The organism is Mycoplasma simbae ATCC 49888, assembly GCF_000702705.1.
Lineage (GTDB): Bacteria > Bacillota_I > Bacilli_A > Mycoplasmatales > Metamycoplasmataceae > Mycoplasmopsis > Mycoplasmopsis simbae.
On sequence record NZ_JNJG01000010.1, the window covers coordinates 1 to 47,699 of the forward strand.

Annotated in this window: 29 protein-coding genes; 27 read left to right on the forward strand and 2 right to left on the reverse strand. The window is 32.8% G+C overall.

Translation table 4 applies throughout. The annotated features are described in order from the left end of the window. Positions 1 to 225, reverse strand: a 225-nt coding sequence (locus T329_RS0103140) for a helix-turn-helix domain-containing protein (RefSeq protein WP_029608976.1), incomplete at its 3' end; no start/stop codon positions are given. A 221-nt stretch (positions 226 to 446) separates the two neighbouring features. Continuing rightward, positions 447 to 1,298 carry a DnaB-like helicase C-terminal domain-containing protein gene (locus T329_RS0103145; RefSeq protein ID WP_029608977.1) on the reverse strand — a complete coding sequence of 284 codons (852 nt, stop codon included), beginning with the start codon at positions 1,296 to 1,298 and terminating at the stop codon, positions 447 to 449. A gap of 406 nt (positions 1,299 to 1,704) precedes the next feature. Between T329_RS0103145 and T329_RS0103150 the strand changes: the two genes are divergently transcribed. From T329_RS0103150 to rplO, 27 genes are all read left to right on the forward strand, one after another. Then, positions 1,705 to 1,938: a hypothetical protein gene (locus T329_RS0103150; RefSeq protein WP_029608978.1), complete on the forward strand. Its 234-nt coding sequence runs from the start codon at positions 1,705 to 1,707 to the stop codon at positions 1,936 to 1,938. Between the two features lie 10 nt (positions 1,939 to 1,948). After that, complete coding sequence (locus T329_RS0103155; RefSeq protein ID WP_029608979.1) at positions 1,949 to 10,717, forward strand: hypothetical protein; 8,769 nt, start codon at positions 1,949 to 1,951, stop codon at positions 10,715 to 10,717. Further along, on the forward strand, positions 10,710 to 17,222 hold the full coding sequence (locus T329_RS0103160; protein WP_029608980.1) for a coiled-coil domain-containing protein: 6,513 nt from the start codon (positions 10,710 to 10,712) through the stop codon (positions 17,220 to 17,222). Before T329_RS0103155 ends, T329_RS0103160 begins: the two co-directional genes overlap by 8 nt. Beyond that, positions 17,183 to 19,411 carry a hypothetical protein gene (locus tag T329_RS0103165; protein ID WP_029608981.1) on the forward strand — a complete coding sequence of 743 codons (2,229 nt, stop codon included), beginning with the start codon at positions 17,183 to 17,185 and terminating at the stop codon, positions 19,409 to 19,411. The genes T329_RS0103160 and T329_RS0103165 overlap by 40 nt, the downstream gene beginning before the upstream one ends. 267 nt (positions 19,412 to 19,678) lie before the next feature. After that, entirely contained in the window at positions 19,679 to 19,918 is a 240-nt protein-coding gene (locus T329_RS03690) for a hypothetical protein (protein ID WP_036461495.1), read from the forward strand. A 17-nt stretch (positions 19,919 to 19,935) separates the two neighbouring features. Then, positions 19,936 to 28,686 carry a hypothetical protein gene (locus T329_RS0103175; RefSeq protein ID WP_029608983.1) on the forward strand — a complete coding sequence of 2,917 codons (8,751 nt, stop codon included), beginning with the start codon at positions 19,936 to 19,938 and terminating at the stop codon, positions 28,684 to 28,686. Next, positions 28,679 to 37,405, forward strand: coding sequence for a coiled-coil domain-containing protein (locus tag T329_RS0103180; RefSeq protein ID WP_029608984.1), 8,727 nt, complete (start codon positions 28,679 to 28,681; stop codon positions 37,403 to 37,405). The genes T329_RS0103175 and T329_RS0103180 overlap by 8 nt, the downstream gene beginning before the upstream one ends. Positions 37,406 to 37,823: 418 nt before the next feature. Next, the gene (gene rpsJ, locus T329_RS0103185; RefSeq protein ID WP_029608985.1) at positions 37,824 to 38,132 is read left to right on the forward strand and encodes a 30S ribosomal protein S10; all 309 of its coding nucleotides are present in this window, start codon (positions 37,824 to 37,826) and stop codon (positions 38,130 to 38,132) included. Between the two features lie 53 nt (positions 38,133 to 38,185). Further along, a complete protein-coding gene (gene rplC / locus T329_RS0103190) occupies positions 38,186 to 38,989 on the forward strand; it encodes a 50S ribosomal protein L3 (protein ID WP_029608986.1) in 804 nt (267 codons plus the stop codon). Further along, positions 38,989 to 39,951 carry a 50S ribosomal protein L4 gene (rplD, locus tag T329_RS0103195; RefSeq protein ID WP_029608987.1) on the forward strand — a complete coding sequence of 321 codons (963 nt, stop codon included), beginning with the start codon at positions 38,989 to 38,991 and terminating at the stop codon, positions 39,949 to 39,951. The genes rplC and rplD overlap by 1 nt, the downstream gene beginning before the upstream one ends. After that, the gene (rplW, locus tag T329_RS0103200) at positions 39,951 to 40,379 is read left to right on the forward strand and encodes a 50S ribosomal protein L23 (RefSeq protein ID WP_029608988.1); all 429 of its coding nucleotides are present in this window, start codon (positions 39,951 to 39,953) and stop codon (positions 40,377 to 40,379) included. The genes rplD and rplW overlap by 1 nt, the downstream gene beginning before the upstream one ends. A 69-nt stretch (positions 40,380 to 40,448) precedes the next feature. Continuing rightward, on the forward strand, positions 40,449 to 41,294 hold the full coding sequence (gene rplB / locus T329_RS0103205) for a 50S ribosomal protein L2 (RefSeq protein WP_029608989.1): 846 nt from the start codon (positions 40,449 to 40,451) through the stop codon (positions 41,292 to 41,294). Then, positions 41,294 to 41,569, forward strand: coding sequence for a 30S ribosomal protein S19 (gene rpsS / locus T329_RS0103210; RefSeq protein ID WP_029608990.1), 276 nt, complete (start codon positions 41,294 to 41,296; stop codon positions 41,567 to 41,569). The genes rplB and rpsS overlap by 1 nt, the downstream gene beginning before the upstream one ends. Beyond that, positions 41,569 to 41,904: a 50S ribosomal protein L22 gene (gene rplV / locus T329_RS0103215; protein WP_029608991.1), complete on the forward strand. Its 336-nt coding sequence runs from the start codon at positions 41,569 to 41,571 to the stop codon at positions 41,902 to 41,904. Before rpsS ends, rplV begins: the two co-directional genes overlap by 1 nt. A gap of 12 nt (positions 41,905 to 41,916) precedes the next feature. Next, positions 41,917 to 42,570 (forward strand): 30S ribosomal protein S3, encoded by a 654-nt coding sequence (gene rpsC, locus T329_RS0103220; protein WP_029608992.1) that lies wholly within the window; start codon positions 41,917 to 41,919, stop codon positions 42,568 to 42,570. Further along, a complete protein-coding gene (gene rplP / locus T329_RS0103225) occupies positions 42,570 to 42,998 on the forward strand; it encodes a 50S ribosomal protein L16 (protein WP_029608993.1) in 429 nt (142 codons plus the stop codon). The genes rpsC and rplP overlap by 1 nt, the downstream gene beginning before the upstream one ends. Beyond that, positions 42,998 to 43,192 (forward strand): 50S ribosomal protein L29, encoded by a 195-nt coding sequence (gene rpmC / locus T329_RS0103230; RefSeq protein WP_029608994.1) that lies wholly within the window; start codon positions 42,998 to 43,000, stop codon positions 43,190 to 43,192. The genes rplP and rpmC overlap by 1 nt, the downstream gene beginning before the upstream one ends. After that, entirely contained in the window at positions 43,192 to 43,461 is a 270-nt protein-coding gene (rpsQ, locus tag T329_RS0103235) for a 30S ribosomal protein S17 (protein ID WP_029608995.1), read from the forward strand. Before rpmC ends, rpsQ begins: the two co-directional genes overlap by 1 nt. Then, positions 43,461 to 43,829, forward strand: coding sequence for a 50S ribosomal protein L14 (gene rplN / locus T329_RS0103240; protein ID WP_004421686.1), 369 nt, complete (start codon positions 43,461 to 43,463; stop codon positions 43,827 to 43,829). The genes rpsQ and rplN overlap by 1 nt, the downstream gene beginning before the upstream one ends. A 10-nt stretch (positions 43,830 to 43,839) precedes the next feature. Next, positions 43,840 to 44,166, forward strand: coding sequence for a 50S ribosomal protein L24 (gene rplX, locus T329_RS0103245; RefSeq protein WP_029608996.1), 327 nt, complete (start codon positions 43,840 to 43,842; stop codon positions 44,164 to 44,166). Positions 44,167 to 44,168: 2 nt separating this feature from the next. Beyond that, positions 44,169 to 44,714 (forward strand): 50S ribosomal protein L5, encoded by a 546-nt coding sequence (rplE, locus tag T329_RS0103250; protein WP_029608997.1) that lies wholly within the window; start codon positions 44,169 to 44,171, stop codon positions 44,712 to 44,714. A gap of 2 nt (positions 44,715 to 44,716) precedes the next feature. After that, positions 44,717 to 44,902, forward strand: coding sequence for a type Z 30S ribosomal protein S14 (locus T329_RS0103255; protein ID WP_029608998.1), 186 nt, complete (start codon positions 44,717 to 44,719; stop codon positions 44,900 to 44,902). A gap of 2 nt (positions 44,903 to 44,904) precedes the next feature. Continuing rightward, a complete protein-coding gene (gene rpsH, locus T329_RS0103260) occupies positions 44,905 to 45,300 on the forward strand; it encodes a 30S ribosomal protein S8 (protein ID WP_029608999.1) in 396 nt (131 codons plus the stop codon). A 9-nt stretch (positions 45,301 to 45,309) separates the two neighbouring features. Next, on the forward strand, positions 45,310 to 45,849 hold the full coding sequence (gene rplF, locus T329_RS0103265; RefSeq protein ID WP_029609000.1) for a 50S ribosomal protein L6: 540 nt from the start codon (positions 45,310 to 45,312) through the stop codon (positions 45,847 to 45,849). Positions 45,850 to 45,866: 17 nt separating this feature from the next. Beyond that, positions 45,867 to 46,223 carry a 50S ribosomal protein L18 gene (gene rplR / locus T329_RS0103270; protein ID WP_029609001.1) on the forward strand — a complete coding sequence of 119 codons (357 nt, stop codon included), beginning with the start codon at positions 45,867 to 45,869 and terminating at the stop codon, positions 46,221 to 46,223. Continuing rightward, entirely contained in the window at positions 46,223 to 46,834 is a 612-nt protein-coding gene (gene rpsE, locus T329_RS0103275; protein ID WP_029609002.1) for a 30S ribosomal protein S5, read from the forward strand. The genes rplR and rpsE overlap by 1 nt, the downstream gene beginning before the upstream one ends. Positions 46,835 to 46,922: 88 nt before the next feature. Further along, on the forward strand, positions 46,923 to 47,363 hold the full coding sequence (gene rplO / locus T329_RS0103280) for a 50S ribosomal protein L15 (protein ID WP_029609003.1): 441 nt from the start codon (positions 46,923 to 46,925) through the stop codon (positions 47,361 to 47,363). Positions 47,364 to 47,699: the final 336 nt, after the last annotated feature.

A 47,699-nucleotide genomic window follows, 5' to 3' on the forward strand; every position in this document is an offset into this window, starting at 1 on the left:
GAACATATATTTATGATATGCTCTGTTTTTGGCTTTTATATCAGCAGTATCTGACAAATAATTACCGTTATTATCTGAATTTCTCTTTAACTCTCTCGATATTGTTGAAGGAGAAACATGTAAAATCGAAGCTATTTCTCTAATCGAAAAATTCTTATATCTAAGATTTTCGATTAAGAATCTTTGATTTTTATCAATATGAGAATATTTTTTACTATAATTCATTTATGTCCTTTCTAGTACCAGTAGATAGGGCATTTTTTTATTAAAAATGCAACACCAGTATTATATTACTAAGTGTTGCACTTGAATATACAATTTGGGTATAAGTAAGTAAGTTAAAAACTTACTTATATATGTGTTTATAAAAACAAAAGTATTAGTATTAATATTAAATATATATATAGTAATAGGATCTAATTTTTGTTTTTATCTAGGCTCATTAACTACAAATTAAGGTCAATTGTGCTGGATAATTTACCTGTTTTTTTATCGATGAAATATTTTTCTTTTGCTAATTGTCCGTATCGGTTTTTAGCTATTTCAAGATTAACAATTCCTGATCTTCCAAACTCATTATCATCATAAAGAAGCGTTACAACATCGGCTACTTGTTCAATTGCTCCTGTTCCTTTTAAGTCTTCCGTTGTTGGATTAGTTTTCTTTGTATTTCTTCCTAATTGTGATAAAACAAGGATATTTATTTGTTTGTGTGTTGCTAATTTTTGTAAGTCATAACACATTGTGCTTAATCGTTCATACTCCGTTTTATTAACTCTTGGGTTAAGGTTAAGTGCTTGTAAGTGGTCAATAATAACGTATTTAACATTTAATCCTGAACGGTTAGCTCTTTCGATAAAGTAATTTATTGAATCAGCATTTACATTATCTAAATTTATGCGATCAGATGTAACTAACACTAATTTTTTGTTATCGATAATTGGTTGGGTAATTTCTTTAAAGTTGGTTTTGGTTGTTTTGTTGTTGATTTTGGTATCGTCGCAAATCATACCTATAAGTTTTTTAATAATTGGGCGTTGTGCCATTTCAAAACTTAAAAATAAAACAGCATCATTTTCTTCTAATTTTTGGCTAACGTTTCACGCTATGTTTAAAGCTAGTGTTGTTTTCCCTGCTCCAGGGCGTCCACCTAAAAAATATATTTGCCCCGGTTGTAAACCATTGGCGTATTTATCTAAGATTGGGATTCCAGATTCAATTGTCTTATATTTTTCATCTGTGATTTCTTTATGAATATCCATTAACGCATCCTCAAAATTTACAAATTCTTCTCCCATTGTTTTTTCCTTTCTAACTGTCTAAACCATTAAATACACAAGGGGTGTGTTTTTTTTCTGGGGGTGTTGCATTCCGTCCTTAAAAATTAAAAAAGGTATAAAACATTAATATGATCCCGAACTATAAACTCAAGTTATTAAAGTAAAAAATATTGTGATAAATATGTACCGTAATTTGTGGCATCGCTTATATCTCTTTTATATATGATATATATAAAGAGATATAAGCGTGCCCAATTAGTGTTATATATTTTAGCTAATGTATTTGTTAGTTTGATAACTTGAGTAAATGTATTTAAATGGTTGTTATTTGTGAACTTGCATTAAAAAATCTAAGCCGGCGAGCTTAGAATTAGGGATAATATATATATATATATATATATCAAATTAAATAACAGGAGTAAACATGGAAGAAGTTTTCAATAAACAAACTGAAGGTAAAAGCTGTAAGCGTAACTGTTATAAGCGCCCTATTGCTGTTGCCTTGACAATATTTTTCACAATTTTATTTTTGCTAATTTTGTGCGTAGCAATTGCTTATATAGCAGATTTCTACATTTACAAAGGTAGTGGTCAAGATGGCTTATTATGAACAGTTGAACAAAGAATTCACGGATTATTTAGTTGGTGAAATAAGTAAGGAGTAAATCATGGAAAAGAATAAAAAATTAGTTAATGCATTATTAGCCAGTGGTGTGCCAGCACTTGCTTTTGCGGCTGTGCTACCGTTTTTAAATTCAAAAGCGGATTTAACACCCGCTAATGATCGCACAACATCACATCAAGAGTTAAATGAGTCAATAAAATACGCTGAAAAGTTTGTCAGATCAAATCCTAACATTTCAGAAGAGTTAAGCTCACAAGTAAAAGATGCAATTAAATACGCAAAACAGTTGTACAGCTCGCAAGCATATGCAAACGGCAACGATTCACGTTCACTTATTAGTTCAATTCTAGAGCAAAAAAACAAGATTGATTCATTAGTTTCGATGGGAGTGTTATTAGATTCATTAAACAGCGGCAAAAAAGCTGATTTTTCAGGCTACGATCGCTTTATTAGTGTTTTTGACTTGCGTAACGAAGTTAAATCAATTGAACAAAAATTACAAACAAAATCAATTAATGCAGATCAAGCCCTAGATAAACTTAATGCACTAGGCAAAAAACAATTCAGTTCGCTTTTTGATCTAGAATTTAAAATGAACGTATTTGAACTTAATTACAATTCTAAATTTGACCAACTTAACTTTACGCTATTTTCACAAGTAGCTCAAGATCTTAAAACCTATATTGATTCACAACTAAAATCACAGCACGGTGTTACACGTGATGCAATTAAAGTGTATGAAGATTTATACACTAAATTTGTCACTGGTTTATTCAACGTCGAAGCCCAATCTAATAGCCAAATAATCACTGATTTATACGCAAAATTAGCCAATGCTAAAAAAGAAGTTTCAACCCTGCAACTAGATGAAAATGTTAAAGCTCAAATGTATTCAGAATTAGATACACTTGAATCGTTTATCACGCTGAATAAAGGTAATTTATTCTTTGAGGTAATAAATGAAAACGGACACACATTAATTACTCAAGAAATTCTAAATCAATATTTAGATCAATTCTGAACCAAAACTAGCCAATACTTCAACAACAAAGAAGAAACCAAAAACTATTTAGTTAGCCAAATTGCTCAAGCAGAAAAATTGCTGAGCGATACTTCGCAAGCCCTAAATAAACCTTTAAGTGATTTAGTAGCTAAAGCTAAAAAATACGTTGAAGCCAACAATTTTACAAATATTTACCAAGTTAACTCAGAGTTTATTCGCGACTTTAACACTTTAAGAATGGCTCATGGCATGTATAAATATGCATTAAGCACACTTGAACTTTCTTCTTTAAACGAGCAAGCTAAAAAAGATGTTTTAGCTAAAATCAATTCAGTTGCGTTTAATGATTTTATTAGCTACACTCAAGATGCATTTAAAGTTATTCGCGAAGTATTTGTGGACAAATACATTAAAGATCATTTCGCTCATGAAATTGAAATTTTAAAATCTCAATATTTAAACTCATCAGCAAACAGCAAAGAATTGCAAATTGATTTTATAGATCAAGATAAAATTGCCAATAATTTTGATGAAGCTTTAAAAAGTAAGGCAAATGCAGTTGAATTAAGCAATGAATTTGAAAAAATAGCAAATATTGTTCGTGTAAATGATCGTAAAGTTTTAGTTAAACTTGTTGAACTTTTAAACGAAGAATTCAACACGGCAACCAATCATTCTAATTTAGAACGTTTATGAAGCATTTATAAACCTGTCTTTACTCAATACATTGATGAATTTTCAACAGTAACAAGAGAACAATTATCAAGTTTAGCGCCAAGCGAGCTAGATAAATCTATCTACAACAACGACTCCATAGTGCCTTTATACCAAGGTGAAATTTTGAATGCGATTTATCGTGCTAAAAAATTGCTTGAAGAAGTAAAAGTTGCAAACAAAGTTGAAAAAATTGCCCAAAATGCTCAATTTGTTAAAGACAATGTTGACAAAGTCTATGGCGATTCATCTAACCAAGCAAAACAAGAATTAATTAAAGTTATTGATAATTTAGTTTCTCAATCACACCAGATTGAAAATAACGATAAATTAAGTGCTGAACAAAAACACGCTCATTTAGACGCTTTAAACGCCAAAATGGATAAAATCAAAGATCAAATTGAGTTGGCTAAAGCATTAGATTTAACCACCAAAGAAGCTCAAAAAGTTCTAGATAAATACCAAGACAATGACACCGCCAAAATCTATTTTGCTAAAGAATTAAGAAAAATTAGCGACCTAAAAAGACAAGCTCAAAACGCATTGAATAATCCTGGCGAAGAAAACGTTGATTTAGAGGCTCTAAACAGCGATTTAGCATACGCTATTCAAGATTTTTTAAACAAAATGGAAGCAAAAGAAGGAAATTCAATTGCCAACACAATCAAAAAACAAATTTTTGAAACTTTTGAACCTAAACGTGAAAATCATTCAACACCTACAACAATTGAAAATCAGCTAAATAAAGCAATTAATGATTTACAACAGCAAGCTAAAGAAATCAGAAACGATGATAGCAAAAATGATGCAACTAAGTTTGCAGATAACCAAAAAGTTGAAAACAAAATGAATGCTGTGCGTGCAAGTATTCAACCATTAAGCGATTTAGAAAATCAAGCTAAATTCTTAAAAGCAGAGAAAAAACAAGCAAGCGATTTAGCCAATGAACTTAAAGAACAATTGCAAAATAATAGTTTAAATTTAAGCGAACAAGATAAAGCAAAATTCCAAGAGCAAATTGCTAAACTAGAACAAAAAGCCTCGCAAGTTGATGAAAAATTAGCTCAAGTTGAAAGTTTTATTGCAAATGAATTATTTAATCCTCAAGTTCACAACAAAGAATTAATTGATGCAAAAGCACGTGAACTTGCACAATTACGTAAAGAAATTGATCTTGATTCATCACTACTAAATCTTCAAAAACAAGCCTTTTTATTAGCTAAACATGAAATTAAGCAAGCTGAATTACAAAACCCTCAAAACAACCAGTTGAATCAAAGCCCTTATTCATTGCTTGATTCTGATTTTAAAGCATGAGTTAAACTAAAAACAAGTCTAGATCAACAAATTGATGAAGCTAATGTGCGTATTAACACTGCTCGTGAAGAAATTAAAACAGCAAGTGCTGAATTAGAGCAAGCTTGAAAAGAACGTTTAAATTTAACTACTGATGCAGAATTAAAAGCTAATAGCGACAAAATTACTCAGCTGCAACAAAGAGTATCAGATAGCAACATTCAAAGTGAATTTAACCAACTAACCTTAAGCGCTCAAAGAATCAGTGCTAAAATGCACGCCCAACAAGATCTACTAGCTAAAATCAAACAATTAGCTATAGAATTAAGCAAAATAGATCGTAATCAATATCCTGAATTAGCTCAAGCTATTGAGCAATCTTTAGTGCAAAATCGTTCAAGCATCAGTGATGAAACAAATCAAATTAGCGCCAAAACTATTAAGCTTAACGAAATGCTAAATAAAATTGAATTAGGTAAAAAGGCTAAAGATGAGTTGAAAAAACTACAGGAATTAAAGCAAAACCAATTCAAAGAAGATAATTCAACTGCACCGCGTGCAATCTTTAGTGAAATTGACTCACAAATTCAAGAAATCATTGATCAAAATACACAAATTTTATCTAATCCAAACGCTAGCCAATCTGAATTGGTGCAAGCTAAATCTGATTTAGAAAACGCTGTAAGCAAGTTCATTAAAATTAAACAAGATGAATCTAAACGTTTTGAAGCTGAAAAAGCATCATTTGAAATGTTGGCTGATGAATTAATAGCTAAAGAAAAAGATCACAATTATTCTTCTGTAAATGAAGCAAATCCTGAACAAGGAAGCCATGTTCAAAAACTTAAACACGCTTTTGCTCAAGCTTCAAGCAAACAAGCTCAAGCCAATTCAGCTTCGCCTTATGACAACTTAACTTTTGAGCAAATTCAAGAATATAAAGATAAATTAGCTCTAGCTTTCAATAAGGATAAATTTGCGGACGCCAAAGCTAAGCTAGAGGCTAAAGCCAGTGCATTAGACGCTAAACTTAAAGCTGAACCAGTTGTAAATGCGCAAGATTCAAATGGTAATAACCCTGCTCAAAGAGCAATTGAATTATTAAACGTTTTAGCCCAAGATTTTGAAAGCAAAGTTCAGCCAAATGACAATATTGAAGTAATTAACCAAATTGGTAAATTAAACGCTCTTGAATTATTGTTGAATGAGCAAGACAAAGTCGTTGACAAAATTAAAGCTTCAACACAACAAGCTCAAAACAAAGAGTTTTTATTGAATGCATTGAAAAAATCTACCCCAGTTGAGGAAGGAAACAATGCAACTGTCGCTAGTCCTTCTGGCGAAGTGATTACACGTAAATATGATGAATTACACCAAGCTTTAATAGATTCACAATCATTTGATGAATATAAAGCTGCAGCTAAAGCTGAAATTGAAAAAATTAAGGCTGATTTTGATGCATTATTTACTGAAAATGAACAAAATATTGACCCTAAAGCCAAAGAAGGCATTCAAGCTGCCTTAGATCAACAATTAGCACAAATTAATGCGATAGAAAAAACAAGCGATACAGGTGCTAATGAGAAAGCTCAAATCGCAGCAATTGAAGCTCAAGCGCAAAAATTAAATAACAACGCTGACAATATTATTGAATTAGCTAGAACTATTAAATTAGCCAAAGATAGAGCTAGCGCACCTGTTGAAGGTCAATTAGCCGATGTAATTAACGATGTTAAACAAAGCCTAGTTGATAAAACTACTCAAGCTCAGTCAGTGTACACTGATCCAGCTCAATACAATAGAAGTATTGAAGATCTAGAACAAGCAATTACTGAATTAGAAGAAATCAAAAAATTAAATACTGAATTTGAAAAGGTAACTTTAGATCTAGAAGCAATTAACTATTTACCTGGAACTAGCGCAGTAGATCAATCAGCTGCTAAAAAACAACAATTTAAAGACTATATTGCCAAATTAAAAGAATATGCCGCTAGAGATGATGTTAAAAACGACATTGCTCAGATTCAATTGCTAAAAAATGTTGTTCGTTCAGCAATTTCGCTATTAAGTCTACAATCTGATATTCTATCTAAATATCAACTTGATGAGTTTCACTTTGAGCAAGTTAAATATGGCTATGATTGAGATGAAAAAAACATTGGTGAATCAGTATTAATTTCTGTGCCACAAATTCCTACAGGTGAATACGATTCATTAAGCTTAAATAACGAATTAAAACGTTTACAAGAACGCGCTCAAAACGCTTATGAACAAGCAAACCATCTTTACCTAGCACGTAAAGCTGCTTTTGAGTCAACTCTTGCATATTTCAACCAAACTAAATCAACTATTGAATCCAATACAGCTTCGCTAAATACATCAACATATCAACAATTATTAAATGATAATTTAATCTATCACAAGCATATGTTTGCTCAAATTGGTGCGATTGAAGGTTTTGCTAACCGTGATCAAATTGACCAATTAGCTAACGAAGTGATTTCAACCAATTCATTGCTTACTTTATATCTAGAGCTAGCGAATGCTACAGTTGAAACAGCTGCTAAAAAAGCACAAGCTGAAGCATTAGAAAACAAGACTCCTAGTTTAGAAGCAATATTGGCTAAAACTGTTGAATTAATTGAAAGTGTTGAAAAAGCAAGTGCTACTGCACATGTTGATAATTTCTTCTTTAGAGAACAAAATACATTCAATATTAATGCTAAATTGCAAGAAGTTAAAATCAACACAACCAAGATTGAAATGTTTATTAAGCACGCTGAGAAAAAACAAAAACTTAATTCTTCAACCTTAACAACTGAAGCAAAAAGAATTCTTGAACACGTGTTAAATAGCTTTGATACTCAGATCAATAATTTAAATACAAATAGCCATTCAGAATTGAATGAGTTATTGTTTAACTACATTGAAGGTGGTGCAAGCAGTTTTGAAACCTTGTTCAAGAGTTCACATGATTTAGTAAATGTATTGGCAAAAGCACAACTATTTTTACCAACGCAAAATGAGCAATACTTAAATGACGAAACCGATTCAATGAAAGCTCTTTATGCTGATTTAAAAACTAAATATGACTTAGCTAGCGATTTATTGAATAATGAAACGCACGTAAATGATCCAAGTTTACAAGCAAAACGTTTAAGAGTAATGGATGATATAGCCAACGAAAGTTATGGTTTAATAGCTAACTTAAAAGTTGAAAAAACTAGAGAAGTAAACAGTGTTATTAACTCACTAACTCGTTTAGACAAATACATTACAAACAACTTTACTGGTACTCATAAACCTACATTGAGCGAATTTACAAATCTAGCCCTTCGTTCACAAACTAACCCAACATTAGAAAATATTGATGCCTTTAGAACACTAGAGGAGCAAGTAAAACAAGCACACGCTCAAATTACTAAACAAAGAGAAAACATTGTAAAATTCAGTAAAAACCAATTAAAATTAGCCCAAAATATTCTAAAACCTTACTTAGATTACTTGCAGGCACGTCCAATTAGTATTGACTCAACTGACAAAACCTTAACTCAAGTTCAGTCTAATAAATTATTAGCTTATCTAGCGTTAGATACTGACATAGCAGAATACAGAACTGATCTAGAAAACAGCCAACAACTAATTGATAAAGCATTTAATGAGGATGATTTCAACGCAGACTCTCGTGCATTATTGAATCAATTTGCTAAATTAAATGCACACTATCAGTCAGTAAAAAATATTGCTAAAGCTAGCTCAATTGTTCTAAAAGAGCAAATGAATGCATTCAATGCACAATTGAAAACTAAAGCTGACACAAAAGATAATTTATACGATTTTATTGAAGCGCTAGACCGTAAAAATAAGTCCAATGCTAGTGGCATTTCACAATCATTAACAAGCAAAATCAGTGGAGTGGGCGCTAAAGTCAATGCATTGCCTGCCTCATTCGATGATTTAAATGTGATGCAGCACTCAAATTATGATTTCAACAACGAGGTCAACTCACAATCAGATGCAAGCATCAAGGATGAATTCAAAAAATTCTATGAAGCTACATACAAAGTTCTTGATTCAGCAATCACATTGGACGAGTTTATTTATGGAAGCCAATCAGATAACTCGGATGGCTTACAAGCAATAACAAATTCATTTATAAATCAGCGTACTTTTGACAAAATGCTTGAATTAATTGCAGATGCATCACATCGTCAAAATGATTTAACTAACGCTGAATTCAAAAACATTATTAACACATATACCTTGCAATATAACTCACTAGCTACATCGAACAAACCAGCTTCAGATGCGATTTTAGCTAACCAAAACAATAGTTTTGACTACAAACTAAACGCGCTAATAGCTGTATTTAAACCGGCCTATTCATTATTGAAATGAGCTCTAAACAAACAAAATCAAGAATCATTCTTCACTAACATTTTGGTTAACAATGCTCAAAGAATGAGAGATATTAAAGCTAAAGACAAAACTCTACTAGAAGATGTACAAGAATACATTAAAACTCAAATTGCAAATAGCGACAATTTAACTGAAATTGACATTACCGAAAATACTGGTTTATTAGACCTATTTGACAAATTCAACATCTTGAAAAATACAATAACTCCATTCAACAAAGAAAACGTTAGAGTGTATTTAACAAGAAATTCAACAGCAGATAAATGATTACCTACATTCTTGCAATCAGACACTTCAATTAAAAAATCTAAAGTTAACTTGAAGGTTAAATATGTTCAAGCTCAACAAAGTAGCAACTACTTTAATGATGTTGAAGGCTTTGAAATTTCATTCCAAGACATTTGAATGACATTCAATACCTTGAGTACATTTAGTATTACAAAAACCGATATGCACCAAGCAGGATTTACGGCTGCTCAAAACGATAACTATAGAGACAATAAAGTTATTTTCGAGGGTGAAAAGGCTGGATGAAACAACCAAACATTCGGTATGAATTTAATGAATATTTTTGGTAAAAATAACACCTACATGAAAGAACACAATCTAAAATTCTTGCGTGAAGATGTAAGCTTTAGTGATAATGCAGACTTATGAGCTAAATCAATGCATGGGCAACTGGAAAAACCTGAAAATGTACACTTGTTAGATAACCAAGCTCTATATGCCGGCATTCTGGATGGCACTTTTGCTAATAAAGACTTGTCAACTTCGAGTTCAGATTTTAAATATAAAATCAAAATTAAAGATGAAGGTATTAGAATTGACTTTAAAACTTGAAAACACGCAAAATTTGGTACAAAACAATTCCAATACTGATTGCAAAAAGACAGTGATTTTAGTTGAACACCATCACAGTTTAGACTATATGTACCTTACTTTATTTCAATTCCGCTTTATTCACAAGAAACCAATGAATACGCTATTTTATATACCTTCTATGAAAACTACTTAATTTATGATTGAGATACTCAAAATAATGTAAATACTGCAGTATATAAAAACAATATTGCACAGGGCTGAAAACCATATTGAGGACTATATTATGCTGATGTTGAAACGAAGAAAATTGTAGATGCTGACACAGTGTTGACAACACCAAATTTAAGCGAAGAAGAAAAATTACAACTTAAAGCAAACTTATTTGCACAAGCATACATTAGTAAATGAAACGATAAGAAAAAACCAGCATGAGCTTACGAGTCAAATAAAGTTAGAACGCAAATATTTGATATTGGACATGGTCCTTTCTATGACACGTTAGAAAAATATGAACAATTCTTTAGAATCTACCCAGAAAAAGGAGAAAACAATGAGTAAAACAACAGTTTTAAATCTTTTAGCTGCTCTAGCTAGTGCTAGCACCGCAGCTGCCACTTTAGTAATTATCAGTGAAAAAAGAGGTCGGATCAATACTGAAAATAGTATTAAAAAATACGATGATTTTACTGTACCTTTTCTTAAACACTCATCTAGATTTTCTGATTCAACAGAACAAGTTCAAGCCTACAATATCGATGCCAACTTAGTAGGTTATGAATTAACCCAACCACATTTAACTGCTCTGCAAAGATATAAATTAATGCATGCACAAGGTGAAAAGCAAAAAGCAATCGTTTTTGATTGAATCAATTTTATAATCTTGGATGGCGAAGTAACTACCTCAAATGTAAAAGTTATGCAAGAACTTTTAAATGCACAGTTAACACGTTTACAAGAAGCAGATTTAAGAGCTCGCTTTTTATCCAGTGAATTAACCAATTTAAAACTTGCTTTAACTCAATTTAGCTCAAAATCTAAACAAGAACAATACGATTGATTTGAAAATTATTCACGTTCATTCAACGAAACGATTGAAGAACAATATAGTTTAGTTATTCAACATTTAGATCAAAGCAATAATTCACTTGATGATAATGTGGCTGAATTAGTTAAATTATTACCTTCATACGCACAAAGAACATATGTGATGCAAAATGTTGAACAAATTGAAAATGATCTTTTTGCAGACACATTTAGAATCAATGATTTTGCTAAAAATAAAAAAGCTATTGAGTATGCTCTTGAAGAAGCCAAAAAAGATCAAAATCAAGAATTTAATACAAAATTTACTGAAATAAACACAAAATTCGTTGAATTAGTAAATTCAAATGTGGAAAATGTTGCTCAAGAATTTATTAATGAAATATTAAGAAACAATGAAATCGAGCAAGTTCACAAAGATAATCTAGAGTTATTAAAAACTACAATCAGTGCAACTGATTCAATAGCTAGCGCTAGAAACAATTTTGATTTTCTAATTGATTATGTTTTAAAACACAAACTAGTTGCAAATGAAAAATTAAATTCAATTTTGGCTTTAGAATCAATTTCGAAATACTCACAATTAAGCCAACATTATTTAGATGTAACATTTGCTGAGCTAAATTCAACATTAACTGTAGCCGATTTAAATCAAACATTGGATAGTTTCAAAATTGCAAGCAAAATGATTGCCGCACAATTTGAAAATACTAATAAAGTTATTGATGAATTCAAACTTTTTGTTAAGGCAAATAATTCTAAATTATCGCACCTATCTAAAGTGTACGAATTATTGAGTCTTGAGTCAGATTTAGCGAAACTAAGTCAAGAAAATGTAAGCGACCTAGACAAAACATTTGTATTGCAAACAGTTACAAAATATAGAACAATTATCAATAAATTGAGTAATTTAGACTCAAAATTAGCACAAGCATACACTAACTTAAACAGCATAGCTACACATTATCCTGAATTAATCAGCCCACTTGAGTTAATTCGTTTTAGTGACGAAGTTAAGGGCATAATTAACTCAAATAAGCAACCAAGTGCAATAATTAAAGACCTAGAGGCTAAACTTAAATCTGTATCTGCTTTAATTGATTCACGCCAAAGCTACATCGAACTTCAAGATACAATCGTAAACAAAATTTATATTTGAGGCCCTGACTATCAACATATCTCAGTTTCTAACTATTTAAATCCTCAAGCTGAACAATTAGCATCAGATTTAATCAATAAAATTGATGAGTTCATGTCTCAATATGATTACTCACAAGAAAAAGCAATCAAGCAAAAATACTCACTTAGAGAACAATTACGTGGTTTGCAAAAACTACAACTACACTTTTTACGAACAATAACTCAAGCCCAAATGAGGGAGTTTAAAAACTACATTGCATACTCATTGAAAACACTTTCAAGCCAACAAAAAGCAAAAGTTGATGCTAATTGAGTAAATACTGAAGATTTATTCGCTTATTTAGAGCAACTAAATATTGAAACAAACAAAATTACTTCAGTTAAATTTAACCCAATTATTTCAACTGATCTACAAGCTCAAATTGATAAATATTTAGTAGCTTTATCTAACTTTAACCATGCTAAAACCCAAAATACAGCGTTGATTGAATTAGCTATCTCAATTGATCATGCACAAAAAGTGTTCAATCCTTCTTATGCTAATCCAGCTGTATACACACAAGCACAACAAAACTATTTGGATACACTGAATTCAAAATTTGCTGGTTTTGACACTGATTTACAACCTACAAATGAATTTATTAAAGCTTTAGCAAATAACTCATTAAGTCCAGAACAAGCAAATGCAATTGCAAACCCTGTTGAATATATAAGCAATAAAGACTTAAAAGTTTGAGAATTATTGCAAAAAAATGCAACTATTGAACCATTCAACGTTAACAACGAAGATAACGTTCAAGCAATTTTAAATGCTGAACAAGTTTTGGCAACCTTAAACAAGTTAAAAGAACAAATTCAACAAGATCACGCAACCCCAGAATTATTCCAAGAAGATTTTGATCGCATTGCTCAAATTGAGCAAAACTTAATTCAGGCAACTCAAAATCAAGACGTTTCACCTTTCGAAACTGCTAATGACTTAACTGAGCAAGCTAATGATGTTTTGGTTTCAATTAACGCTAAACTTAAAGATGGTTCTTTACTTTCAGCTTTAGAAAAAGTTAAACGTCAAATTAATAAAGTTTATCCAGAAGCTACTTCTGCAGATCAAAAACCTCTTGCGGAGCAAACTTTAAGAAAACGTTGAGAAGAATTACACGAGCAAGCGTCTAAACCTACTATAAATCGTTTTGAAAAAGCTACTTTAGAAGCCAATATTGACGCTTTAGCTAACGCAATTACACCCGCAAGTAAGCTTCAACAAGCCTTGAATGATCTAGAAGCAAAAGAAAAAGAATATAACGCTCACGAAGATAAAAGAACAAGAGTTCCAGACGCAGTTGCCGATGATCAGCAAGTTAAAGATTTAGCTTTAAGTCAGCTTAATGCAATAGCTAACGCCGAAAAAATTCCTACAGTCGATGCACTAAACAACACTCTAGATCAAATCAATACACGTCAAAGAGAACTTGAATTGGCAATGACTAAAGATCAAATTGAAGCTTTAAGAGACAAAATTCAAGCTAAAAAAGTAGCCGATTCAGCTACTTCACCTGATGCTTCAGTGGCAGATTTGAACGCTGCAATTACTTCACTAAGTGATTATGCTAGTCAAAAACTGGCAATTAATGATTTAGTTCAAGCTAAAAATTCAAGAGATTTATTGAACAATGAACTTCCGTTGCTGGATAAAATTAAAGAAGCAATTGACTTCAAACAAACCTTGAAAAATGATCCTGAATTAGACTCAGTTCACTCAACAAAAGATGCCAAAGCTATTGAAGATGCTATTCATGCTAACTTACCAAATGTAACTAATGAGCCAATTGACACCAAAGCTAAAATTGCTCAAAAAATTGACAACATTAATAAAGCTATAGCTGAAGCTAAGTCAAAAAATAAACTTCGTAAACTAGTTGAAAATGATTTAGCAAACATTTTAACTACTGAAGATAAAAACCTTGTTTCTTTAAACCAAGTTGAAGCTGAAATTGAACAACAAAACAACAAATATCAAGCGATTTTAAACTCAGCTCCAAATACATACACGCCTGAACAATTAGCTCAACACGAGCAAGATTTGGAACAAAAAATTGAAGAGCTAAAAGCTCGTAAAAACGAAATTCTAGGCACGTATGAAAATGCTAAAGAAAAAGCTTTAGCAACTAAAGCAGAATTAGACAAACGCGTAAAAGCAAGCAAAGATTTAGATCCAGCAAGCAATTTTGCTAATTATGAAAAAGCTGTTCAAGCATTCAATGATGAACTAGCAAATAGGGCAAATTCAACTGTTGAGAGCTTAAAAGAAAAAGAAAAAGCCCTTACAAACGCATACCATTTAGATCTAGCGCACAATGCCTACAATAAATATGTTCGTTTTGATGCTGAAAAAATTCAACCTGTCGCACACGAATCATTTGCTCAAGTTAAAGAATTAGCCCAAAACTTTAAACAATTCGGCAACGATACAATTGCAAAACCTTTATCCGCTTCACAATTGAATGATTTCATTGGTTTAGTTGACTCAATGCAAACATTTAATGAAGTGCAAAAAGATATAGTTGATTTAGTATCGGAATACGAAAAAGAATTGGCAAATAGCTCTAATGCTGCTGAAGATAGAGTTGTAATTGATCAACTTAAAGATTTATTATCACAACAAAATCAGCCAGTGGCCCCTTACACTAAAGCAAAAGTTGATGCAAAACGTGAAGATATTATTGCTAAATTAACCAAAATTAAAGAAGAAGCAGCACGTAGAATCAACAACAAAGCATTGCTAAGAGAATTTGAAGGTGATGTTGATCGCTTTAGAGTTCAACCTGAAGCTCTTGAGGGAGCTAACAGCCAAAGAGTTGAAGCAAATCAAGCCAATAATGAAGCTACAGGTCAAAATATTGAATTAGGCGATAGCGTTGATCCACAATTAAGCTCAAGAGTTAAAACTGTTACAGAAGCTATTAGAAACCGTAACCAAAGTGCCAAAACTTTAGATGAGTTAAATGCAATTAACAACCAAATTGAAGCAATTAAGCAAACTAAAGCCTACACAAATGCACTTGCGTTGCAAGTTGGTGAAGTGCTCAACCTAATGGAAAATAACTCTAACCAAAGCAGTGAATTAGTACGTTCTTACATCGATAACCATTTAGCCGATTTAGTAGATTCAGCACGCCGTGAATACGCGAATGCTGATATAACTGCAAATGGCGAAACCGTTGAACAAGCTAAAGCCAAATTGCAAGCTAAATTAAGTGAAAAAATTCAACAATTACACGCCGCAAGAACCAATTTACAAGAAATTATTCATGTTAATGAGCTTTATGAACAAGCTAAAAGATTGAATGATCAAACTAACTATTATTCAATAGATGGTGTATCAGGCTCAAGAAACAATGATATTGTTAAAGTTTGATTACGTTCTATAGTTGATGGTGCAATTTATTCTAAATCACAAACTCCAGCCCAAAGAAACGCTAATTTTGAAGCTTCTAAAGCTAAAATTGAAAAAGCTCTAGAGTATTTAAAACTGCAAAAACAAGTTTCAGATACCATTGGTCAATGAATTAGCCAAAGAGATGAAGATTCAGTTAAGTACTTTGCAACTGTAAAAGATGAAGAAAAATTAACTAAGGATATGTGAGACATCTTGCCAAATGCTTCTGAGAATTTATTGCCTGAGCAAATTGAAGCAAGAAAAACACAATTAGCTCAAAAATGAGCAGAAAATACTCAAATTAGAGATAAAAGAATTCAAACATATGAAGCAATCGAATCAATCAAAGATGAGCAAGCATATGTAAATTCAAGTGAATATGTTGTGTTTAAACGTATTTTAGATGAACGCATTTTTGAATTAAAACAACAAAACCGTTCAGCATCTAACAGCGAACAATTGCAAGCAATTCAAGATCAAGTTCAAAGATTAAAACAATTCTTACCTGCTGAATTAGACTTAGCTCTAAAAATTAAACAAACAAACGAATACGCTCATGGTTTAGTACCATTAAATCCTGATATTCAAGCTAAAAAAGATGAATTAAAAGCTGAAATTCAAGCAAGTTTAGACCAATTGCGTCTAAATACGCCAACTCAAGATGAATTAGCTGCCAGAACGTCGGCCTTAGAAACTAAAAAACACCTACTAGACTTACATAAAGTTAGATTAGATGTGTTTCAAAGATGAACTCAAGTTAAAGCTCAAGTTGAAATGGATGAGGATATTGCTACAAAGGAAAAACAAGCTTTAGTTGAGGTGTTGAATCAATTTACAAACGATTTAAACGCAGTTCAATTTAACAACAACACACGCTTAGAAGAATTTAGCGCTATTAGCACTAAATATCTTGAAGGTCAAAGCGAAACATCAGTGCCATTCTTACACGAATTAATTCGTAAATTTGCCGATAAATTAGATCAGGCCCAAAAAGTGCTGCGTACTAACGATGAAGTTAATGCTGATGATGTATCAAATAATGAAATTGCTGGCATTTATACACGTTTAACTCAAGCTATCAACGCTGGTAAAGATTTAATCGAAAACCGTAATGGAGCAACTATTCAAGGTCGTCAAGACCTAATTAGACAAATGGATACACTTGTATCAGAACTTGTGGAAGCCAAAATGAATGCAATGAATTCATTGAAACGTAAGGCTCAACAATTATCATTGCAAATTTCAAATCCAAGCAATGATTTAGCATCATTATTGAACGATAATTTCAATGAAAAAGCAATTGAGGATTTAAGTAATGTCGCTTTTGAAGAAGGCACAAGCACAGTAGAAATCATTGCTAAAATTGACTCATTAATGATTCAATCAATCTTGCTCATGCCTCACAAATGAAACGTATTTATGACGCTCAAGAGAGCAAATTATTAGCTCAATCTGCTCAATTACAAACTGTAATTGATTATATTGACGTAAACAACATTTGAACTACTTCAACCGAGCAAAAATACAATGAAATTAAGGCTAAACTAGCTAAATTAAATTCATTTGCAACCTCAAAACAATATTCTGAATCGCAATTCAAATCATTTGCACAGCCAAACACATCTAATTTCATTGTTGAATACTTGCAACCAAGTTTAGATTTAGATGCACAAAGCAACCAAAAATTAAGCGAGTTAAAAAATTCAATTGATCTAGATTTGAAAAATATATTAAGCGAAAATACTGGTAAAATGAGTACTTTGATCAATTTTATTGACAGTGCAAAACAAGAACAAAAAAGCATTTTTGAAGTAACCAATTTATTACAAACACGTGCAGCTATTGCAGAAATTCGTTCTACATACGAATCATTAAAAGCCTATGCAAGTGAGAATCTAGAATCAACTACTGCTGATCAATTGCAATCGAAATTATTAGCTATATTTACCCTAATTAAAAAAGTAGATGTGTTTGTGGAAACATTCAAACGTGAAGCTGGTGAATTAATTCAACAACGTGCTAATATCGATGAAATTGCCAACTATGTATTAAAAGATTCTCATCACTCTTCTCGTACTGCTATAGATAATTTATACAACACCTACAAACAAGCATTGCAAAGCGCAATTGATTCATTAACTCCAGAGCAAATTGATAATTTCAAACAATCTGGATATATCAATTTAGCTTCCAATCAAACACAAAACAATGTTTTAACTAAATTAAACGAATTTTACAATGCTTTAGCAATGGATAATATCCAAGCTGAATTTGTTAAATTAGTCAACAGCGAACAAGCAAGAGTATCGCAAGGTAATACCTTAGAACAATTTGCGAAACAACTTAAAGAGGTTACTAGTTCATTAGCAGCCGATACAAATGTATTAGATGTTACTGACAATGATAGAATTTTGGAATATTTTGAACAATTTGCTAATACTAAAATTGACAACACAGCTATTTTAAACCCTGTGTATGTGCGAACCTATATTGTTAAAGAAAGTGCAACCAATGATTGATACAATGTGGTTAGCCAAAACGAAAGAGAAAAAACAATTTCTCTAAAAGTTAAATATGAATATAAACCAGTAAACTTGAATGTTTTTGAAAACTTTAAAGGCTTTAACACTGAAAAACAAGTGCAAATTACATTTGCTACTGCTTCAAAATTGGGCTTAGAACCTAAATCAAGAAACATTATTTATGTTGACAAAAATACAATGGGATATGCTGCTAAACAAGTGATTGCTAACGCAAGCGAATTGGGCTGACAAGTAGGTGAAGCTAGCCAAGCAAAAGAAAAAGCCTTAGATAAATTTAAAAAATCTTTAGGCTTAAACGAAAATGTAAAATCAATTATTATTGATTATGCAAATAACAAAACTTATACTTTAGCTTCAGATAATACATTAGCTGAAAAAACTACACCAAATAGCTTTAAATTTAAATTCAGCTTCCCTGAATACCACGTATATCACCAATCTGCTTCTATCACCTCAGATAACTCAAAACAGTTTGTGCGTTTAAGTGTTGAAGGTGAACAAATAGTAGCGGAAGTAGTTGTGCCAGCGTTTATGTCAATAGGACGTGATAACTATAGTCACCACACCAATGTGCTTAATATTGTAAATGGTAACCCAATTGAAGAGGATACAATGCCTTCGGCAATGATAAACACAATTAAATTTGCCTTTGATTTTGATGCCAATACTAAAGATATTAATCTATTTGTAACTCGCTTAGAAAGTCACCACGTAACTAAACATAAGCAGCTTACAGACGCAAATGTTCAAGACGTTAAAACTTATGCGGATGGCAACCTTACAGCCCACGTATGAAGCAATGTTGACTTTGCTAAATGATTAATTATTAATAATGAAACTTGAGCTTCAAAAGATGGTGTTAACAACGGTGATTCACCTTTACGTAAAGATGCTAAAAACCAATTTACTGGTTACCAAGTAGATACTAAGTACTTTATTAAAAACCCAAGAACATCTGAAACATATATTAAAACTGCAAACCCAAGCGGAGAAAATATTAAAACTCAGACAATTTTATCGGGAACAATTTTAGCTAGCTTATTCAATACAGGTATAGAATTATTTGAATACAGCGACGTTAAAGAATCATAATAATTTGATAATTAAGCCACTTAAAAGTGGCTTTTTTTGTGTTTTGGTGAGTATTTTTTCAGTATTTTTTTGAGTTTTTACTGTTTTATGCGCATTCAATAATTATTGTATTTATTTGCTAAAAAACACTGTTTAAAAAATAGCTTTTTTTGCCGAAAATTACTGTTTTTTCAGTGTGAATTTAGATTTTGAAAAAATAACTTACTGCTATAATTTAAAATCAATAAAAGATATAAATATATGAATATATTTAGGAGGAGTTAAATCATGGATGAAGTCTTAGAGAAATACGAAACTAATGACCAGCCAAAACCTAAACACACATGCAAAATTAAAAAACATGTTGGCTCATTTTTTGCAGTTGTGTTTGTAGTTATTTTCTTAGCTATTATTGCTGTATCTGTTGCATACATAGCTGACTTTGTAATTTATCAAGGTAGCGGTGAAGATGGTTTATTGTGAACTGTTTCGCAAAGAATGTATGGATTGTTTGGTCTTTACAAATAAACAACTAAGGAGTTAAAATGAAACCTAAAAATAAGAAAATTTTATCAGCGTTGTTGATTAGTGGTATTCCTGCAATTGCACTAGCAGTTACAGTACCTTTATTAAAAACCAATGCTGAAAGCGTAACTAGTGCAAATGAAACAACAAGCAACAACAGATTACATGATGCCACTGTTGAAGCTGAATTGTATTTAAAACAAAACAATGAAATTTCTGATGCAGATCGTCAAGAAATTCAAGCAGCTATTAAATTAGCAAAACAATTACTTCGTTCTAAGGATTTAGCAAGAAACTCAGATGCACGTTCGGTAATTAGAAGATATATTGAGCAAAGACAACGTATTGACTTTTTAATGGCCAATGCTACTTTTTCAGCTTCTGTTGCTAAACAAAAACCTAGCTTTGAACCTTTCAAAAAGCTAATTAAAACTTTCGATCTACGTTTAGAATTTGATCAACTTGTTAAAGATGTAGAAGCAACTACATTAACTTTAGACCAAGCTAAAAGCAAACTAGAAGCATTAATTGCCAAAGAAAACAATGTTGGTATCGAGCTAGAGCTAACTTCAAACATTTTTGAACTAAACGTCAAAACCAAACAAGATAACTTGCACATCCAATCACAAGTTGCAGTAATTAAAAACATCATTGAATTTATTAACGAACGTACAAGCCAAAGTGAAATTACTAGAGATGCAATCAGTTCATATGAAACTTTATTAAAAAGCAAATTATCGCTTCTTTACGCAGCTGAAACAACCAACAACGAAACACTAGTTAAAGCAATTTACACTAAACTAGCCGACGCTAAAGATCAAGTAGCCAAATTGCAACTTGACTCAGATATTAAGGCTCAAATGTTTGCCGAGCTAGATAACCTTGAAGCTTTTGTTAGCCAAAACAAAAGCAATTTAGCACTTAAAATTGTTAATTTAAACGGTGAACAACAACAAGTTTCAGATATTGTTGACGAATATCTAAGCGGTTTTTGAGCTAAAACTTCACAATACTTTAACAATATTGACCAAACCAAAGCATACTTAGAACAGCAATTGCAAGAAGCTAAAAAACTATCTTCAACAATCCCAGCTCAATTTAAACAACAATTAGATAAGCTTACCGCTCAAGCAGATCAATTCCTACAAACGCCAAACGCTTACGCTAAAGTTTACGAATACAACTCTGAGTTTATTCGTGATTTCAACTCAATTAAAATTGCTCTAAGCGTGTATAATGCAGCACTAAACAATGTTAAAAATTCAAATTTAAGCCAACAAGAAGTAACTCAATTCAATGATCAATTAAACAAGTTTGCATATTCAAACCTATTTGATTATGTAGCTAACATCAACTCAATAAATTCAAAAATTGATTCAGCAAATCAATTAAAAGAATTTTTCAGTGCAGAAGTAAAAGCTTTAACAAATCAATACAATTTAACCAAACAACTTGCGGCTTCACTTTCATTAACTCTTTCTACTCCTGAAGACTTTGAACAAAAACTGAGCCAAATTTTTGTTAATAAACCTTCACTTTCAACTATTGCCAACAACTTTGAGCATTTAGCCAATATTTCACGTCAAAACGATAAAGTTGTTTTGGCTAAATTAGTTGAACTTTTAAGTGCAGAGTATGCAAAAGATACCATTTTAGACTCACCTAAATTATTTGCTCAATATGAAGCTGTTAAACCTATTTTTGTTAAATTTGCTGCTGCATATTCAACCGCAACCCGTGCTGAACTTTCATCAGCTCAACCTGATAAAAGCCAAATTGATTTAAATGCTATTTATCAAGCTCATGAATTACTTGAACAAGGTCAAGTAGCGAACAAAACTAACGCGGTAAATGCAGATGCCAAAACATTGGAACAAGACATTATTGCTGCTTATGAAAATGATGCAGCCTCAAGCGTAAAACAAGATTTAATCAATCAAGTGCGTAAATTAGCTACACAAGCTAAATTGATTGAAGCTGATAAAAATTTAACTACTGAGCAAAAATTAGCACAACTAGAGCAAGTTGCTCAACTAGAACAAATTTATAAATCTAAAATCGCCCAAGCTAAAAGCTTAGATGAAGCAATCAAACAAGCAGAAGCTGTTTTAGAAAAATACAAAGACAACGAAACAGCCAAAATTTACTTTGCTAAAGAAGTTAAAAAGATTGCTGATTTGAAAAAATTAGCTCAACAAGCACTGCAAAACCCAGCTGATACTCAATTCGATCTTGAACAAATTAATAACGATTTAAAATACGCAATGCAAGATTTTGGTAACAAAATTGAAGAAGCTGACGGGAACGCAATTACAAGTACCATCAGAAAACAAATTGGCGATACTTTTAGCGCCAAAAGAACATCAGCTTCTACTCCTACTGCTATTGAATCTAAACTTTATGATGCTTTAGATAAACTAAAAGAGCAATCTCGTGCTATTAGAAATGATCTAGCTAAAGATGAAGTTACTAAACAAAATGAAACTCAAAAAGTTCAAAACAAACTTGCAGCTCTACGTGCTGGCATTAGTTCATTAGATCGTTTAGAAACTCAATTGCAATACTTAGCTTCAGATAGCAGCGAATCTCAATCAGTAGTAGCGGATTTTAAAAGCCAATTAACAAACAACAGATTGCAATTTAAAGATGATGCTGATAAAGCTACTTTCCAAGCAAAAGTTGATAAGGTTGAACAAGAAAACGCTAAAATTCAAGCCGAAATTGATAAAATCAACAATTTAATTAACACTGAATTATTCAATCCTGAAGTTCACAACAAAGAATTTATTGAAGCTAAAACTAGACAAATTGAAGAATTAAGAAAGCAAATAGCTTCAAATATTGCTAATCTAAAACTTGACAAAGAAAAACTTTTAGCTCACAAGCACGAATTAAAAGTTACTGACCTACACACGACTGCCCAAATAACAGATACTCCTTATTCATTGATCGTATCTGATTTTGATGCTATCAAGCGTGCCAAAGCCGAAGTTGACGCTGATGAACAAACAACTAAAGAAGAAATTAGCCAGTTAAAAGAGCAAATTACTCAAAAAAGTGCTGAATTAGACAAACTTTGAAAAGATGGTCTAGAATTAACAGATGAAGACGCAATTAAAGCAAACAAAGCAAAAATTACTGAATTAGAAAAACAAATTAAACCGTTGCAAGATCAAGTAAGCAGCAAATACAATGAAGCTAGAACTAGATCACAACGTATGGGAGCTAAATTAAACGCTCAACAAGATCTATTAGCCAAATTAAAACAAGCTGCTGTGGCGTTAAGTGATTTAGATCAAAATAAATATCCAGAGCTAGCTCAAAACCTTGAACAAGCAATTTTAGCAAGCCGCGCTTCGCTAAGTGATGAATCAGGTGCGATAAGTAGCAAAATCCTAGCTTTAAATGAAGCACTAGCAAAAGTTGAATTAAACAAAGAATCTAAGGATGAGTTAGATAAACTAGTTGCTTTAAAACGAAATCAATTTAAAGAAAATGGCGATAACACTCCACGTGCTATTTTTGCCGAATTTGATGCAGAAATTCAACAAATTATTGACCAAAATCAAGCCATTTTATCAAATCCAAACTCTAGCGAGTCTGATTTAAACCAAGCTAAAGAATCAATTAAAAACGCTTGAGTGAAATACACCAACCTAAAAGATAAAGCTAAAAAAGCTTTTGATTCAAGCAAACAAGAATTTGAATCTTTAGCTGAAACTTACTACCAACTTGAAAAAGCTCAATCATATGCAACTATTAATGACACTACTCCTGCACAAGGTAGTGAAATTCAAAAACTTAGAGTTGCTTTTGAAGCGCTAGCAAGCACAGCTCATCCAGCTCAAGGTCAACCAAGTCCTTTTGATACACTTACTCCAGAAAAAATTAATGAGTTTAAAGACAAATTACTATTAGCTTTCAACAAAGATAAATTTAATAATGCTAAAGCTAAACTAGCTGCTAAAGTTAAATCTCTAGACGATAAAATTAAAGCTGATTCAACTATTCAAGCTAATACAGCGGACGGCAAAAACCCTGCTGAAAAAGTTAACGAAGTTCTAGAAGCTTTATCTACTGATGTTGATGCGAGAAGTGATGCTGCCGATGTAACTGAAGTATTAAGACAAATTGCTAAATTGAACGCTCTTGATACATTGGTTACTGAACAAGACAAAGTAGTTGACAAGATCAAGGAAACTGCTACTGATGCCCAAGCTAGAAAATTCTTAACTGATGCTTTAGTAGCTTCTAATCCTATTGCTGCCAACACTCAAGCTAACGGTGTGAATCCAACTACAGATTCAATTCAAACTAAATTTGAAAACTTACATAAAGCTCTTGTTGATTCACAATCATTAGACGAATACAAAGCTGAAACCAAAAAAGAAATTGATGCAATTAAAACCGCATACAATGAAAAACATGATGCTGAAACCAATATTGATGCAAAAGCTAAAGAAGAAATCAATAAACTATTAGATCAATATAAAGCTGAAGTAGACTCTGTGCAAAGAAGCGAAGGCAGCGAATTAAGCAAAGATAAAGAAAAAATCGGCGTAATTGATGCTAAAGCTCAAAAAATCAAGGCGAAACTTGATGATATTGTTGAATTCGCAAAAGCTGTTAAAACCGCTCAAGATTTAACTACCCCCGCATCCACAGGGCAACTTGCAAGTGTATTAACAGAAGTTAAAAATGAAATTACTGCAGCTGTAACTGAAGCTCAAAGCAAATATGGTGATACCAACTCATATCAGAGCCAAAGTGAAAAATTAGCTCAATTAGGTTCAAGATTAGCCAAATTACAATCCCTAAATACTGAAATGGGTACACTAAACACTGAAATTGAATCTTTAACTTACCAAGCCGGAACTGCTCAAAGCGATGAATCAAGTAGTAAAAAAGATCAATTTAAACAATTCTTCAACAAACTTAAAGAATTTGCCAATACTGACACCGTTAAAAAAGATGAAAGCAAAATTCAATTGCTTAACAGTGTTGTTAATAGTGCCCAAGCACTTGTTGGTACGCAAAAAACAATTCTAGAAAAACACACTTTAGCCGAATTTAGTTTTGAAGGTCAAAGATACGGCTATGAAACTGACCAAAAAAATATTGGCCAGGCTGTTCTTTCTTCAGTACCAACTGTTCCTACAGGCACATTTAACCCAATTGAATTAAATAACCAGCTAAAAACATTGCAAGAACAAGCTCTAAGCCACTATGATGAGGCAAATATACTTTACCTAGCACGTAAAGCTGCTTTTGAAGCATCTCAAAGCCACTACAACAATGATAAAGCTACAATAGAAGCTAAAAAAGCAACTAACGCTACCGGCTATGATGAGTTATTAAAAGACTTATTAATTTATCACAAACACCAATTTAATTTAATTAGCCAAGTTGCTAATTATGCTGATAGAGCTAAAATCGATCAATATAGCTCAGATGTAACTTTAGCCCACTCACTATTGCCTCTATACATTCAATTAGCTGATGCAATTATTGAAACTAAAGCTAAAAAACAAGAAGCAAGTTCAATTCAAAATAAAACTCAAGATTTAACTAATATTCTTGCCAAAACTGATGAATTAGTTGAAAGTATTGAAAAAGCAAATGCTCAAGACTTGGTTAATAATTTCTACTTCCAAGACAAAAACACTTTCAATATCAACGCTAAACTTGAACAAGTTAAAACAAACACAAGTAAAATTGCTTTATATGTAAAACACGCTGAGAAAAAACACGCTTTAGATTCGTCAACTCTTGCACCCGAAGCAAGAAAAATACTTGATTTTGTGCTAAATAAATTTGCAAGCACAATCGCATCTTTAACCACCGCTTCAACAGCTAAATTAGAATCATTATTAAGAGAACACCTTGAAGGTGGGCCTCGCAGTTTTTCAGTGCTATTTGAAAGTTCTAAACAATTAGATGAAGTAATTAAAAAAGCTAAATCATATACACCTACAGTGAAAAATGATGCTTACTACAACAACGAAAGCACTGTAATTAAAGAGTTTTATCGTCAACTTGAAGAAAAAACTGCCGTAGCTACTGATTTATTAAACACTGAAGAAAAGGCTAATGACCCAGACTTGCAAACTAAACGTTTAGAAGTTATGGCGGATATTACCAATGATTCATATGGTTTAATTGCTAAAATCAAAAACGAAAAATTAAGAATTGTAAACGAAACCATCTATGAAATCAATACAATTGATAAATATATAGCCGATCACTATACTGGCGTACACAAACCTGAAAAGGCTGAATTTAAAGCACTAGAATTACGTACTCAAGGCCAAGCTGAATTAAACAACTTTGATGCAATTAAAACTCTTGACACTAAATATAGAGATGCTTTAAGCAAAATCACCACCCAAAAACAAGCAATTGTTACATTTAACAAAAATATGCTGACTGTGGCTAAAGATTTATTAAAACCTTACTTAGATTATCTAAAGGGTAACCAATTCAATGTTGATAACATGAATAAAACCATTTCATCAGATGAATCTAACAAGCTAATTAATTTCCTTGGTTATTCAGCCTTTATCGATACATACTGGAGTGATTTAAATGCTGCTGATGGTTTAATTAATAAAGCTTTTGCCGAAGTTTCATTCACCATTGATGCTCGTTTATTGCAAACCCACTTTAATAAATTAATTAACCACTATAAATCTGTGAAAAATTTAGCTAAGGCTAGTGCAGGTGCATTGCGTGCTCAAATTGTAAGCTTTAATGATCAAATGAAAGCCTCAGGTCAAGGTTCGGCAAACCCAGTTAATTTATATGACTACGTTGAATTAATTGACAAACGCAATCACAATAACGCAGCTACCTTAGATAATGCGTTAAGCACTAAAATCACTGATTTAAATGCCAAAACTACTGCATTACCTGTAGATTTTAGGGATCTAGATATTGTAGACCACGCTGCTAACATAGACTTTAATAACACTATTGATGCAACTAATCAAAATAACATTAAAGAAGAGTTTAAGAAATTCTACGATGTTACTCACAAAGTTCTTGAATCGATTGTGTCAGCTAATAATTTAATTTATGGCTCAAGCGAAACAAACACTGACGGCTTGCAAGGTACATATAACCACTTTATAACTAACCGTAATTTTGCTAAAATGCTTGAATTAATTGCAAGTACCAGTTATCGTCAAAACGCAATTAGCAATAGCGAATTTCAAAACATTATCATCACATTTGAAGCTTTATACAACTCGTTAAAAACCTCAAACAAACCTGCAGCTGATGCACTTTTAGTCAACAAAAACAATAGTTTCAACATCAAACTTGGTGCTCTTGAAACTGTGTTTAAACCAGCACTAGCTCTATTAAAATGAAGCAATGATGCCGAAAACAAAAAATTATTATTTAACAATATTATTAGTGATAACGCTGCTAAAATGCATGAAATAACGCCAGCTGAAGGTGTATTGCTAGAAGATGTGCAACAAGTTATTAGCCAAGTTCAAGATCAAGCTAACCAAACTCAAATTGAAATAACTAATCGCACTGAATTGTTAGCCAAATTTGCTAAATTTAACATCTTGAAAAATACAACTACCCCATTCAACACCGATAACGTTAAAGTTTATCTGACTCGTTCAGCAACTAGTGAAGAATGATTGCCAACCTTTTTACAATCAGATACATCAATTAAGAAAACTAGAATTAGCCTAAAAGTTAAATACATTAAACCAACTTCTGGCGATAACTTCTTTAACGATGTTGAAGATTTTGAAATTGACTTCCATGATATTTGAATTACATTCAAAACATTAGATAGCTTTAGAATTACGCTAGATGATATGCGTCAAGTTGGCAACACTACCGATAGACAAAATAATGATTACGCAAACAATAAGGTTGTTTTTGAAGCCTCTAAAGCCGGTTGAAATAATCAAACATATTCAGTTAACTTAATGAACGTTTTCGCTAAAAACTCTTCATATATGAAAAATCACAACTTTAAATACATCAGAGAAGATGTAACCTTTGACGGTGATCAATGAGAACAATCAATTCAAGATCAAGTAGAAAAACCAGATAATGTATTAACTCTTACCAACCAACAAATCTATGCAGGTCTAAAAGATAATTCTTTAACTAACAAAGACTTGTCAACATCTTCATCATTGTTGAAATACAAAATTAAGATGAATGAAACTGGCACAATTAATGCCTTCAATAAAAACTGAGTTTATGCTCCATTTTTAAACAAAAAATTCTTCTACTGATTGCAAGCAAGTAGTGATTTAACTAACAATAATACTCACTACACAGCTTGAATTCCTTACTTTGTGGCCTTACCAGTAGTTGATCAAGGCAATTCTGAATACGCCGTAATGTTTATGTACTATGAAAATAAACTAGTTACAGAGTGAAACACAACCAATAATGCTAATACAGCTGGATTTAAAAACACTTATGATTTAGGATGGCAAAATAACTCGCCTAACTGATATGTCTATAAACCCACAAATGATTTTGTTAGTGAAGTAGATGCTGAAATTAATCAAATTGCAAACATCCAAGAAGATGAAAAACTAAAAATTAAAGCCAACATTTTTGCACAACGCTTTTTCTTCAAGTGAGCAAACAAAACCAATATTGTTTTCAACCACTATGATGGCGGCAAAAGATGAAAAGTTGCCAATATTCGTGATCCGCACGTTCTAAGTACTTTTGATAAATACGAAAAATTTGTAAGAATTCGTGAAAAAGGAGAAAATAATGAGTAATAAAGCTTCATTTACGCTTGGGCTTTTAGCCTCGCTAGCTACAGCTAGCACTGTAGCTGCTACATTAGTGCTAATTAGCCAACAAAGACAAGACTATGTAAAAAATCAAGCTATATCTAGATATAGATCTTTTAATACGAAATTCTTTAACAATTTAGATTCTGTTGCTGTTAATGAAGAAAACAAAAAGGATTTATCAGAACAAATTGAACAAACTGAAACTAAACTGTCTGATCCAAGCTTAAGTGCGCTGGAAAAATGAAAACTATTGCACCAATTAGGCGAAGTTCAAAAACAAAGTGTATTTAACTATGTTGAACAATTAATTTTAGACAATGAATTTAGTGGCAAAAACGTTAAAGTAGCCGAAGAATTATTGTCTGCACAAGCATCGAGATTGCAAGAAAGTGATTTAGTAGCTCAATTTAAAGCTAAAGATTTAACTAACATTAAACTAGCATTTGCTAAATTTAACGAAATTGAAAAAGAACAAAAACTTGAATGATTAGACCAATATAAAGAGTTTTTTGATAAATTAATTGCCGATCAATATGCTTTAGTTGAACAACAATTAATGCAGCCAAATAACTCATTAGACGATAATGTTGTTGAATTAAATAAATTATTACCAACCTTAGCTTTAAGATATAAAGCTGTGCAAAATGTTGAACAAATTGAAAATGATTTATTCGCTAACACATTTAGAATTAACGATTTTGCTAAAAACAAAAAAGCTATTGAATATACTCTGCAAGAAGCTAAAAGTGATGCTTATGCAGCTTTAAGAAATAAATTAGCTGAGGTTAATGCAGAATCAAAAACAATAGTGAATGGTAACGTTGAAAACGTCGCTGCTGCTTTTGTTAACGAATTAAGACTACTGGGTGTAGACCAAGATCACTTAGCAAATCTAGATTTATTAAAAACATTTGTTTCTAAAAATGCTTCAATTGCACAAGCCCGTGGTGCCTTTTTAGAATTACTAGATTATGCACAAAACAATAAATTGATTCGTCAACGCGAATTCAACCGTATTATTTCCTTACCTTCAATTGCTAAATATTTAGATTTAAGCAAGCACTACCTAGAAAATACACAATCATTTATTGATTCATCTACTTCACAGGAAGAGTTGGATCAAGCTTTAGCAAATCTAAAAGTAGTTAACCAAATGTTGCAAGCTCAAGAGCAACAAAATGAAATAATTATTGCTGAATTCAAAGGCTTTGTTCAAGCCTTTGAACATAGATTTACTAACTTAAACCCTGTATTTAACAGCGTTAAACTAGAAAAAGATTTCATTGAAATTAGCTCAAAGCCAGCTAACGAATTTGATAAAGATGAATTAATTGCTAATGTTACAAACTATCGTAATTTAATTAACAAATTAGCTAATTTAGACACTAGATTAGATTTTGCTATTGAAGCCTTAAGCACTTTATCTCAACGCGATAAAGGTTTAATCACTCTAAGTGAATTAGATAGATTTAAAGAAAACATTAATGAATTAGCACTTTCAAAACTTGCTCCAAGTAAAATTATTAGTGAAATTAGTGCTAAATTATCTGGTATTAACACTCTAGTAGAGGCTAGAGAAGTATTTGGTCAAATTAAAGCTGATTTAGAAGCTAAAATTATTGCCTGAAACAGTTTTGATCCAGATATCAAAAACACATATTTAAATAGACAAGCATTGCAATTAAGTACTGATTTAGTGAATAAAATTAGTGATTATATTGCCCAAAGTGATTACACTAAAGCTCAAAGCATTGAACAAAAATACAACTTAAGAGAGCAAGTTCGTTCAATTCAAAAAATTCAATTATTTAACTTGCAAACTCAAACAGATATCCAGCTAAAAGGTTTAAGAGAGTTCATGATCGCTAACATAGCTGGACTAAGTGCTCAAGATCGTGATAAAGTTGAAGCCAACGGTATAGACACTGAGCTTTTAGCTACTTTAATTCAAGAACTTAACGATGAAACTGACATTATTACATCAGTTAAATTTAACCCAATTACTTCCCAAGAATTACAAGAGCAAATTGATAAATATAACTTTTTAGTCAATGCACTTGAACGTGCCAAAGTACAAAATGTTAAATTAATCAACTTAATTAAAGCAAGAAACTATGCTGCTACTTCATTTAACCCAAGCGCACAGCAACCAGCTCAATATTCAACTTCACAGCAAAACTACTTAAATGCTTTAGAAGCAAACATTGACGCTTACGCAACAACTAATGGCACAATTAATGAATTAATTACTAATTTAGCAAATCAAAGTTTAACTGAAGCAAATGAGGCTTCACTTAATGATTTGGCAAACGTGTTTAATAAAACTGCTTTTGAGCCAATTGCAGCTAGAAGCAACTACTTAAATGCAACCAACCAAGATAATGTTAAAGCAATTCAAGATGCTAACGAAAGCTTACAAGCTCTTGATCGTGAGCGTGATGAAATCAACTCACAAGCTGATAATTTAGATGATTTTAGTGAAGAATTTAGAAAAATTGATGAGATTGAAGATGCTATTGATTCGCTAAGCTCACAAGAAACTATTGACAATGCAAAAATTAACGCGCTAAACGAACAAGCTAAAGATTTATTAGCTAAAATTAATGAGAAGAAAAAAGACGGATCATTAATTAATAGACTTGAGCGTGTAAAACAAAACATTAATAATGTGTTTCCACCTAAACAGCCTGGAGAAACACTTTCACCAGCTGAGCAAAACTTAAGAGCACGTTGAGATGAATTGCACTCACGTGCCCAAAATCCAAACTTATCACGTGAAGAAAAAGCCGAATTAAGTGAAAAAATCAACGCACTTGATGAAGTAATTGCTAAAGTAGCGGAACTAGATCAAGCACTAAATGCTTTCAACGATAAAGAAGCGCAATATAATGCTGATCCAGAAAAAAGAACTAGAGTTCCCGAAGCTATTGCCAACGCACAGAAAAATAAAGATAAAATTGCAAGTTTATTCAATGAAATTAGCTTAAGTGAAACAACGCCTAACACCGCTGCGTTCCAAAATGCATTAAAAGAAATCAAAGATCATGAACAAAAACTTGATTTAGCCTACACTAAAGACAAAATTGAATCAGCAGGCGATGGCATTTTAAACAAAAAATTACCTGTCAGCGCAGGTACAAATGATGAATCAGTTACTGATTACAACACAGCCTTAGATTCATTAATTGAGTATGCTAAAAACAAACAAAACTCAGATTCATTACCTGAAGCTTTAGAAGCCAAAGAACTTTTAGCTAAACAAGCTCAATTGGCAGATGTAATTAAACAAGCAATTGATGCTAAAGAATTAATTAAACAAGATCCAACCTTAGATTCAACTATTTCAAGTGCTGATACCGATACACTAACTAAAGTTATCAGAGACAATCGTCCAAACGTATCAACTCAGCCAATTGACACCCCTGAAAAAATAGCTGAAAAAATGGAAAATGTTAAAAAAGCTATTGCAGAAGTTAAAGCTAAAAACAAATTACGTAAATTAGTTCACAATGACTTGAACAATATTTTAACTGTACAAGAACAAGGTTCTAAAGTTTTAGAACGTGTAAAAAATGAAATTGCTGAAGCTAAGAAAAAATACCAAGCCATTTTAGATTCAGATTTAAACACCTACACACCAGGTGAAATTAAAGCTTACGAACAGGAATTGCAAGAAAAAATTGCTGAATTAGTAGCTGAGAAAAACCAATTGCAAGGTGAATACTCACAAGCTAGAACTAATGCCGATAGAATTCAAGGTGAATTAGAAAAAAGAGTTAACACTTCTAAAGAACTTGATCCAACAAATGTATTTACTAACTATGAAAAAGCCAAACAAGCTTATCATGATGATATCGCTGATGCTTCCAACTCTACAGTGGCAAGCGTTGTGGAAAAACAAAAAGCAATGCTAGCCGCTTACAACAAAGATTTAGCTCAAAATGCACTAAATAAATACAATGGTTATATTGCTAGGGACATTACCTCTTCAACTCATGAAGCAATGGCGTCAGTAAAAACGTTAGCATCTAACTTTAAAGATTTTGCCACTCAACGTGTTGAGCAAAATCTTTCAGATCGTCAAGTGAATGAATTTGTACAGCTAACACAAGCAATGCAACACTTCAATACTGCTCAAAAAGATATTGTTGATTTAATTGCTAAATTACAAGAACAAAATCGTCAAAATCCTAACGATGCTGAAACTAAAGCTGCTATTGAACAACTTAACGAACTTTTAGGCAACACATACGCGCCAGCTACTCCTTATTCAAAAACTGATTTAGACCGCAAACGTGGCGAATTAATTGCTAAATTAGAGAAAATTAAAGAAGAAGCTGCTCGTAGAACTAATAACAAAATTTTAGCCAACAGATTAAATAACGATTTTGACCGCTTTAGAGAGCAACCTGAATCACTTGAAGGTCAAAACGAGCAAAGAGTAGCGGCTGATAATGCAAACAACACTGCTACAGGTAAAACTATTACTCTAGAAGATAGTGTTGACCCACAATTAAGTGCTAAAACTAAAGAAATTCTAGATGAGTTAAGAAAACAAAACCAGAACGCACAAAGTGTTGCGGACATCAATAAAATTACTGAAAAACTTGAAATTATTGATGAAACTAAACCTTATACCAACGCCCTTGCCTTACAAGTTGCTTCAGCAATCAATATGCTTGAAGCCAATGTTGGTCAAAGCAGTGAACTTGTACGTTCATACTTAGATAATTATTTAGCACCTCTTATTGATCAAGCTCGTGCTGAATATGCAAATGTTGAAGAATATACTGCACCTACAACTAAGGAGCAAGCTAAACAAAAATTGCAAGAACGTTTAGCGGCTAAAATTAGAGAAATTGATCATGCCAAAGATTTAGTGAATCAAGTTATCGCTATTAGAGCTTCAGTAGAAGAAGCAAAAGCAATCAGTACAAGCACAAACTACTACACAGTTAATGGCGTTTCAGGAGATGGCAACAACAAAGTTGCACATACTTGATTAGATTCGCTTGCCGCTAACGCAGTTTATCGTTCTGGAGTTGATAAAGCTCAAGCCGAAGCTAAATTTAATGAAGCTAAAGCTAAAATTCAAGCAGCCAAGGCTTATCTAGAAAAGCAAAAACAAGTTTCTGACACTATTGGTCAATGAATTGAACAACGTGAAGCTGATCGTGATAGATACGCAGCTACATTTAAAGATGAAGAAAAACTAACTAAAGACATGTGAGATCTATTGCCTAAAGTTAGTGATAATTTAAGCCAAGAGCAAATTACACAACGTACACAACAATTGCAAGCAAAACTTGATTTAAACACTCAAACACGTCAAAAAAGATTAGAAACTTTTGCAACAATTGAAACCATTAAATCAACTCAAGCTTACAGCGATTCAAACCAATACATTGTTTTAAAACGTTTAATTGATGAACGTATTTCTGATCTAAATAAACAAACACGTCAAGCGGATACTGTTGAACAAATGCAAACAATTCAAGATAAAGTAGCTCGCTTGAAGAATCTACTACCTAAAGAAGTAGAATTAAGTCTAAAAGTTAGATCAATTCGTGAATATAATGATTCATTAGTGCCAATTAATGATGATATTAGAAGCAAAAAAGAAGAATTAAACGCTGAAATTACTAAAGCTGTAGGAGTAATTCGTCAAGATACACCTGAGCAAAATGAAGTGGGTAATCGTGAAGCCGCTATCGCTAACGCTAAACGTTTACTAGACTTGCATAAAGCTCGTTTAGACGTGTTCCAAAGATGAACTCAAATTAAAACTGAAGTAGATAATGATGGTGTAATTGATCCTAAAGAAAAAGAGCAATTAGTTCATAAACTAGAAGAATTTACACATGAATTAAACGCAGTTCAATTCACAGATTCAACTACTCCAGAACAATTTAATAACATCAGTGCTAAATACTTAGAAGGTCAAAGTGAAAACTCTGTTCCATTCTTGCACACTTTAACACAACAATTTGCTGCCAAAATTGAATATGCCAACATTGTTCGTGAAAGCGATCAACAAGTGCAAGGTGAAAACGTATCTAACCGTGAGGTTGACGACGCTTACAACGCCTTAAGAGAACACATTAAACAAGCTGATGATTTAATTAAAAACAGAACCAATGCAACCATTGCTCGTCGTCAAGAATTAATTAGATCTATCGATGCTGATGTAGCTAATATTATTAGCAAAAAACGTGCATCAATGAATGATATTAAAACTAAAGCACAAGAATTATTTGCTAAACTTTCTGAAGCAGCTAATAACACGCGTGATTTAATCCAAGACGATTTCCAAACTAAAGCAATTGAAGCTTTAGGTAATCCAACTTTAACTGCACCTGATGATGCAGTTAAATCTATTGGCGAACTTAACACAATCATAGCTAACGCAATTGTTGCTCATGAAAAACAAGTTAAGGCAATTTATACTGCCCAAAAACAAAAATTGCAAACTGAATTAGTAAGTTTAAATAACTATGTTGAAGATATTTTTGTTGACAACATTTGAACTAGTGAATCAGTAAACGCTTGAAACAATGTTAGAGCACTAAAAGATCAAATTGCCGCTTGAATTCCTACTAAAGTGTTTGCTGAAGATAAAATTAAAGAGTTTGCTCGCCCTGAAAGAGATCAAAACTTCGTTTCCGCTTACCTAAATGAAAACTTAAACTATTTAGCTCAAGTAAATCAACGTATTAGCGATTTAAAAACTAAATTGCAAACAGATTTACGCCAAATGTTACAACAAGAAAATAACGTTGGTAAAGTAGCAGCATTTATTGCTAAATTCGAAAGCGAAATTAAATTTGAGCCTACTGCTCAAGACAACATTCTAGATTCAATTAATTTAAACCTAATTAAATCTACTTTTGAAACTCTAAAAAGCTCATATGATCAAATTAAAGCATATGGCGCTCAAGCTGAAACACTGGAAGCTAAAACAAGTAGCGATATTCAAACTAGAATTAACGCAACACGTAAATTAATGAGCGATATTGAAGAATTCTTTGTAATTTTCAAACGTGATATTGCTGCTTGATTGCAGCCAAGAAACAGATTCAATGAAGTTATTGACTATCTGTTTAAAGATTCTGCAAATACATCACAGCGTCAAGCAATTGATAATCTATACAACTCTTACTTTGCGCCGGCAAATGATAAAACTAATGCTTTAAGCAAAGCTAGTCACACTGGTTGAAACATTCAAACTTATCTAGCTCAATATGTTGATCAAGCTCAAGCTTCGCCTTTAAGCGCCTTAAAAGCATTATATAATGCCTTTAAAGATGGTAGAATTGATGCTGAATTTATTAAATTATTAAATAAAGATAATCCAAACGTAAAACAAGGTGTTATTTTAGAAAAATTTGCCAAAGAACTTAAAGCAATTACCGATACATTGCCAGCTGAGCAAAAAACACTTGATATTACTGAAAACGATCGCTTTTTACAATTATTCTCTAACTTTAGTAACACTAAAATTGATTTAAATTCTAAATTCAACCCAGTATATGTTAGGGCTTATTTAGTTAAAGACGATGCGACCCAAACTTGATATAGTGAAACCAGCAAAAATGAAAGCAATAAAGTAATTAGCTTAAAAGTTAGATATGAATATAAACCAAATAACTTAAACATTTTCACTAATTACTCTGGCTTTAAACACGAACATACTCAAAGCGTAACCTTTAAAACAGTAGATAAACTTGGTCTAGAATCTAAATCTAGAGATATATTCTACTTAGATAAAACTAAACAAGGTTATGATGCCAAACAAGTTGTAGCTAATGCAGACGAATTAGGCTGAGAGGTAAGTGATCGTGCAAGCGCTTCAACTAAAGTCTTAGATAAATTCAAACAAGCTTTAGGTATTACTAGTGACAAACCAAGTGTGTTAATTGATTATTCACACAATAAAACCTATAATTTAGATGCTAACAATAATAAAACTGAAAACGCTAACGCAGATAATTTCAAATTTAAATTTATCTTGCCAGAGTTCTATATTTACCAAAATTCAACCATTATTAACTCATATAACGCACGTCAATTTGTGCGTTTAAGCGTTGAGGGGCAACAAATTGTGGCTGAAATTGTAGTGCCAGCCAACATGTTTGTAGGGCCTGGAAACTACGATTGAAACAAAAATACTTTGCACGTAGTACGTAACCAACCCGTTGATGATACTGAAACCATGCCTTCAGCAATCATTTCAACAGTCAAATTTGCCTTTGATTATGATGCGGCTTCAAAAGATATTTCAATGTTTATTACTCGTTATGAAACTTGACACGTCGCAAAACATAAAAAATTGCAAGATCCTTCAATTACCCCAACCAAAACCTACCAAGACACAACCGATAACAACAATACGGCTTATGTGTGAACAAATGATGATTTTGCACAATGATTAATCTTAAATAACGCTAGCTGAAGTACGAAAAATACCGGCGATAGTCCGCTAAGACACATTGCTGCCAATGCAAACAACGGTAACGCTGGTAAAACCGTGGAAGAAAAATACATCATTAAAAACCCACGTTCATCAGAAACATACATTAAAACAGCTAATGTTGATGGTGACAATATCAAAGTTCAAACTAAGTTGAATGGTACCATTATGGTTAACGTATTTAACTCAGGAATTGAATTCTTTGAATTTAAAGACATTAAATCAAATTAACAAACCGCAGGGTTTGTTTTTTTGCGCCTTTATGCTAAAATAAATTTAATTTACCTTATTTATATATAGGGAAAAATTGCAACAACGCTTATTGGTGTATCGTATTAAGCAAGCAAAATTTTGGCATCAAAAGTCAAAACCAACCTAACAGGCTAAAATTTAGGTAAAAACAAGATATTTTAAAAAGTTAAAATATCAGCTCTTTTTAGTGAAAAAGCACAGTTTTTGCTACAACGCCTGTTGGTGAATCATTAAGCAACAAAATTTTAATTATTTACTTTGAAAATTTAATTTTTATTATAGAATATTAAAGCAACTATACGCTGAAGCATAAGGTTGTTAAATGGCCATTTAGTTGTTGAGGACTGTTTAAGAAATTTATGTGGAGTATGTTCGCTAGATGAACAAAGGAGACAACATGAGCAAAATTAATATCAAGCTAAAAGCCTTCGAACATGAACAACTTGATTTTGCTGCAAAAAAAATCGTTGAGATTGCACAAAAAAACAATGTTAAGTTCTCAGGGCCTGTAGCCGTGCCAACAAGAAGACACGTTGTTACAATCCTTAGATCAGTTCACATTAACAAAACATCACGTGAACAATTCGAAGCTAGAGTACACCAAAGAATCGTTACTCTAATCAATGCAGATGCTAAAACTCTAGATCAAATTCGTAGATTCGAATTCCCAGCTGGAGTACAAATTAGCGACATTAAACAAAACTAAAATAAATCCAACTTCAAAGGAAGCAATGGTCGCCTAAAGGCGTGGAGGAAATTATGAAAGGAATCTTAGGACGTAAAATTGGTATGACTCAAATTTTTACTGAAGAAGGACTATCAGTTCCAGTTACAGTAATCGAAGTTAAACCAAATGTTGTTACTAAAGTTTTAACAGCAGATGCTAATGGATACGTTGCTACTCAATTAGCTGTTGAAGAACTTAAAGCTAACCACGTGAATAAACCACTAGCTGGTCAATTCAAACAAGCTAACACAACACCTAAGCGCTACATTAAAGAAATTCGTGGCATGCAAGGCTATGAATTAGGACAAGAAGTTAAAGCAGATATTTTCACATCTGGACAACTTGTTGACGTTACAGGTATTTCAAAAGGTAAAGGATTTGCCGGAACCATTAAAAGATGAAACCAACACATCGGACCTAAATCACACGGTGGTGGTGGTGGTAGCCAACCTGTTAGACAAACTGGTTCACTTGGGGATATTTCAGGGAACAAAGTTTTCAAAGGTATGACAATGCCTGGACATTTAGGAGCTGTACAAAGCACAGTTCAAAACTTAGAAGTTGTTAAAGTTGACACTGTAAACAACATTCTATTAGTTAAAGGTTCAATTCCAGGACCTAAAAAATCTTTAGTTGTAATTAGAGAAGCTGTTAAAGGTTTACCAGCACACAAACCAGTTGTGTTAGTAGACGTTGAAGAAGTTCTAAAAATGAACGAGCTAATCGAAAGAGCTAAAAAAGTTAACGTAGAGGTTAAAGTTGGTATGCACTCAAACGAACTAGAACCTATTATTATTGAAGCTGAAGCACAAGCTGCTAAGGAAGGAGAAAACTAATGGCTGTTAATAAATTCTATTTATCAGAAACATTTGACAAAGACCGTAACATTTCTTTCAACCTTAAAAAAGAAGGTGTTAAATCAGTTAAAAACTTCAAAACTTTTAAAGAAGGTTTAGAACAATTCGTTAAAGATGCATCTGAACTAGAAGGTGAATCAAGAGTGTGATTCCACAGAGATGGACAATTCTCAGGTTCAACCTCAACTGGTAAAGTTGGCACAATTATTGAAACTCTACAATCAAAACAAATTAAAGATGAAGAATCAATTAAATTCCTAAACGAAGAAAAATTAGTTGATGTTTCAGCTGCTAAAGCTAAAAAAGAAGCTAAAGCTAAAGTTGCTAAAGTAGATCCAAATGCTAAATTTGACTTTGACAACTCAAAACTTCCAGCAGAAGTATTTGGTTTAGAAAAAATTTATGAACAAGCAATTTTTGACACTATCTTGTCAGAAAGAGCTTCAAGAAGACAAGGTACTCACTCAGTTAAATCACGTGCTGAAGTTAGCGGTGGTGGTAAAAAACCTTGAAGACAAAAAGGGACAGGACGTGCACGTGCTGGTTCAACAAGATCTCCTATTTGAGTAGGTGGTGGACGTGCTTTTGGACCTAGAACTGAAAGAAACTACACTCTAAAAGTTAACAAAAAAGCTAAAAGAGCAGCCTTTTTAAGTGCTTTAACTTTATTAGCTCAAGATCGTGCTGTTTTAGTAGATGATTTCAAATTAGACAAAATTTCTACTAAAGATGCCGTTGCTAAATTAAGTGCACTTAAACTAGCTCACGTAAAACACGTTTTAGTTGTTTCAGACAACGAAACAGTTTACAAATCATTATCAAATGTTGCTAACGTTGCAGTTATTAAACCAGCATCAGTAACAGTTGAAGCTTTAGTTTGAGCAGACGTTTTAGTATTATCAAGCGAAGGGTTAAAACATTTCGAAGGGAGAGCTAAATAATGGAAAAAACTCAAGTTATTCGTAGACCAATCCTAACCGAAAAAACTAACCTTTTACAAGCTCAAAACAAATACACTTTTGAAGTGGACTGAAACGCAAACAAGTTTCAAATTAAACAAGCTGTTGAATTTATTTTTGATGTTAAAGTTACAGATGTAAGAACTATCAAAGTAGACAAAAAAGCTAAAAGAGTAGGCCGTTTCAATGGCTTTACAAACCGTTACAAAAAAGCTATTGTTTCACTAGCGCAAGATGACAAAATTGTTTTCTACGCTAACGAAGCAGAAGCACAAGATGAAGCTAAAGAGGCACAAAAAGCCGCTAAAGCACAAGCAACTAAAGAAGCAGATAACGCTGCTGAAGCTAAATTAGCTGAAAAATTAGCTGCTAAAAAAACCAAAAAAGCTGCTAAAAAAGACGCAGAATAATTAAAGAGGATTAAGTAGCTGCTTAAAAGACAAAATTCCTCGAATATTTTTAAGCAAGGAGAAATGACAATGGCAATTAAACACTATAAGCCAACTACAAACGGTCGTCGTAACATGTCATCTCTAGACTACACACAAAACCTTTCAGGACATGCTCCTGAAAAGTCATTACTAGTAATTTTGAAAAACAATGCTGGTCGTAACAACCAAGGTAAAATTACAGTAAGACACCACGGTGGACGTGTAAAGAGATTTTACAGACTTGTCGACTTCAAACGTAACAAAGACAATATTCCAGCAGTGGTTAAGTCAATTGAGTATGACCCAAACCGTTCAGCTAATATTTCATTATTAGCATATGCTGATGGAGAAAAAAGATACATTTTAACTCCGAAAGGACTTAAAGTTGGTCAAACAGTTATTTCAGGAAATGATGTTGACATTTTAGTAGGTAACACATTACCTCTAAGCTCAATTCCTGAAGGTACACTAATCCACAACATCGAAATGCAACCAGGTGGTGGCGGTATTATCGCTCGTTCAGCTGGTACAAGTGCTCAAATCTTAGGTAAAGATGACAATGGTAAATACGTTGTTTTACGTCTAAAATCAGGCGAAACACGTCGTATTCTAGCTCGTTGTCGTGCAACAATTGGAGAAGTTGGCAACGAAGAACACCTACTAGTTAACTTAGGTAAAGCTGGTAGAAACCGTCACTTAGGTGTGCGTCCTACTGTTCGTGGTTCTGTAATGAACCCAGTAGATCACCCACATGGTGGTGGTGAAGGTAAACAACCAATCGGACGTAAATCACCTCTTACTCCATGAGGTAAAAAAGCTCTTGGTGTTAAAACTAGAAAAACTAAAAAATCTTCAAACAAATTGATTTTAAGAAGAAGAAAGGATGCTAAATAATGGCACGTAGTCTGAAAAAAGGACCATTTGTTGATGACCACTTAATGAAAAAAGTAGTGGCCATTGTTGAAAATGGTGCTGCGAAAAAACCTATCAAAACTTGATCAAGACGTTCAACCATCTTCCCAAACTTTGTAGGTTTAACATTCCAAGTTCACAACGGTAAAAGCTTTATTGATGTATATGTAACAGATGACATGGTCGGACACAAACTTGGTGAATTCTCACCAACAAGAACCTACACAGGTCATGGTGCTGATAAAGGTAAAAAATAATGCAAGCAAAAGCACACATTAAAATTCAACGTGTAAGTGTACGTAAAGCAAGTTTAGTAGCAGCTTTGTTTAGAGGCAAAGATGTTCGTGAAGCTTTAGGTATTCTAAACAACACAAACAAAAAATCAGCTCCACTATTTGTTAAATTAATCAATTCAGCTATTGCTAACGCAACCAACAATCACGGAATGGACGCATCTAAATTATTTGTTAAAGAAGTTATAGTTAATGAAGGACCAACACTAAAAAGATTCCAACCTCACTCACAAGGTAGAGCATTCTCAATTTTCAAACGTACATCAAATTTATCTGTAGTTTTGGAAGAAAGAAACTAGAAAGGGCATATTATGGGACAAAAAGTTAATCCAAATGGTTTTCGTTATGGTGTTACTAAAGAACGTAACACTACATGATTTGCCGACAAAAAAGAATTCGGTGCAAAACTTGTTCAAGACGACAAGATTTACAAATTCTTCGATAAATTAGTACGTAAATACCAAATCGGTCAAGTGGAAATTAAAAGAACACAAGCTGACAAAATAACTGTTTACTTGCATGTTGCTAACCCAGCTAAAATTTTAGGTGAAGCTGGTGCTAACATCAATGCTTTAAATACTCAACTACACAAATTCCTAAAAGATAAAAAAGCTGATATTAATCTGCAAGTTGTTCAAATTGCTAAGCCAGAACTAAACGCTCGTTTAGCTGCTGAAGCAATTGCTGTGAGATTAGAAAATCGTGAAAGCTTTAGAATTGCACAAAAATACATTATTAACGATGCACTAAAAGCTAGAGCTAAAGGTATTAAAACTGCTGTTTCAGGCCGTTTAAATGGTGTTGATATGGCTCGTACTGAAGGTTATTCACGTGGTGAAATTAAACTGCACACCTTACGTCAAGATGTAGACTATGCACAAGCAACAGCTAGAACTACATATGGTGCTATTGGTGTTAAAGTATGAATTTCAAAAGGCGAAATTTTGGAAGGTGGTAAAAAATAATGCTACAACCAAAAAGAACTAAATACCGTAAACCTTTCTTATTACGTCACGACAAACGTAAAGCTCACAAAGGCAACAAAGTTTCATTTGGTGAATTCGGTCTACAAGCTGTTACATCAGCATGAGTAGATGCTCGTCAAATTGAATCAGCTCGTATTGCGATTACTCGTCGTATGGGCCGTGAAGGACAAGTTTTTATTAGAATTTTCCCTCACTTCCAAAAAACATCTAAACCTATTGGTGTTCGTATGGGGTCAGGTAAAGGGTCTCCAGAAAAATGATATACACCAGTTAAAGTTAATACCATGATGTTTGAAGTTTCAGGTGTTAAAGAAGAGATTGCTCGTGAAGCCTTACGTTTAGGTGGACATAAGTTACCTGTTAAATGAAAAATTGTTACTAAAGAAGATCAAGGAGGTCAAGAATAATGCTTTATAAAGATATTCAAGCAAAATCTGCTCAAGAACTTAAAACTTTAATCGATGACCTTAAAGCTGAATTATTAACCCTTCGTTTTAAAAATGCAACTGGACAATTAGACCACAGCCACAAAATTAAAGCTGTCAAAAAAGATATCGCAAGATGCTTAACCGCACTAGAACAACTTAAAGGAGACAAATAATGGAAAGATTAACCACACGTAAAACACTAACTGGTAAAGTTTCATCAGTTCGTGGTGATAAAACTATTTTTGTCGAAGTGGAAAGCTACCGTTCACACAGCCTATACTCAAAACGTTATAGAGTTGTAAAACGTTTCGCTGTTCACGATGAAAAACTATTAGCTTCTGTAGGTGATGTTGTTACCATTATGGAAACACGTCCTTTATCAAAAACCAAACACTTCCGTTTAGTTGAAATTAAACAAAAAGCTGCTAGAGGAGAAGAATAATGGTTATTGAATTATCAAAATTAAAAGTTGCTGATAACTCAGGTGCTAAAGAAGTTGGTTTAATTAGAGTGCTAGGTGGTTCTCGTAAAAAAACCGCTAACATCGGTGATATCATTGTTTGTTCAGTTAAAAAAGCATTACCTAACGGTGCCGTTAAAGAAGGTCAAGTTGTTAAAGCTGTGATTGTTAGATCACGTTATGGTATTAAAAGACCAAACGGTTCACACATCAAATTTGATGACAACGCTGTAGTTATTATTAAAGAAGATAAATCAATGAGAGGGACACGTGTGTTTGGGCCAGTAGCTCGTGAACTACGTGACAAGGGATACTTAAAAATAGTTTCTCTAGCTCCTGAAGTTTTATAGAAAGGTCAATATGAAAATTAAGTTTAAACAAAACGACGAAGTTATTGTAATTTCAGGTTCACACAAATTCAAACAAGGTCGTATTATTCGTGTTGATGCTAAAAATAATACAGTGTACATTAAAGATGTTAACATGCAAGTTAAACACAAAAAACCTTCACACGCAGGTGATGGTGCTATTAAAAAACAAGAAGGTCCAATTCACGCTTCAAATGTAGCAGTTATAGCTAAAAAAGGTACTAAAACTCAAGCTCCAGTTATTTCAAGAATCGGTTACAAAATCGACAAAGACGGTAACAAAACAAGAATTATCAAGAAAACTAATAAGGAATACTAATTATGAACTTAAAGAAACATTATTTAGAAACTGTAGTACCAGCACTTAAACAAGAGTTCAACTTCAGCTCAATTATGCAAGTGCCACGTCTTGAAAAAATTGTTTTAAACATGACCGCAGGTAAAGAAGTAACTAACTCAAAAGCAATCGAAGAAGTATTAAACGAATTAACACTAATTTCTGGTCAAAAACCTTACCAAACTGTGGCTAGAAAATCAAATGCATCATGAAAATTAAGAGAAGGTATGCCTATGGGGGGTAAAGTTACTCTTCGTAGAGACAGAATGTGAGAATTTTTAGAAAAATTAATTCACATTGCTATGCCTCGTATTCGTGATTTCCGTGGGGCTAACCCTAAAGCCTTTGATGGCAGAGGAAATTACTCATTAGGAATTAAAGAAGAAATCATCTTCCCAGAAATCGATTTTGACAAAATTAGAAGAATTAAAGGATTAGACGTACAATTAATCACTTCAACTAATTCAGACGTTGAAGCGAAAAGATTACTAGAATTAATTGGTATGAGATTTGTAAAAGGAGATAAATAGTTATGGCTAAAGCATCTTTAAAAGCAAAACAAAAAAAACACCCTAAATTCTCAACCCGTGCTTACACACGTTGCGAATTATGCGGTCGTCCACATGCTGTTTTAAGAAAATTCCAAATTTGCCGTATTTGCTTCCGTGTTAAAGCACACGCAGGTCAAATTCCGGGCTACAAGAAAGCGAGTTGATAATTATGTTTATTACAGATCCAATTTCAGATATGATTGTGCGTATTAAAAACGCCAACCAAAGAAAATTCAAAACAGTAAACATTCCTTTTTCAAACAAAAAAGCCAAAATCCTAGACATTCTTTTAGCAGAAGGCTATATCCAAGCCGTTAACGTTAAAGGCGAAGGCGTGGACAAAACCTTAGAAGTGAGCCTAAAATACAAAGGCAACCAAAGAGCAATTATCGATTTCAAACGTATTTCAAAACCAGGTCTAAAAGTGTATTCTTCAGCGCAAGAATTACCAACTGTATTATCTGGATATGGAACAGCTATCATTTCAACTTCAAAAGGAATGATGACTGAAAAACAAGCACGTAAGGAAAATGTTGGCGGTGAAGTTATCGCTATCATTTGATAGGGGGTTAATATGTCACGTGTTGGAAATAGAATATTAACAATCCCTGCTGGTGTGGAAGTAAAACTAGACGGAACCAAATTTAGCGTTAAAGGTAAATTAGGCGAACTAGAAGCACTTTTTTCACCACTTATTGCTATCAAAATTGAAGACAATAAAATTAGCACCTTAAGAGCAAACGAAGAAAAAACTACTAAACAATTACACGGAACAACTAACGCACTAATAAGCAACATGCTAATTGGTGTGTCAGCTGGTTTCAAAAAAGAATTAGTAATCAAAGGGGTAGGTTACAAAGCTACCTTAAAAGGTGAACAATTAGAATTAGCAGTTGGTAAATCACACTTAGAACTTTTAAACATCCCTTCAGATGTTAAAGTTGAATTACCAAAACCAACAGAAATCGTTTTAACATCAATTTCAAAAGAGAGCGTTGGCCAATTTGCGGCTATAGTTCGTGCAACAAGAAAACCAAGCCCTTACTCAGGTAAAGGTGTGGCATACAAAGATGAAGTTATTCGTCGTAAAGAAGGGAAAACTGCTGCTAAGTAGTTTCGAAAGGATAGATTATGGCTACATTATCAAGAAACCAAGCACGTCAAAAGAAACACTTACGTGAACGTCAATCAATCATTGGTACTTCAACCAAACCACGTTTGAGCGTTTTCAAATCACACCAAAACTTTTATGCACAACTAATTGATGACTCTAAAGGTGTTACACTAGCAAGTGTATCTACTTTAGTTAAAGGCGAATTCCACGGCAACATTGCTTCAGCTGTTGAAGCAGGTAAACAAATGGCTGCTAAAATTGAAAAATTAAACATTACTGAAATCGTATTTGACCGTTCAGGTTACATTTACCATGGTCGTGTTAAAGCTTTCGCGCAAGCAGTGAGAGAACACGCGAAAGGAGTTAAATTCTAATGGCAGAAGTTAAAAACGAAGCAAACGCAACTTTAGAAGTTGTTAAACCAGCTGAAACTAAAAGTGAAGTTAAACAACGTACACCAAGAGTAAACAAAGAACGTAGACAACCAAGAAGAAGAGAAGAAGCAGCAAATAACGAATTTAGCGAAAAAGTTATTGCTATTTCGAGAGTTTCTAAAACTGTTAAAGGTGGAAGAAGATTCTCATTCTCAGCTTTTGTGGTAGTGGGAGACAAAAAAGGACGTGTTGGTTTTGGACATGGTAAAGCTAACGAAGTTCCTGACTCAATCAAAAAAGCAGTTAAAGACGCTAAAAACAACTTAATCACTTTACCAGTATTGCACGGTACAGTTCCACACCAAAACGAAGCTAAATTCTTAGCTTCTAAAGTGCTACTTAAACCAGCTGCAAAAGGTACTGGGATTGTAGCTTCTTCAACTGTACGTGCTGTTGTTGAATTAGCAGGTTACACTGACTTATATTCAAAAACTTATGGTTCACGTTCAAAATCTAACATCGTTAGAGCAACTTTAAAAGCACTGACCCAAATGCGTACACCAGAACAAATTGCCGACATTAGAGGCAAAGACGTTAAAGACTTACTATAATTAAATAAAGTTTAGTTAAGCAACTTGAAACACGATTTTCAAAAGTACTTTTCAAACAGATTTATTTAATTACTTAAAGGAGACAATAATGAGCATTTCATTAAACACACTTAAACCAACATTAGGTTCACGTAAAGAAAAACACCGTGTTGGTCGTGGTCACGCAGCCGGTAAAGGTAAACAAGCCGGTAAAGGTCAATCAGGTCAAAACAAACGTCACGGTCACAGACCAGGATTTGAAGGTGGACAAACACCTTGATTCCGTCGTATTGGTAAACGTGGATTTACAAACGTAAACCACGTTGAATACCAAGTTGTTAACTTAAGCGATTTAGAACAAAGATTTAACGCTAACGATACAGTAAACTTAGAAACTCTAATTGTTGCTAACTTAATTAAAAGAAACTTACCTGTTAAAGTTTTAGCTCAAGGTAAATTAACTAAAAAATTATTAGTAAACGTGCACGCTGCTTCACAAGCTGCTATTGATGCTATTGAAGCTGCTGGTGGAGAATTCAAAGCACTTTAATTCCTCATTAACAAGCCCAAAAAGGCTTGTTTTTTTATTATTTGTGCCCTTAAAACAGGCCTAAAATACTCGCTCAAAAAAAATTAAAAATTTTCTTCGCATATTTAAAAAAAAGAGTATATTTATATCAGCAACTAGCAAATAGCGTTGTAAACATTCTTAAGATCATTAAAAAAATTTAATTATTTATTAGGCGATTTTAGAAATTGTGTTATCATTATTTAGCAACTTGTTAGTTGATATATTGTTCTTTGAAAACTAGATATATAAACATGACGAAGTCAATTTTTTCGAGAGTTTGATCCTGGCTCAGGATGAACGCTGGCTGTGTGCCTA